Origin of the sequence: Rummeliibacillus stabekisii, assembly GCF_007988965.1 — a bacterium.
Classification (GTDB): domain Bacteria; phylum Bacillota; class Bacilli; order Bacillales_A; family Planococcaceae; genus Rummeliibacillus; species Rummeliibacillus stabekisii.
Genome location: NZ_BJVD01000009.1, coordinates 57,672 through 110,680, shown reverse-complemented (window position 1 = coordinate 110,680; position 53,009 = coordinate 57,672). Strand labels below are relative to the sequence as shown.

Below are 53,009 nucleotides of genomic sequence, written 5' to 3'. Positions count from 1 at the left end.
AGAACCGTTTTTTTCTTTATCTAGAATAGCTTGAGCCTTCTTTTTAGTGGCGTCATCTAAATTAGCTAACATAGAGTTTTTAAAATTAGGTTCTGGTAATGACACGCCGAGTTTCGCCAATTTGCTTTTTAGTTCTGCTTTAATCTTTTGTATTTGTTCTTGAGTCGTATTACTACTATCAGAGGAATTTGACATCGTCTTTGCATATACGTTAGAGCCAATTCCACTTAATACTCCAACTGACAGGGCACCTGACATTACATATCCAACTAGTTTCTTTTTGTTCATAAGTGTTCCTCCAAATATCATTTATTTTTTGTTGCCTCTATACCTTATCCTTCAATAGTGAAAAGACGGTGAAAAATGGGACCATTTTAAAATATTTTTTGTTTTTTTATTTGGTTTGTTTTTCTTCTTTTGATCAACTGTTTTTAACACCTAAGCAAAATGTTGATAGCAAAAACCAAAAAAAGGGTATAGCATAAAAAAATACTGAGGTGATCAAATGCTATCTTCATCGTTGCTGGAAAAAGTGAAAAGAAATCCAATCAAGACAGCAGGTATTCTTCTGGGGACTTTTGTAATCGCTCGAACCGCTGAAAAAATTATCTTAAAAAAAATAGAAAAAGCTCCGCAGAAAGATGACGGATTTGCTTTCGGCACTATTCGACATTCCAAGGATTCAATTACTTTTTTACTTAAGGAAGCACAAGGGCTTTATACAATCTATAGAGATGGAAAGTTGCTTTATAAAGGTGATAAAAGTGAATACACTGACAAAGGTTTGGTTCCAGGTACGTTATATCAGTATTATGTGGAATTTACTGAGGAAGAAAAGGGGATTTCTAAAAAGTACGGTGTTCAAACGGCTACAGCTGTTGATCAAAAATCAGAGAATAATATTTTGAAGGATTTAGTTATCACAACTGTTATTTCAGAAGAAGACATTCAGTTTAAATGGGAAGCTATTGATGGAATTGAGGAATACTTTATATATCGAGATCAACAATTGATTGGTAAAACAAAAACATGCAACTTTAAAGAAAAAATACCAAGCACAAGTAAAGAATTTAATTACCAAATCAAGGCGAAAAGGCCGCTTCTCTTGTCAGAACAAGGAAGCAGCAAGACCAATTCTGCAATAGCTGGTGTATTAGGAATAGCAAAAAATGATACCTCGAAAGAACAAACAGCAAAAGAAGAATTTACGCTGAGAAAAAAGATAGGACCAGCAGAACATCTTCTTTTAAGACCCGAAGCAAACAGGCAAGAGAAAAAGGATAAAAATTGGTTGGTGCGCTACACCACATTTTTAAAGGAAGAGTGGATCGGAAACCCAAATATAGCCTCCTCTGAACGTTTTTTTAAAGGAGACAATCGTCATTACGATCCGGAAGCAAATAGCTATCGTACTCGGACAGAAATTACCTATGATGCAGAAGCTGAAGAAGCAACAGTGCTGAAGAAAACAGCCGGCATTACCAAGGCATATGATGAGGATAAGCATTTTTTAAAGGAAGAGCGGGCCTCTGATGAAGGAATAGAAATGCAAGAAGTCATCAAGAACGAGGATTTCGTACGGTTTGAGCTGTATCATGAAGTAGGTAATCCGCTTGTAGCTTCTCCTGCCATTAATTATAGATTGTTTGGGACATTTTATCGCAATGGGACAGTAGATTTTATAGGTAGCCATGACCAAGCACCATGCCATGAAGTGTATATGAAAGAACATGATGAAAAAGAATGGCACACAGTACATCAAACGGATAATAAGGGCCTTGAAATGATGGCTCCGCAAACGGCAAATCATTTATGGCGTTATACCACTTTTACAGAAGTTTGAGGTATAAGATCTACCAGTATAAAAAGAAAAAAAGAGCGAAAAGGCTTTCTTTTCGCTCTTTTTTTATATGAATCTTTTTCGGATATTTGGCGATGGAAGCATACAGCTTTCCTTTTTGCCAAACCATTTATAGCGGTTTTTCGCAATGATGTCATATACAGCATTTCGCAATGGTAGTGGTACGGCAACAAAGAAATAAAATATCTTCCAAAATCCTGAGAGGCCCTTGCATATTCTGAGTGCTGCTGTTGATTTATAGTAAACTTTGTCATCCTCTATGAGTACGATGCTGTCAATGGAAGAAGGTATCTGATATTTCTCCCGCATTTTCTCTCCCGTGTCCCCCTGTAATGAAGAAAAATAAAAACGTCCTTTAGGGTCATGTTTGATAATGAACTGTACACTTGAATCGCAAAAATTACATTCGCCATCAAAAAGTACAACTGGATGCATAATGGATCCCTCCTGTTTTTAATACTTTAACCGTTTATAGGAAAAGAAAAACCTTTATTATATGTAAATTATACGTTGTGTGAGAATATATTCGCACATTAAATTAATCGCTCTATATAACATTATTGTAATTAATTGGACCGATAATTACTTAAAAAAACAATATTTTATCACAAAATTTAAAAGAAAGGTATTGCGCTTTTACAGTAAGTCTGCTATTGTTTACTGGTGATTTATTTAGAATTCTAAGTAATTTTTTTGAAAAGCCAAGCATGAAAAAAGAATAATTGAGTGTCCATAAACCGCTATTTACTTTTCTATTAGGTGAAGTAGCGGTAAATATTTAGTCTCCTAATATTTAGATAACTAAAATTTAGAACATACAAATTTTAGTTATTTCAATAAAATTATCGGTTTCTACATACACTTATCAATTGTTACTTTGAATTGCTTATTGTTGGTAATAAATACGAAAGCAGAAAGGAAGTAACGAATTATGGAAAAGAAAAAAATACATTACGCGTGGTGGACCTTGCTAGCGCTTTGTATCATTGTTGGTATCGGTAAAGGAAGTTTGAGTAACTCTGCAAGCTTATTTTTAACGCCGATTACTAAAGATCTTGGTGTAGGCTTAGGTAGCTTAAGCTTGTATTTCAGTGTCTCTGCTATTGTGACGTTGATCTTCCTACCAATAGGCGGAAAAATTTTGGCGAAATATGATATTCGCTCAGTTTTAATTGTAGGTATTATTTTACAAGCGGGATCTTATGTTCTATTTAGTTTTATGAGTTCTGTATGGGGATGGTATATTATGGCCATTCCATTAGCTGTTGGGGGCGTTTTTATCACAGTTATTGCAGGACCAGTGCTGATCAATCAATGGTTTAAAAAGAACAGTGGCTTGGCTCTTGGTATTTTAGGTGCTGCTGGTGGTTTATTAGGTGCTATTTCTCAACCAATCGTTGGTAAATTGATTTCTAGCCATGGATGGAGATCATCTTATGTTATTGTTGGTATTGCAGCAATGGTGATCATTATACCAGTTGTCTTGCTTTTGATTAAAAAATCTCCACAAGCGAAGGGTCTTCTTCCATATGGGATGGATGAAGCAGCTGCAACTGATAATGGGGCAGCAATCAATACTGAAGAGAAAGGTGTTACATTTGCAATAGCAAAAAAATCTTCTGCTTTTTATGCATTGCTTATTTTCTTCTTCCTTGTAACATCTATTGCAAGTTTTTCTATGCATATTCCAACATACTTGATGAATAAAGGATTCAGTGTTTCGTTTGCAGGTAACATTATGGGGACCTTAATGATCGGTGTATTAATTGGATCATTAATCATAGGCTTCTTGACTGACCGTATAGGTTCAAAAAATACAGCACTTCTTGCAATGGCTGTTGGTTTAATATCTATTTGCTTGCTTGTATTTACAGAGTCAAATGCTGGGATCATTACTTTAGCTGTAGGGTTATTTGGCGTGATTTCATCATCAATCGGTACATTAGGGCCTGCGCTGACAGCAAGTCTATTTGGTAATAAAGAGTATAGCCAAATTTATTCAACAGCCTCTTTAGGACTAGCAATCTCTTCTATTGTCGCTCTTCCTGTATATGGCTATGTGTATGATTTTACAGGAAGCTACACAGTTGTTTTATACGCTTTACTAGCGATGTTAGTTATCAATATCATTGCAATCTTGTTTGCATTTAAAGGTAAAAAGAAATTAGAGCAAGATGGCTTTTGGAAATAAGTCAATAGAGCACAGACCAGCGTAAATGGTCTGTGCTTTTGTTGATTAAAATTGGACTTTCTCTCCCTGTACCCACACCTCTTGGATATGTTCTGGGCGTGTATGATACATAATTTTTTGGAAAATATCGTATAGTTGCTCATCTGGTGAAAAGATGGGCATTCTTGCAGATGACATAGTAGTATCAATAATTTGAATATCCCACGAGTAATTTTTTTCGATTTTCCCAATAGGTAAACTTAAGCTTTCGCCTCCGCCGGCTGTTGCCAGATAAAAGGCTTCATCGATGGTTAAGCGAGAATGAGGTACGCCCCGCTCACTGGCTGGTATAGAAGGGTTTACACCATCTTCTAGCATCCGTGATGAAATAATTGATTGAATGGCATTGGCATATATGCTTGGCGTAGCGCCAGCAGAGATATCTGTTCCTAAGCCAATATCCACTCCTTTTTCTTGCAGATGTGCTACAGGCAATACGCTATTGGCAAAATAGGCATTGGATAAGGGACAGTGGCTAATGGCCGTTCCTGTTTTTGCGAATAGTGAGGCGTCTTCATCGTCTAAGAAATTACAATGTGCCATCACTGATTTATCTTTTAGTAATCCAAAATCATTGAGTGCAAAGGCATCATGTTTTGAAAAACGTTCTTGTACATAATTGTGTGCCCAATCACTTTCACTGCAATGCGATTGGATATAGGTATCATATTTTTCAGCTAATTTTCCCAATCCTGTCAGTACTTCATCTGTACAGCTTGGGATAAATCGAGGGGTCACCACAGGGTACACGCCTTGCTTGGTTTCCTTTGAAAGATGATTGACTTCAAGAATAAATTCTTCTGTATCAGCTAATGCCGTTTTGGCATCTTGATCTCGGTAAAAATCGGGATTTTGTATTGGATCGTCCATCACCACTTTACCTACTAATCCGCGTTGTCCCTTTTTTGCACATATTGTCGCGAGTAATAAGCTTGCTTCTTTATGGATAGTAGCGAAGTAAAGAGCTGTTGTTGTTCCGTTCTTAAGCAATGTTGTAACTAAATCATCATAAACAAGCTCTGCAAATTCTAGATCAGCAAACTTTGCTTCGAGTGGGAAAGTATACGTATGGAGCCAATCATATAGAGGTAAATCAAGGGCTGTTCCTGATTGTGCCCATTGCGGTGCGTGAACATGCAAGTCGACAAAACCAGGTAAGATATATTGCCCTGCCGCTAATGTGTGGAAATTGTCATTATCTTGATAGTCATCTATCAACCTAGAGTACTCATCGTGTGTAGAATTGAAAATATCCTCAATCAAGCCGTTTTCATTAATGCAGAAGAGATGGTCTTTTAAGATGGCTACTTTTTTATTTGTTTCACTTGTAAAAGCAGTTCCTTTGAAAATAAACGTATATTTATCCATATATACCTCAATAAAGTTCGTCTTTTTGTTTATATTTTGATTATAAATGATTAGCTGGTTAAATACTATTACAAAAAAGCGAATGTTTGTTTTGATAGGTTAAATCCTTATATGGTGCAGGTTTGAGTTATTTTAAGACATTGCTGACTAAAAACTTATTAAAAAATATACTTGCAATTCATAGGGTGAGTGCTATACTTAGCCCATAAAATTATATAAGTTGTTTTTCATATAATCGTGAGAATATGGCTCACAAGTTTCTACCTGTTTACCGTAAATAAACTGGCTATGGAAAGCTTTGAAAAGATAAATCGTCTATAGGGACGTTTATCTTCTCTTTCGAATTCTCATTTTTTTGAACTCGGATTACATGGCTTTCTACGAAGGTAGAGGTATGTAATCCGAGTTTTTTATTTTGATGAATTATATGGGTTGATTTATTACAGGAGGATTGATGATGGGAAGTATAACGAGAGAATTAGAAACAGGGAGAACAAAAAGAGTTATTGTGGACCGGAAAAGGGGAGGCGCTGCTGCTCAAATGCTTCTTCTCGGCTTACAACAAGTAATGGCAATGGACCTTTTTATTCCGCCGATGATCCTAGCAGGCATGCTTTCTTTTTCAGTAAATGATAGTGCGCTATTAATTCAAATGACATTTATTGCATGTGGACTGGCGACATTAATTCAAGCAGGGCTTGCAATGAAGCTTCCTGTCATGCAAGGGCCCTCATTCGTTCCGATCAGCGCGCTTGCTGCCATTGGGACAACCTCGGGAATCGGTACAATGATTGGAAGTTTAATACCTGGTGCTTTGCTGATAGGCTTGCTAGGTTATCCGCTGCAGCTGTTCAGTAAGGCAGTAAGAAGGTTTATTCCTCCTTTAGTAGCTGGCACGGTTATTGTTATTGTCGGTATTTCGTTAATGCCTAGTGCCATTCATTCGATTTATACTGCGCAGGGCAGTTTAAGCTCAAATATGATTGTAGCGATTGTAACAGCTGCTGTTCTAATTTTCTGTATGTATATTGGCGAAAGGTCAAAAACAAAACTTCGCTTTATCAAAGTAATTTCCGTTATTTTAGCGCTTGCCAGCGGCTCTCTTGTTGCATCCTTTTATGGATTGATTGACTTTTCTTCTGTAGAGAAAGCGTCGTGGTTTCAGTTGCCAACTCTCTTTGCATTTGGAATGCCCACGTTTAATATCAACGCCATCCTTATTATGTTGGCCATCTATTTGATCGTCATGATTGAAACAACCGGTACTTGGTTTACAGTTAGCAATATTACGGGTGACAAGCTAGATGACAAGCGATTAAACGGTGGGGCATTGGGCGAAGGATTGGGATGTTTTTTGGGCTCCTTCCTCGGAGGTACTCCTGTCACTGGTTATTCTTCGAATGCCGGCATTATTGCGATTACAGGCATTAAAAGCCGAAAACCGATCCTAGTAGGTGGTGCCATCTTAATCGTTCTTGGGATGATGCCAAAATTAATGAACTGTATTGCATGCATTCCATCTGTTGTAGTCAATAGTATTTTTGCCATTCTTTGTGTAGTAATTATGATGAATGGATTTAAAGTGATAAAAGAAGTGCCGTTTACAGAAAGAAATATGTTAGTAATAGGTGTTTCTATTATGGCTGCTTTGTTTGCAGTATTAATGCCAGCAGATATATTGGCTCAGCTACCAGACCTAGCGACATATTTTGTTGCATCAGGCACTGCTGTTGGTGCAGTTACTGCATTGTTATTAAATTTAATCTTGCCGGAAAGTATAGAAGATCATAAGGAATCAAACGAGGTACAGACAAATTTAAATTAGTGGGGGAATTGAAGATGCGTCAAGATTATCTATGGAATGAATGGCATCCTGTATGTATTGCAAATGAAGTGGAAGATGCGCCAAAGCAGGTTTTTGTACTAGGTGAACGCGTCGTTGTCTTCCGTAACGAAGAAGGAGTGCATGCATTTAAAGATTTATGCATTCACCGCGGGGCAGCGCTGTCTCTTGGAAAAGTAAAAGATGGGAATATTGTTTGTCCTTATCACGCATGGGAATATAACAGCCATGGCGATTGTACAAAAATTCCTGCGTTACCATGCGGGAAGGCAATTCCTAGCAAGGCTAAGGCTACAGTGTACCATTGCCAAGAACAGTATGGTTTGATATGGGTATGCTTAGGTGAAGAGCCTGCTCCGATGATTCCTTACCTTGATTATAGTCGTGAGGAATATAAGACAGTCATCTGCGGGCCATATGATGTAAATGCAAACGCGCCTCGAATTATTGAAAACTTCTTAGATGTGTCTCACCTTATGTTCGTTCATGGCGGCATGCTTGGAGACGAAGACCATGCTGAAGTTGATAATTATACCGTTTCTTTTGAAGACAATCGATTTATTACGAGTAAAATACCAGTATATCAACCTAATCCTGATGGACGTTCAAAGGGCGGTTATACTGACTATGTTTATGAGATTTTAAATCCAACTACTGCACGGTTTACAAAAACATCAAAAGAATCAGAGGATGAATTAACGATTCTCGTTTGTGTAAATCAAGAAGATCATGAAAAAACTAAAGCCTTTATGCTTTTAACAAGAAACTATGATTTAGATCAACCAGATGCATCTTTTGTAGAATTTCAAGATTTAATCTTTGCTCAGGATTTGGATATCGTAGAAAGCCAAAAGCCTGAACTCCTACCATTAGATTTACAAGCGGAAATGCATCTTAAATCAGATGCCTTAACTATTGCTTATCGCAGATGGCTACAAGAGCTTGGTGTAGAGAACGGGACGATTGCCCTCATCGATGAAAAACGAAACAATAGAAAAAAGGTTTTACATTAAGGGAAGAAGTCAGTTATACGCCGTGGAGGCGATAGCTGACTTCTTTTATCTACATATATAAAGCTGCTAAGCAAATACCCATTGCCCTTTTATAAATATAGCTGAATTGTTCAATAGGTAGCGGGTTTGTACCATAGCCAAGTTCCACAGTAAAACCAGGCCTTCGCCATTCTTGTATATACCAATCTTTATAGCCCGCATCGCTATTTACATTTCTGACAGCCTTGTACCCGCTGACTTTACAGAGTTCTTTCACGATGGTTTTTGATTCTTTGGGTTCACAATGATGATAACCCCAATAGATTTCCTTACCTTGTGTGTGGAATGCCAGTACACGATCAAAGTCTCGCTGTTTAGTCAACACAGCGATAGCAATAGATTCGGGTTCTGTTAGCGGAAGTTCACCACCATAGTCTCGGGGACCTGGCAGTTGAGGGGCTCTGGATTTTTCAATTTCCCAATTGGCGGGGAATTGATCGTTTAAATCAACACCGTTTATATTAGCTTTCCATCCAGTAAAATCAGTTGATTCATTATTTAAAGCAAGCAGATATTTTCCCCATTCTTGATCATCCGGAGGGCCGTTTAATACCAGATTGACTCCGTCAGGATTGACCATCGGCACAATGGAAAGAGTTGTTTGCATATAAAGAGTGAGGGGGTTTGTCTCTCTCAAATCTGTTTTATTCATTAAGGCTAAAAGATAATCGTCTAAAAAAGACAAAAGAAATACAGTGGTAATCCACTCATTGCCATGGAAAGATGCATTGAAGTGAACCTTTTTAGGGCCTTTCCCAATTTGAATTTCTTTTAATGGATCATTTAATACAGAATAGCCAATTGTTTGTTGCTTTAGAAAAGGATAAATTTGAAACAGTGCTTGAAGATCCTTCCTCATTTTGGCTGAATCGTAGTGGTCTTTATCGCGTATAGTTCGCCAAGTCACTTTTTGGGGGAGTGCAATTTTTTGGCCCACAGTTAATGAGGTATTTTCATGTAAGTCTAGATTTACACAAAGAATAGCTTCACAGGGAATTGTGAATTTCCTAGCAACTTGTTTTAAGGTTTCCTCCTGCTTGGCTATATAGTGATTTAAAGTGAATCCAGGTATTTGTAATCTTTCATTATCGCCTAAATCATTTGTTTCAAGGCGAGGGTTGGAATCAATTATAAGAGCAAGAGGTACATCAAATAGTTGGCTATAATACCAAAGTGAATGGCCAAATCGTGGATATATATACATATGGGTCCTCCCTTTTTGCATGGTCTTAGAGTATATGCAGAGAGGGAGGGAAGTACAATCAGTTACTGCTTTTTCATCACAAATGTTAGATGGCGACCTGCTTTTTTATCCTCACGATATGAAAAGCCTTCATTATTAATATACGTACATGTTTCATCTATGGTAATGTGAGCGCTTGGTACACCCGCAAGCTCGCATTGCCTTTTAACGGTTTGCTGGTTAGAGATATGATACTTATTTGTTTTTTCATTAAAATACATATACTCATCTGCATAGCTCAGATTTTTGAATTGATCATATACATCTTGATCCACTTCAAATTTATCTTGGCTAATAGCTGTGCCAATATGAATATACAGATTTTTAGGATCACACGTTTCATTCTTTTTCAAATAGTCAATCATTTTCAGAGTAATTTCTTTAATCGTCCCTTGCCAGCCAGAATGGATAACGCCAACCAGGCCTGTAGAATGATCATAAAGTATCACGGGGACACAATCAGCAGTAAAGGTGCACAGCACTATATTTGGTTCAAATGTATATAGTGCATCAGTGTTCTCAATAGCTGTTTCTTTTGCTTTTGCTCCACGACCCACATCGTCTCGAGTGACTTTATAAAAGTTTGGGCTATGTGTTTGATTGGCACAAACAAATTGATTAAGATCGCAACCGATAGATGCTGCCAACAAGCTTCGATTTTGTAAAATCAAAGAAGGATCAGTGCAACTATGGAGTGCCATATTGCCGTCTTCGGGCATACTTGCATCTTTTAAAGAAATGCCTGCAATTAAGTTTTCGTTGTTCATGTATATTTTTGTATTCATTTTATCACCCGCTTCTACTATATTTTAAATACAACGGAATGTATAGGCAGAGAAGAAAAGAAAAAGCAAAGTGGTGTTTGCCACTCTGCCTCATAGTCTACTATTTTTGCTGTTGGTGAGCGGGAAGAAGTGTAGGCTCGATACCTGTTTTTCTAGTACCTTTTTTCATTGTCTCTCTTTTTTGCCTACACATTTGTTTTTGCCTTTTTCGTAAGACTATTTTCAAAGAGGAATGTTTTGGCAAGATATTTTGCAAAATTTCTCTCCTGTCCTAATAGTTTATTGGCGCTTTCCTTCTCGACCTTCTATAGAGACATTTTGTCTTACAACTACAAACTGTTCACCATCCCACTCTAATGTACTTTGAACATAGCCTAAACGGTCAGCGTGATACCTGCCTGCAATGCTTTGGAATGCCAAGAGACTATAGACACTATCACGGTCAAAATCGATTGGGTATAGGCCGCTTATTGGATCCACCCAACCTTCAATCGGTTCTTTTAATTGGCCATTTGGCTTGTATATTTCTGAAAGATAGGATTTTCCTTTATAAGTAAGATCGATTTTATACTGTTTGGGCGGTGCTGAGCTTGTAACGCGCACTTTAAAGCCGTCTTCATATGTTACTTTATAACTTGATTTGTTATTAAAGCGTTCATCGTCGAATATTTTTTTAAATACTCCATTTTGATAAGAAAAGATTTTCGTGAAAATAATTCCACCGCTCCCACCAGAATCTACGGTTACAAGGATATCTTGAGCTTTGTCCCCAGTAAAGTCACCGAGAAAAATGGTTGGGTTATAACCTTTCATATCATTAAGTGATATGTTAACAGGAATGCCTTGCGAGTGATTCATAATCTGTATCTCTAGGTTCTGCCAAAGAGGGCTATCAGGTTGCTTTTCACCTGTGAGGTAGACGGTATCTATTAATCCATCTCCCGTAACATCTCCATAAGCTTTCGTAATGATGAGTTGTTGAGATGGGGTTGTCTGCCGCTGGAATCCATTAGACGTCCACGTTAGTGTATCTAAGTAAGGAGGAAGGTTGTTTATTTTCCATTCAATGACTAAATCCTTTTTAGTGCTTTCCTTCTTTTTTACTGCATATAACCCTGCAATATGGTGCTGTTCTATTTTGAGGTGGACGAGCGGCTGCCACTGGAAATTTATTTGCTTTAGCATAAGAAGAAACGTGTTGCCCCTATAGCTATAGGCGCTAATCAGCTCTTCAATTGAGTCACCGTCTACATCGGCATGCAAAATAACAGGACCTGTTTCTAATTCTAAAATAGCAGCTGTCGGCGGCAAAAAGTAACGTATAAAATGCAAGTCATTATTCATATCAATCCCACCTTTTTAATTCACTTTATGCAGCATGACCCATTCATATGAAGGGGAAGTGATAGAATAAAAACCTCCTCTATAGATTGTTCTATAAAGGAAGTATCTCTTAATTTGTTTTAAATTCACCAATCATGTTTTGTAACTCTTCACACAAATTGAGAAGTTGATTTGCGTTTTCTTCCATTACTTCCATTGAAGTAAGCGTCTCTTCTGTTGAAGCTGCTACCTCTTCAGATGCTGCTGCATTGTCTTTTGCATGATCATTTAATGTAATAGCAGTAGCCGATACTTCTTGAATAGAGGCAGAAATTTGCTCTGTAGTAGCCGAGACATTTTCAATTTTTGGTGTAATTTCTTGCATGCTTGAAATAATAGCTTCAAATTGCATTGCTGTCTGTTTGGAAATGCTTAATCCTTCTTGAACGTTTTCTAGAGTCGAAGCCATATTTTTTACAGCTTCTGATGAATCTTGCTGTACCGCGTGGATAAGATTTGCGATCTGTGATGCAGACTGTTGTGAGCTTTCTGCAAGCTTGCGTACCTCTTCTGCCACTACAGCAAAGCCCTTGCCATGTTCACCTGCGCGTGCGGCTTCAATCGATGCGTTTAATGCAAGCAAGTTAGTTTGACCAGCAATATCGCCTATGATATCTAAGATTGCACCAATCTCCTTAGTACGATCATATAGTGACTTTATTTTTATATCCGTAGCAGATACAGAATGATGGATTGAATCCATTTGATTCACTGTATGCTGGATGGATTCTTCGCCTGTTTCTGCTTGTTCTGTCGCTTGTGAAGATAAAACAGCTACTTCATTAATGCTTTCTGTAATATGGCTGATGCCATGAGAGATTTCTTCAACAGCAGTAGCGTTTTGCTCAATGCCAGTTGTCTGATTTTCTGTATTGATAGTTACTTGCTGCATGGCAGAGGCAATCTGTTCTGAAGCAGCGATATTTTGGCTAGCACTTGCCGATAATTCTTCTGATGATGTGCGGACAAGCGTTGTGCTTGATCCTACTTTTTGAATAAGAGTGGCAAGATTATTCTTCATATCATTGAATGAGCTAGAAAGCTGTCCAATCTCATCCGTAGAAGTAATGATAATCTCCTCTGATAAATCGCCTTTCCCCATTTTAGAGGCACTTTCTTTTAAACGATTGATTGGCTTTATAATAGACCGAACAATATACCAAATGGCAAATGCACCTAATAATAAGAATATAATTTCTACTATAATATCTAAGTAAAGTGTAGATGCTGCCGCTTTATCTGCCTCTGATTTGAATGTGGTGCCGACAACTTTCCAACCTGTTTCATTATTTGTGAGGTAGATGATATTGTGTTCTTCTGTCTCTGTCTGACCTTTTGCTTTATTTAATACTTCCTTCATATAAGTTTCTTTAGGAGCTGATCCACTATCTGCCTTCGGATCTGCAATATACTTTCCACCATCACTTAATAAAGAAATAAAACCTAGCTTTCCAATTTTCACTTGGTTTGAAATGTCTCTTAAAGCATCGATTTTAATATCAATGCCTATGACGCCTGATCCGTCTGCTAATGTTTTTGTAATAGTTACCACGTACTCGCCAGTTGAAGTTGAAGTGTAGGGCTCCGTAATTGCCACATCTCCTGACTTATCCTTTGCTTCTTGGTACCAAGGACGCTCTCGTGGGTCATAGTCTTTCGGATATGTAGCATAAGGCATACGGATCATTTCGCCTTTTTCTGTACCTACATAAGCCATTGCTGTCTCAGGATGTTCGTTAATATATTGATTTAATATCTTTCGAAGCTCTGAATCCTTTGAAGAATCGATTAAACCTTTAGAAATGTGTTTAGATAAATAAGTTGCATCATGGATTTTAGGTTGAATAGTATTCGTTATATTTGTATTCAACAATTTAATAGTAGAATTAGCGCTATTCAGTTGTTCCTGCTTAATTTGTGATTTTGTGCTACTGTAAGAAATCGTAGCCATCAGCAACGAAGGAATAATCAAGAAAATTGAAAAAGCTCCAATTAACTTAGAACGCAGACTCCAGTTAAATAATTTTTTCACTCGCGTTTACCTCTCTTATACTAAAACTTTGATATGCTGCAAGAAAGTTTAGTGACTACTTTACTCGTTGGAAGTCCGCTGAGCATTCATTAACCAAATTACTTTAAGGGTGCTGATTCCTATCAAGACTTTTGGGTTCACTCATGTTTTTAGAAAAGGTTAAAAGCCTATGCCATGTGGATTTTAGATCCTTTATTTACCTTATTCTGTTATGTACATAGTGCATATGAGTGTCTTTTACCTTAATTGCGAGCTAATTTTATCACATAAAGAATCGTATAGTGATAGTTTTCCAAAATATTTATCGGATAATAGTAAATATTTTTAATAATGGGTAGAAAAAAACCTCTACGATCAGCATATGGCATGACGTAGAGGGCTTTTTTATTTGTCTGATAAAGAAAATTAATATGTTTTATCTCCGTTGAATATTGAATTTTTTACAATTACATAATCAACATTGCGAATTGCGTCTAGTTTTGTACCGCCTGCATATGAAATAGATGACTGTAAATCTTGTTCCATTTCAATTAGGGTGTCTTTTAAATGCCCTTTATGTTCAACATGCAATTTTTTGCCTTCTACATTTTTACGTTCCCCTTTTTGGAATTCAGATGCAGAGCCAAAGTATTCTTTATATAGTTTGCCGTTTATTTCGATTGTTTCGCCAGGTGATTCTTCATGACCAGCGAATAGAGAGCCAATCATCACCATAGAAGCGCCAAAACGTACAGATTTAGCAATATCACCGTGTGTGCGAATGCCACCATCAGCAATAATTGGTTTAGTAGCAGCTTTAGAACACCAGCGAAGTGCAGCTAATTGCCAACCGCCTGTGCCAAAGCCAGTTTTAATCTTAGTAATACATACCTTACCTGGTCCAATGCCTACTTTTGTTGCATCTGCACCAGCATTTTCTAATTCTCTAACTGCTTCTGGTGTTCCAACATTACCTGCAATGACAAATGATTGAGGGAGATGTTTTTTAATATGCTGGATCATGTTAATGACTGCATTGGAATGTCCATGAGCAATATCAATAGTAATGAATTCAGGTGTTAGCCCGTCTTTTTCTAATGTCTCAATAAAGTCATATTCTTCCGATTTAACACCAACGCTGATAGATGCGATTAAACCGCGTGCATGCATACCTTTGATAAAGTCTGCGCGTTGTTCCGGATTAAAACGATGCATGATATAGAAATAGCCATTTTCAGCTAACTGGATTGCTACCTTTTCATCAATAATTGTTTGCATATTTGCAGGGACCACTGGAAGTTTAAAAGTATGTCCGCCAAGTGTCACACTTGTATCACATTCTGATCGACTATTCACAATACATTTTGCAGGAATCAACTGAATATCTTCGTAATCAAATACATTATCCATAAAGGAACACCCCTAAAGTCGAATATTATTTTTTATTTATTCATAAAACGTTCGCCATTTGATAATTTACATTATTTTTAGTTATTTGTAAAGGTCTTTTAGATTTTAGTTATCTTTTTGAAATATAGTTTCTTGTTAGAGAGTAAGGGGTAATTAATAGCATCCTTGTAAGGGATTTTTGAAAGCTATACAGCTATATTGCCTAAAGAAGATTCAATCAACTGACTGAAACACAATAGATACTAAAAAAACAGCCATATCATGGTTATAGAAAAGGAGAAGATTATATGGATCAGCTAGTCGTGAAACCAACCTTTACATTGAAGCAAATTTACGGAGAGGACGCCGTTTACAGCCCAAGACCATCATATAAAGAAAACCCATGGATGTCCCAAGATATGGAACAATTAGACTTTTTAACAGCTAGAGAATTAGTTATCTCAAATTTGCCAACGCTGGTTCATAAAGCCACGCAAACAGACAAAATCAAAGAACTGTTCGAAATAGTAGGGGTAGAAATTCCTGAACAACCCTATCAATATGGAAACCAAGAAGAATATGAAGCTATTTTGCACAAGTGGAGTCAAGAGAAAAAGAAAATAGTTTTCCATTATTTATATGATGAAGATGAAATCAATCGAGAGTGTTATTGGATGGATGCAGAAATGTTTAATTATTTGAACTGTAAGGCCAATATTGATGCTATCATTCCAAAAAAGTATGTCCCTAAACGGGACGTTGTTTGTATAAATCAATTAGAGGAAGAGCTTAAATCATGGAAGCTACCGCTTATTTTAAAACAAGGTGAAGACTTGCCTTCATCAGGGGGCTATGGCGTGATGATTTGTCACACTGACGATCAGCTAGCCGAGGCCATCCACAAGTTTAAAAGTGAAGATGCGAAAATGGTTATTGTCGAAGAGTGTCTTGATATTGAAGAAAATTATTGCTGCCAATACCTTTATTCTAAGGAACTAGGGATAAAATTTATTGGTGCATCAAAGCAAATTACAGATGACAACGGAAAGTACAGTGGTAATGTGCTAGTAGAAAATGTACCGGAAGAAATCATTCAGGCAGGTCGAGAAATTATGGACTGTGGCGTAGAAAAAGGGTTTATCGGTGTAGCGGGGTTTGACCTTGTAATAACAAAGAATGGGCAAGTAAAAGCTATCGACTTGAACTTTAGACAGAATGGTTCTACATCCATGTTATTGCTACACGAACAACTTGGAAAGCCGGTAAACAAGTTTTTAGCTTACCGATCAAATGATCAACGTGATGCATTCTATACAGCGATAAAAGAGTATGTAGAAAAAGGCGTACTATTCCCATTAGCCTACTATGATGGAGATTATTTCGAGGGGAAAATACCATCAAGATTTACCGGAGTCTGGTATGCAGATTCAATCGAAGAAATTGAACGGTATGAAAAAGAACTTATGGAAAAAAATGTTTTAGAAAACGGACCAGAGGATTAAATCCTCTGGCTTTTTTTTGATTTGTTTAAGCCCAAACGTATTATTTATGGTAGAATTTTTTAGTAGTAGCACTGTAAAATTAACAAAGAAGATCCTACTTTTAGTAGAAAGAGCACTTTTATTATAGATGAACAATAATAACCAATTGATAAGTAGATATAGAAAATTAAATGAATATGGGGAGAAAACCAATGAAGAGCTGGGAATTTATATTACGCGATTATATGATTGGACGTCCAGTCATTGCTATTCAGTACGATGAGGACGATCCAACAGTTGGAGAAATTGTTGACTTAAATAGAGAGCTGCCTTACGGGCAAATTGAAGTAACAGAAGACGGAAAATTAGCATCACTTTTAATTGAAATGGAAGACATCCTGGAACACAATGATGTGTCACTTGATGAGTATGAAGAATTAACCCAAGAGGATTTAATGGGAATTGCGGAAGATTTTATAGATGAATTCTATCAAAAGGATCTTACTTTCCGCAGTATTTCTGAATGGAATGGTGAATCATACTTGTTAACGTTTGAAGCAAAAGATGTTGCACTAAATCTATTCTTGCCTAATTCAGGTGTGACGTTAGAAATAAATAAACAAGGTTTTATCCTGTCGGCTACTTTTAATCAGTCATATTATCAGTTAGCCTATCCAGATATTCAGATTTCTGCTGAAGATGCTAAGGAAATTCTTTTTGAACAACCGCTTGTCGAACTTGCGATTACAGACTTGAATGGGGAATTACAGCTTCTCTACAAACCAAAAAGCGGGACTTTTAGAGTACATGTAGACGGTAGTCTCCAATACGAAGAAGATTTTATGGAATATGGGGAGCAAAATGCGAATTCCTTTGAGCCCGTTACAGTAACCGAGAGCGTAAAGACATTGCTTGGTGTAACTGATGATATGCAATTGATTGAGGACGGGGCGAATCGTTTTTGGTATACAGGCAGTTCGAAAAACATCGATGAAGAAGAACCTGTTATTAAAATTGAAAACATAGATTCTATGTTTATGGAATACGAATCGCTGGTAGAGTGGGAAGAGCAGAAAGAAGAACTGCCAGAAGCTACATTAGCTAATAAAGCAAAAATGTTCCTAGAGGCGATTGTGGGGGATGTCCATGAAAAGTACCTGTTAGAAGTACAGCAAGGGGAAATGGAGTATTCGTCATATGGCATAATAACAGAAGAAGACTTGTCAGAAGAGGAACGACAATTCTTTGAAGAGTTGGAGTTAGAAGAAGAGGATGAGTTTGACGCAGACTTTGACTTTGAGCCATATACAACATTTTCATTTATAAGACAGCATAAGGGTGTCCTATTAAGTGATTACACCATTCATATCAATGTAGGGAAATATACGGGGATTATTCGTGAATGTTCGCTGCTGTTGCCAAACGAAGGGAAGTTAAATACCCTGGACATTGTACCAGTCCTGACTTTAGAGGAAGCCGACGCTAAATTTAAAGAACAGCTGGAAATGCATCTTGCACGAACTGAGGTCAATGATGAAGAAGATGAAGACCTAATAATATACGATTTGACTTATGAAGCAGAATTTCCAGTTGGAAAAGAAATCATGGCTATTAATGCTATGAGCGGGGAAGTCTATTATGCAGAAGAAGAATATGAGGAAGATTGATGGATAGAATCTTTTAAATTGTTGAAATATTATTGACATACATTCCATCCCTATTGTAGACTGTTTAAAACATAACTAAATATAGCCTCACTTATACGGTGAGGTAGAGGCGCAGTATTTATTAGTTCTTAGTGGAGTTAGAGAAAGCGATGAGTCTAAGAAGAAGGAAATATTGCCGAAGTGTGTAACAAGTTTCTCATTGTTGCATGCTGGGTCTGCAGTGAATAACTGCAGGACTGTCTCAATAAATTTCTATGGTTTATTGAGTTGTGCTATCTCAAATTGGGATATAAGTAGAGGATTTAGGACTAGAATTACGTAGCCCTGAGTTCAACTCGGGTCTATAATTCTAGTCTTTTTTATTTAGAAAAAAGGGAGAGATCAATATGAAAAAAATAGGAACACTGTTATCAAGTATTTTACTAATTGCTGTGTTAATTCTAACAGGGTGTAGTTCTAAAGAATTAGGTGATGCAAAGTCTTCAGGCAGCAAAGGAAGCGACACATTTACAATCGGCATGGAAGCAGGTTATCCGCCATTTAACTGGACGCAAGGTGACGATTCTAATGGTGCGGTTGCCATTCAAGGGAACGCTGAGTATGCAGGTGGGTATGATGTTCAAATTGCCAAAAAAATTGCAGATGGCTTAGGGAAAAAACTTGTCATTTCTAAAATGGAATGGGACGGTTTAGTGCCAGCTTTAGCTTCAGGTAAGATAGATGCAATTATTGCAGGAATGTCTCCTACTGAAGAACGCAAAAAGACAATCGACTTCTCTGACAATTACTACACATCTCATCTAGTAATGGTCGTTAAAAAAGGAAGTAAATATGAAAATGCCACTTCAATTGAAGATTTTAAAGGGGCAAGAGTAACAGCTCAATTAAATACATTCCACTACACAGTTATTGATCAAATTCCAGGCGTAAAAAAACAAACAGCAACGGATAATTTCTCCGCTATGCGTGTGGCTTTACAAGCAGGCAAGATGGATGCATATGTTTCAGAGAAACCAGAAGCAGTATCGGCAACTTCTGCCAATGATCAATTTAAAATGGTTGAATTTAGCGAAGGCAAAGGATTTAAAACAGCGGCAGAAGATACACAAACAGCAGTGGGTATTCCGAAAGATAGCAAATTAACAAAGAAAATCAATGAAATACTAAAAGGCATCTCAGAAGAAGAGCGTACAAAAATGATGGATGATGCCATTAAACAACAACCAGCAGCCAAATAATGCAAAAGTTAACTTAGTGAAAGTCCTCTTCAGCTTTCACTAGCTTTGCATCAATTGCGCTTTAACATGTAACATTCACGCCAAAAGGATATGGCAATGATTAAAGCTTGTTATACGAGAGACATAAGCATCTGTTAAGGCGCTGTTTGGAGGAGGAAAATAGATGAGTTTAGAATGGTTTATAGAGATTATCGTCAATAATTGGCCAATGTTTTTAAGAGGCGCATGGATGACGTTGCTCATTGCGACAGTTGGTACAATTTTTGGCGCCTTAATTGGCTTAATTATCGGTATTATTCATACAATCCCGAAAAGCAAAAGTAGAATTAAAAGAGTATTTTTAAAATGCGTAAGCATCATTTTATCGGTATATGTGGAATTTTTCCGCGGAACCCCAATGATTGTGCAAGCGATGGTTGTTTACTTTGGTTCTGACCTGATATTTCACATTGATATGAACCGTACATTTGCGGCAATGTTCATTGTTTCTGTCAATACAGGGGCTTACATGGCAGAAATCGTACGAGGCGGCATTATTAGCATCGACAATGGACAATTTGAAGCAGCACGCGCGATTGGTATGAATCATTGGCAAACGATGGTTCATGTCGTTTTGCCACAGGTAATGCGCAATATTTTGCCAGCTACAAGCAATCAATACATTATGAATATTAAAGATACATCAGTGTTAAATGTCATCGGTGTTACCGAATTATTCTTCCAAACGAAGACGATAGCAGGCAATAACTTCCGCTACTTTGAGTCATTCTTTGTCGCCTGTATCCTCTATATGATTATGAATATTATAGTGACGCAAATATTGAGATATTTCGAAAGAAAACTTGCCGGCAATGCAACATACCAACTGATAGATAATCAAGAAATGCTGAGAGGACAGAAGGCATCATAATAACAAAGGAGAGGGATTCTATGGAAAACATTATCGATATCATGCATCTCAATAAATCCTTTGGATCACATGAGGTATTAAGAGATATTAACTTTTCTGTTAAGGAGGGTGAAGTAGTTTGTGTGATTGGCTCTTCGGGCTCAGGGAAATCAACACTGCTGCGCTGTATTAACTTGCTTGAATCACCCACTGGCGGAAAGATTTTATATAAAGGACAGGATATACTGGACCAAGGGCATAATTTAAATACATACCGTACTCACCTCGGCATGGTATTCCAGCAATTTAATCTGTTTAATAACTGTGATGTATTAAGCAATTGTATGGTAGGACCAATAAAAGTGTTAAAGCGGCCAAAGGAAGAAGCGAAGGAAGTGGCAATGAAATATTTAAAGGTTGTCGGGATGGATCGTTACAAAAATGCTCGTCCCCATCAGCTTTCAGGCGGCCAAAAACAACGTGTAGCCATTGCCAGAGCCCTCTCTATGCAGCCTGATGCGCTACTGTTTGACGAACCGACATCTGCCTTAGACCCTGAGATGGTAGGGGAAGTCTTGAAAGTGATGAAAGAGCTGGCGAATCTAGGTTTAACAATGATTATAGTGACACATGAAATGGAATTTGCAAGGGAAGTTTCCGATCGTATTGTCTTTATGGATCAAGGTATTATTGTAGAAGATGGCAAGCCAGAAGAGGTATTTAATCAACCTAAGAATGAGCGTACAAGGGCATTTTTGCAAAGAGCATAACAAAATACAGGGAACCATTAAATGGTTTCTCGAAATCCAAAATGATTTTCGAAACACCTATTTATTTTCATAAAAGCTCATTGATCAAATGAGCTAACAGTTAGACGATATCCACGCCCTTAGTAGCGTGTATATCGTCTTTTGTTGTTTATATGACTTATAAGTTTCACCGTATTTTTTCATTCTAGTGCAATCATGGTAATATAAAGAGAATATATTATCTGATTGGAGGGGAATCTCCATAGGCATTAGTCAAAAAAATTGGTTGAAGTCGGAAACGATATGGATGCTATTGATCGCTATTTTAACAGCTGTCAGTAGCGAAATTAAACTCTCTCCCTTTCAAGGCGAACCGTTTCGCTTTGGGGTAGGCAGTATAACTTTCTTAGTGCTTCTGTTAGCTCGGAAACCAAAGTCCGTTTTAAAAACAGGTATTATAACGGGGATAACCGTAGTTCTTTTTCGTCTCATTATTTCAGTTATATTTTACAGTGGGACGTGGGACAATAGTTTTCAAGAACATCTTCCTGCGTTTTTTTATTACTTCTTATATGTTCTCCTATTTCAATTCATAAAGCTGGAGAAATTTATTGATTCACCATTTAAATTAGGTTTAATCGCTACAGGGATTGAAATTGTGGCGAACACTGCGGAGCATATGCTGAGATACCTTATGTCAGTTACTAATATAGGTATTTCTGATCTGCTCTTAATTGTGATGGTTGCTTTTTTAAGAAGCTTTTTTGTTGTGGGTATTTTTAGTTCAATCATTGCAATGGAAGAAAAAAAACGAGTAGGTGAACAACTATCACTCGACTCTGGCTTATACGTAGAAACGCTCTATTTGCAAAAAATGATGAATCATATCGAACAAATTATGGCTGATAGTTATGACTTTTATCGAACATTGAAAGCTGATAATCAATCAAACCTTAGTGTACGTGCGCTCCATATTTCCCAGGAAATCCATGAGGTTAAAAAGGATGCACAAAGAATCTTTTCAGGTCTTTCAGACATATCTCTAGTGAAAACAAATGAGGAGTACTATTTATCGAATATTGTAGAATTTGTAGAAAAGGCAAATTTTAAATATGGCGGCATGTTAAATAAAAGAGTGGAACTCAAAACTACTCAGACGGTCGATTTTATCCTATCCCAGCAAAATCCTATTCTAGCCATTCTTAATAACTTAGTTGCAAATGCTGTGGAAGCAATCGAGGACTCTGGCATGATAAGCGTGTCTATATGGGCAGAAGGGAATATGATTCATTTTAAAGTGCAAGATAATGGGACTGGCATTAAAGAAGAAGATATGGATATTATCTTTGAACCGGGTTTTACAACAAAATACAATCAACAAGGCGTTGCGGCTACTGGTATTGGCCTTTCACATGTAAAAGAAATAATCAACATGCTTGAAGGAGAAATTAGGCTCGAAGATCAAGCAGACGGCACAGCCTTTCATATAAGGATTCCAAAGAAAAACATAGAAAAGAGGGTTGAGCAAAGATGAGATACTTTATAGTCGATGACGATGCGGCGAGCCGCCGTATGCTAAAGCAAATTATTTTGGAAGGAGATATGGGGGTCATTGTCGGTGAGGCAGATAGTGGTATTAGTGCTATAGAGTCGATTTTATCCAGTGATCCAGATTTTGTGCTGATTGATTTACTGATGCCTAATTTAGATGGTATTGAAACAATTGAACAATTGCGCAAACAAGGTTTTAAAGGATATTTTATTATGATATCTCAGGTAGAGAATAAAGAAATGGTGGGCCATGCATATGAAAAGGACATTGAATTTTTTATTCATAAACCAATCAACAAAATTGAAGTGCAAAGTATCCTTAAAAAAACGTCAGAGCGTTTTTTATTAAAGAAATCCCTATTGACCATCCGTAAATCACTCTTAAATTTCGAGGCAGAAACACGAGAAGAGTCACATCGAACGATTAAGGATGTGGTTTTCTCCATATTAAATGATATGGGAATCGTTGGTGAAGCAGGTAGCGATGATATTGTAGCCATCATTGAATTCTTAGTATCGAGAGAAGATAAACCAAGGCAAATTCCTCCATTAAAAGACTTATATGAAGAATTGGCATGCCGAAAAAAATTAAGCAGCTCTGAAATTATTAAGGAAAGTAAAGCAATTGAGCAAAGAATTCGGCGTACGCTAGTGATTGCTATGAATAATTTAGCAACTTTAGGGGTAGTAGACTATACGAATCCGGAATTTGAGTATTATGCACCTCGTTATTTCGAATTTGCCGAAATACGAGGTTTAATGAACGGCATACAACAGAAGGCTCTAACGCCAAAGAAGATGAAAGTAAATGTAAAAAAATTTCTTCAAGTGCTGTATGTAGATGCAGAAGAAAAATTCAAACACCCGCCACGTTATGATGCATGATGTTATAATTCTCTTTAAAAATTTTAAGTTGAATAAATATTTTTGAATTTTTATTTCATAAAAAATGTCGGATGGTGTCGGATTTTATATGTCTTAGGTACAATAAAAATAATTCACAAAAAAGTTGTAATTTTTAAAAGGGGTGACTTGAATGAAACGAATAAAAATCGGATTGGCTTGGCAAATTTTAATCGGGCTAATTCTTGGTATTATAGTAGGTGCTGTTTTTTACGGAAATGAAAACGTACCCAAATATCTTCAACCAGTCGGCACTATCTTTATGAACATGATTAAGATGATTGTCGTACCGATTATCATCTCTACATTGATCTTAGGGGTAGCTGGACAAGGTGACTTGAAAAAGCTAGGTAAATTAGGGATCAAAACAATTGTTTACTTCGAAGTAATTACTACATTTGCCATCATAATTGGTATTTTTGTAGCCGATTTCTTCCATCCTGGTACTGGCGTTAACATGGATCATTTAACAAAAGGGGATATTTCCTCTTATGTAGAGACAAGTGAAAGTGTTAAATCTGGTGGCGGATTTGCTGATACCATCGTCCATATCGTACCTACGAATGTAATACAAGCGATGTCTGAAGGGAATATGCTTGCTATTATTTTCTTCTCAGTATTATTTGGACTAGGTGTTGCTGCAATCGGAGAAAAAGGGAAACCAGTATTGTCCTTCTTCTCAGGAGTGGCAGATGCTATGTTCTGGGTAACGAATACAATCATGAAATTTGCGCCAATCGGTGTATTTGCTTTAATCTCTGTTACAGTATCAACATTCGGTATTAAATCGTTGGTTCCACTGGGCAAGTTGGCTATTCTTGTGTATGCAGCCATGATTCTTTTTGTTGTGGTCGTCTTGGGCATTGTGGCAAAAATCTTCGGTCTAAGTGTATTTAAATTGATTCGCATTTTAAAAGACGAACTTTTACTTGCTTACTCTACATCTAGTTCCGAGACAGTTTTACCGCGGATTATGATGAAAATGGAAAAAGCAGGTGTGCCAAAGGATATCGTATCCTTTGTTATACCAACAGGCTATTCATTTAACTTGGACGGCTCTACGTTATACCAAGCAATCGCTGCTTTGTTTATCGCACAAATGTATGGAATTGACTTAAGTCTCGGTCAACAAATTACATTGGTATTAACATTGATGGTAACATCAAAAGGTATTGCAGGTGTTCCAGGCGTATCCTTCGTTGTATTGCTTTCAACTCTTGGAGCTGTAGGTATTCCTTTAGAAGGTTTAGCATTTATCCTTGGTATTGACCGTATCCTTGATATGGCACGTACAGCTGTAAACGTAACAGGTAACTCTTTAGCATCACTTGTTATGGCTAAATCAGAAGGTCGTTTGGATAAAGAAAAATATGATAACTATTTTGAAAATGAAAAAAATAGTAACTTAGTGTAAAAACTTAGGCTACAGCCATCATAATGGCTGTAGCCTTTTTTATTTTGCTTAGAAAGAAACTATGACATGAAAGCAGAAATAGGGTAAACCTTTAATCCTACAAGGCTACTTGATTTTAAAATTATATTCTGATACAATGAAAAAGTTGTTTTAGTTATCATTGTTAACTATATGGAGGGTATATGAAAAAATATCGCACACTTTTTCATGAGCTAATCTTAACCTACCGACCATTTGAAACACAGTTAAATGAGCAGCTTTCTAAGCATGGGCTGCATCGAACTCAATGGTCCGTTTTATATTATTTAGTCATGACCGAATTTGCTACGTCCGTAGAAATTGCACGTATTATGGGTGTTGAAAAGCCGAATATCGCAAGAACTATGAAGAGTTTAATCGAAATGGGTTATGTCGACACCATCCAAGGGCAAGACAAACGGGAAAAACGGTTAGTGGTGACAGATAAAGGTATGGAAATATTCAATGAAATCCGCACCACAGTGGATGCTTTTGAACAACAACTGCTCTTAGATGTGGGAGAAGAAGAGCAACTTGCATTTATTCATACTTTGCAAAAAATCAAAAGAAATTTATCTACCAGATCGGAGGAAAATAAATGAGTCACGCTAAAGAAAAGCTTTGGACAAAAGATTTTATTGTCATGTCCTTAATTAACTTTTTTATTTTATTAATTTTCTACTTATTAATGGTAACTATTGCCTCATTTGCAGTGAAAGATTATCATGCAACTACTAGCCAAGCGGGCTTAGTAACAGGGATTTATATTATCGGAACATTGATTGGAAGGCTTGGGACGGGGAGGGTTATTGACCATTTTGACCGTAAACATGTTCTGATTGTAGGTCTTGTTCTATTTATTGCTACATTATGTTTGTATTTTATCCACGCGGGCATCACAGTGCTCCTTTTATCTCGTTTTGTAAATGGATTTGCCGTAGGGATCGCTTCTACAGCAACTGGTACCATTGTTGCGCAAGTACTGCCGATTTCTCGTAAAGGGGAAGGCATTGGCTATTACAGTATGAGTACAACATTAGGAACAGCGATTGGGCCATTTATCGGAATTCTAATGAGTCAACATACTTCTTACAATATGATTTTTGCGGTTTGTGTACTATTAGGTGTTATTAGTTTAATAATAGGCCTTACAACAAAAGTTCCACCTATGGAATTGATTCCTGAAGCAAAAGCGGAATCAAAAGGTTTCTCTATTTCTCAATATATTGAGCCAAAAGCAATTCCGATTGCTATTATTACTGTTTGTATGTCATTAGGTTATGCAGGCATCTTATCATTCATCAACTTCTTTGCAAAAGATCGTAACTTAGTAGAAGCTTCTAGCTTTTTCTTTGTTGTGTATGCAATTGCAATTTTAATTACACGCCCATTCAGTGGACGGTTAATGGATACGAAGGGTGCTAACTTTGTCATGTATCCTTGCTTTGTTCTTTTTGGCTTAGGTTTGCTATTACTAAGTACTGCGCATAGCAATTTTGTTCTTTTAGCTGCAGGTGCTATTATTGGGATAGGTTACGGTAATTTATCATCTTCAGCACAAGCTATCGCCGTAAAAGTAACACCTTCTCATCGTATGGGTCTTGCGACTTCTACGTTCTTTATCGCAATGGACGGCGGCTTAGGTATCGGGCCATATTTACTTGGTTTTATTATCCCGCTTATCGGCTACGGAAAACTCTATATTTCTTTAGGGATATTTATTTTTATCACATTAGCTCTATACTTCTTGCTCCATGGCCGAAAAGATCATCTTTTAATGGAGAATAAACCGGTTTAATGCATAAAAAACCAGTATAGATATAGATATTATTTTAACGTTAAATGTTTTAGTGTTAAAATAGTGTGTATTGAAGGAAAGGAGTTGTTACTTTTGGGTAAATTAGATGAAAAAGTTGCTATTATTACAGGAGGAGCTGGAGGTATTGGCAGCGGCATGGCGAAAGCGATGGCAAAAGAGGGAGCAATAGTAGTGATTGTTGACTTAAATGAAGAGACAGGCAAAGCAATGGAAAAAGAATTGCAAGCAATCTCGCCAAAGTCTATGTTCATGCAAGCGAACTTAATGGATCGTGAAAATCTTCCAAATATCATAAAAACAGTTGTTGAGAAATACGGAAAATTGAATGTATTAGTAAACAATGCACATGCTTCTAAGCAAGTTACTATTGAAGACATAACACAAGAAGATTTAGATTTGTCATTCAATACAGGGTTCTACCCAACATTTTATTTAATGCAAGCAGCGCTTCCTTATTTAAAAGAAACAAAAGGCAATGTAATTAACTTTGCTTCAGGCGCTGGTATTAATGGTCATGAAACACAAGGTTCATATGCTGCTGCAAAAGAAGCAATTCGTGGTATTTCTCGTGTTGCTGCAAATGAATGGGGCCGCTTTGGTATTAATGTAAACATTATCAGCCCAATTGCCAACTCACCTGGTGTACAAGCATGGGCAAAAGCCCAACCAGAATACTATGAAGCAGTAAGAAGTAAAATTCCATTGGGCCGTTTTGGCGATGTGGAAGAAGATATCGGCCGTGTAGCTGTATTCTTAGCTTCAGAGGATTCTCAATATATGACTGGCCAAACCTTTATGGTTGATGGCGGTTCTATTATGCTTCATTAATTTTCTCACTATAGCATTTATCAATGAATCAAGAAGGGGTATTCCTTCTTGATTTTTTCATTTCTTTATAAAGGTATACTAGAAGCGCTGGAACCATAATATAGAACAAAATGGATTGATTAATATAATGCATTTTTGACTATTTTAAATATTTATAATTTATAAAAAATTGTGTAGACGAATAGAAAGGAATACATTACAATATGATAAGTATTAAGTATTGCTAGATAGAAAGACTATATTCCTAAATATCTTCTAAATAAAATTTTCAAAATATTTAGAATATAGTAATCAAAGGAGGGCTTTAGATGGTCGCTAACAGTAAATTAAAAAAGTATGCTTCGGTATTTTTGGCTTCTTCATTAGTTGTAGGGCTATTGGCAGGTTGCGGTAGCAAAGACCAATCCACTACGTCAGGCAGCAAAGGTAACAGCAGTAAAGAAGTGAAAATTGGTCTAAATCTAGAGTTGTCGGGCAATGTGGCCTCTTATGGTTCGGGCATTGCAAAAGGAGCAAGACTTGCTATTAAAGAAATCAATGATAACGGGGGTATTGACGGCAAGAAGATTGTCCCTGTCGAAATTGACAATAAATCAGACGCAGCGGAAGCAACAGCTGCTGCTATCAAGCTCGCAACGCAAGAAAAGGTTGTAGCGCAAATTGGTTCAGCTACTTCAGGCAATACTGTAGCAGCTGTGCAAATAGCAAATAAAAATAAAATGCCGGTGATTGGGCCATCAGCTACTTCTCCGACAGTAACTGTTAACAGTGATAATTCAGTAAATGAATATGCATTCCGTACATGCTTTATTGATCCATTCCAAGGAAGGATTGCAGCAAACTTTGCCCTGAACACTCTAAAAGCAAAGAACGTCGCTATCTTCTCAGATAGTGCCAGTGATTATGCAAAAGGCTTAGCGAAATCTTTCAAAGAAACAATAGAAGAAAATGGTGGAAAAGTAGTAGCGGAAGAATCATATGTTGCGAAAGATACGGATTTCAAATCAACGCTAACACGCCTAAAATCCAAGAAACCTGACTTTATCTATATTCCAGGTTATTACGAGGAGGTAGGCTTGATTGTCAAGCAAGCAAGAGAAGCAGGTATTACCGTACCTTTGATGGGCGGAGATGGATGGGATTCGCCAAAAATGGTCGAACTTGCTGGAGGAGATTCGCTTAATAACACATTCTTTACCAATCACTATTCATCAGAAGATCCAGATGAAAAAATTCAAAAATTTGTAGAGGCCTTTAAAGGTGCTAACAAAGACCAAGCACCGGATGCATTCAATGCGTTGGGCTACGATACGGTGTATTGGCTGAAGGATGCAATTGAAAGAGCTGGTTCTACAGATGGCGAAAAAGTGAAAGATGCTTTGGCGGAAACAAAAGATTTGTCTCTCGTAACAGGCACATTCTCTGTGGATGAGAATCACCACCCAGTGAAATCAGCTACAGTACTTGAATTCAAAGATGGCAAACAAGTGTTTAACTCTAAGGTCAATCCTTAAGCTGTTATTTAAAGGGAGGGCATAAACCTCCCTTTTCTAGTTTTTCTATTGTTTTTTAAAAGGAGTGAACTGTATATGGAATGGCTGCAACAATTAATCAACGGAATTTCACTCGGCAGTATTTACGCCTTGATTGCACTAGGTTATACAATGGTTTACGGCATTATCAAATTAATTAACTTTGCGCACGGTGATGTGTTTATGATTGGCGCATTTATAGGTTTTTTTGCAATATCAAGATGGGATTTGGGTTTCTTCCCGGCTCTCCTTCTAGCGATGGTGGTCTGCGCTTTATTGGGCGTGTTCATCGAGCGGGTAGCGTATAAGCGTTTGCGGAATGCTACGCGTATTGCTGCATTGATCACAGCGATTGGCGTGTCGCTATTAATTGAATATACAACCATTTTCTTTAGAGGGGCACAGCCGGAGGCATATCCTAATGTCGTTTCTTCTAAAACATTTCAATTTTTAGGTGCACAAATTAGTATGCAGTCAATCATGATTCTATCAGTATCTATCGTACTAATGCTAATCCTTCAATTTATCGTACATAAAACAAAGATTGGCAAGGCTATGCGTGCAGTATCTTATGATGTAGAGGCAGCGCGGTTGATGGGGATTAATGTAGATAATACGATTTCCGTAACGTTTGCGATAGGGTCAGCCTTAGCTGGTGCGGCAGGAGTCATATTCGGTGTGTATTATACAAAGATTGATCCATTAATGGGGATTATTCCAGGAGTTAAAGCATTCGTTGCAGCTGTATTAGGAGGAATAGGAATTATTCCAGGAGCAGTGGCTGGCGGAATGGTGCTTGGCGTAGTCGAAACAATTGTTAGTGCGCTCGGTTTCTCTTCTTGGCGGGATGCGGCAGCGTTTATTATTCTAATTCTCATATTAATCTTTAGGCCATCGGGTATTTTTGGCAAGAACACCCGAGAGAAAGTGTAGGTGAGCGTGCATATGAAAAAGTCTAAAATCTTTTGGATTTACATTGCAGTGGCGCTTGTGGTCTATGCCATTGTTGAGCTATTGATTGTCAATGGCCAACTTGATATGTATTATTCCAATCTATTTATTACCATTGCTATTAATATCATACTAGCTGTGAGTTTACATTTAGTCATTGGCATTACTGGCCAATTTTCGATTGGACATGCGGGATTCTTAGCTGTTGGGGCTTATATTTCAGCTATTTTTACTACCAACCTAGGCTTTCCATTCCCTGTTGCTTTAATCATTGGTGCCATTGTTGCAGCAGTAGCAGGACTTATTGTTGGGATACCGACATTGCGCTTAAAGGGAGACTATTTGGCGATTGCCACACTAGGATTTGCTGAGATTATACGAATTATTTTCTTGAATATTGATTATGTCGGCGGCGCTGCAGGGATGCAGGTTGATTATTTGACGACTTGGACATACGCATTTTTCGGCGTCCTAATTACCATTATTGTAATTGCAAACTTTACGAATTCAAGACATGGTAGAGCATGTATCGCCGTACGAGAAGATGAAATTGCAGCAGATGCAATGGGGATTAATACGACGTATTACAAGGTATTGGCATTTGCAATCGGTTCATTCTTTGCTGGACTTGCAGGTGGGCTATTTGCACACAACTTCTTCATCATACAACCATCACAATTTGGGTTCTTAAAATCTTTTGATATTTTAATTTATGTTGTTTTGGGTGGGCTGGGAAGTTTATCTGGTGCTGTCATTGCTGCTATTTTATTGACAGTTATTTCTTTATACTTACAAGACTTCCCTGAAACTCGAATGATTATTTATAGCTTAGTCCTCATTATTGTTATGTTATATCGACCATCTGGCTTAATGGGAACTAAAGAAATAACGGACTTCTTTAAATTCAACAAAAAAGCAAAAGGAGGAAAAGTCAATGAGTGACCTTCTTTTGAAAGTAGAAAATGTAGGTATTCAGTTTGGTGGTTTAAAAGCAGTATCCGGATTAAATATGGAAATGCATGCAGGCGAATTAATTGGGTTAATCGGACCGAATGGCGCTGGGAAAACAACAAGTTTCAATATGCTGACAGGTGTTTATAAACCTACTGAAGGCACCATTATTTTTAATGGAAAGAAAACAAATAATATGTCGCCTCACCAAGTAACAAAAAGCGGTGTCAGCAGGACGTTTCAAAATATTCGACTCTTCAAGGATTTATCGGTATTAGACAATGTAAAAGTAGCCAATCACTCTTTGGCACACCATTCTGTCATCAGTTCCATTTTTCGTTTGCCAAGTTATTTTTCGGGTGAAACAAAAATGGAACAAGAATCTATAGAATTTTTAAAAATTTTTGGGCTCGATCCCTACATGAATGAATTGGCTAAAAACTTGCCGTATGGTATGCAAAGGCGGTTAGAAATCGCCCGTGCACTAGCAGCTAAACCTAAGCTTTTGCTTTTAGATGAACCAGCTGCAGGTATGAACCCACAGGAAACGCAAGATTTAATGGGCTTAATTGCTCTTATACGGGAAAAGTTTGACCTAACCATTTTGCTGATCGAGCATGATATGGGATTGGTGATGGGGATTTGTGAGCGCATCTATGTACTGGATCATGGCCAACTAATAGCTGAGGGCAAACCGGAAGAAATAAGAAACAACAAGAAAGTCATTGAAGCGTATCTTGGCGAGGAGGTTACGGAGTAGATGCTAACAATTAATGAGATTAATGTATTCTATGGGAATATCCAAGCATTAAAAGGCGTCTCCTTGGAGGTTAATGAAGGAGAGATTGTGACATTAATTGGCGCAAATGGCGCCGGGAAAAGTACACTCTTAAAAACGGTCTCTGGCCTTTTAAAACCAAAGCAAGGAACCATTGAGTTCCAAGGTAAAACAATTGCTGGTAAAGCAGCTCAAACTATCGTGAAAGCTGGAATATCTCACGTACCTGAAGGTAGGCGAGTTTTTTCAAACATGTCAGTGGAAGAAAATTTGGATTTGGGTGCTTATTTACGTAAGGATCATAAAGCCGTAGCAGAAGATAAAGAACGGATCTTTAAAATCTTCCCAATCTTATTGGAGAGGCGAAAACAGCTATCCGGGACACTATCAGGTGGAGAGCAGCAAATGCTAGCGATGGGGCGAGCAATTATGGCACGTCCAAAACTACTTCTATTAGATGAACCATCCATGGGATTAGCTCCCTTAATGGTAAAAACAATTTTTCATACCATTGAAGAAATACGTAAAGAGGGAACGACCATTTTGTTAGTCGAACAAAATGCACATATGGCTTTATCAATAGCAGACCGTGCATATGTGATAGAAACGGGTCACGTAGTATTATCTGGATTAGCAAAAGATTTACAAGAGGCAGAACAAGTAAAAGCTGCTTACTTAGGTGGATTATAGTATCTGATTGACCTCATCATATGGGATAAATTTTTATAGGCTGCGCAATCTATCAATGTAGATTGTGCAGTTTTTTATTTTTTATTGTTAAAAAGACTCATCATTTTCCTGATACTAGTAGATAAATCTGGGTGTATTGTTATAATAGGCATGGGAAATTTATTTTTTATATCCAAAAATTACAAAGGGGTTAGACAAAATGATGAAAAAGAAGTTAGCTATGTTCCTTGCCTCCATACTTTTTCTTTCAGCAAGCATAGCAAACTTACATGTAACGACAGCCCATGCAGCTGAAAATGACACTTCAATACTTAACGCACCTTCATTGTTCATGACAGAGGTAGTTTCTAAAAATGCTGAATCAGAAGGAACAAATGCTTATCAATTTGTGGAGATTTACAATAATGCCGATAAAAATATTTCCTTAAATGATTACAAGCTCCGCTACCGCTATCTTGAAAATTTGAAAAAGGAAGATGACGTTTTGACTCCTGAAACTGAGGACATCACGATTCCAACAGGAGGTTCGATTGTCTACTGGATTGTACAAGATAATACGAAAACTGTGGCAGACTTTAATCGTTATTACGATGTGCATCTCATTGAAAATGAAACAATCGTCAAGGTAACTGCTACGAAACCTTTGGAGGTTAATGGTGTTCAAGGTCTTGCACTGGCAACAAACACAGGGGAAGATGTGGCAATTGCCTACTATAATGAAGTACCTGGAGTAATAGATACTGTAGCAGACAAAGGAATACTCTATACATATTCAGGAACGCCAAAGGACAAGATGTTGAAAAAGTATAGCAGTAGAACCTATGATGCCACGCCTGGCTATGTATCGTCAGAGCAAATACCATCTGAAAAAGTGGTTATTCCAAAAGATGAACAAAAGCCGGAAATCCAAGACGTTTCTACGCCTGAGGTGAACGTCGAACAAAATGATTTGTTATTCTCTTTTAACCTATATGATAATATTTCAATTAAAACAGCTCGCTTGTACTACAAGACCAATGATGAAGAGTCATTTAAAGCCATTGACCTTACTAAAAAGAGCGGCAGTAGCCTCTATAAATATACAATTCCCTCTACAGACCTGATTGGGAAGGAATATGTAGAGTATTACTTAAGCGTATCTGATGGAACAAATACGCAAGAGATTGAGAAGAAAAAAGTAGAGGTAATGCAAGAAAGAATACCTCAAGGTCTATCACTCAATATACAGAATGATACTGTTCTCTCGAAAAATATATTAGTAAAAGCCTTTAATACAGAAAAAAATTCAAAATCTTCTTTATTGATTGATCAAGAGGATGTAACAGGAAAAACAACAGAGGCCTTGGAAAGCAAAGCGTACTTAGTCATGGATGTTAATAAAATTGATCGTTATTTTGAAAATGGTGTGACGATTGGTAAGGATGTCCTGCAAATATTCCATGACAAAATCACCTCGTATAAAACACTTATTGTTCCTGTGGACCCCAAGTATTTTACAAAAGGGAAGAAGCGAGCATTTGCTATTCGGTCCGGAACAAAGGTATCGCCTTTTGATGAAAATTCAAAAGAAAATCGTGATGACTTTGTTGTCAAACATATGCGATTAATATTAAGTGACGGAACAGTTCTCTACGATCCTAAATATGCAGATCCGGAAAAGGAATGGAAAGTTGGCGATAGCAAAGGGTCAAAGCCCATTCTAAAAATAAGCTTTGCTGTACCGGACGAACAGTTTTCAGCAAGTTCCTTTAAATGGAATACAAAGAGTGCAAAAGAGGGAACCCATACCATTATGGCAAAGAGCGGGAAGAAAACAGTCAAATCCACTGTCTTTGTTGATAATACGCCGCCAGTGATTGTTCCATCTATACAAAAGAATAAGCTTTATAAAGGCAAATTCACCATTAACGCTGAATTAAAGGATGACTATGCAGGCGTCCAAAAAGTAGTGGCAAAGCTAGATGATAATGAGATTACTTTGCCGTTTAATACTTTTTCAGCAGCGTTAACACCAGGTAGCCATACTTTACGAATTGAAGCAACGGACCAAGCTGGGAATCGCTCAGTGAAAACTACAACGTTCCAAGTAGTGGAAGAACAACCTTATCTACCTCAGTTAATGATACCCTATGAAAAATCTATCGATGTTCCAGTAGCACCAAAGTTGAAGGTTACTGTTGGTGACCCAACAGGAGACGATTTACATGTTTCATTTAAAAAAGCGTATCAATATACTGCGAATCAAGCTTCACATATAAGAGCATATGAAAATAAGACAGATAATGAACCACCGAAGGATCTCGTATCAAATGGGGAACAGCCTATAGAAGATGTGGATTCGATAGCTACCTCAGACAAAAAATACGTAACGACAACAGGAACGGACAAATATCCGTACCACCGCTTTGAAGTATCTTTGGATAACAAAGTGGACCTTGCAAAAGACGAGGTTGAAATAAACTGGGAGGGTAAATCTGTTATTGGTCGAAGAGTATCACTCTATGTGTGGAATTTTGACAAACAAAAATGGCAGGTGCAAGAATGGAAAATTGCCAACGATAATAAAAACTTTAAGCTGAATGCTGTCATTTCAGGAACTGCATTTGCACGTGACCACAAAGTGCAAGTATTGGTTCAAGATGAAGTAGCTCAGACGAATCAATTTAATTATTCCTTTGTTTGGATGACGGATACTCAATATTATGCGAAAAGCTATCCGCAAATCTATAAAGAAATGACAAAGTGGATTGTGAATCAGCAAGATGAAATGAAGATTAAATATGTATTCCATACAGGAGACATAATTGATATGCAATCAAAGAAAAGCCAATGGGTCAACGCAGACGCTGCAATGAAAACATTGGATGATGCAAATGTTCCGTATGGCGTGTTGGCAGGCAATCATGATGTCAACCACATTGATTTTAACTACAATACATTCTATAAATATTTTGGTGAAAAACGTTTTATAAACAAAGATTATTACGGTGAGTCTTATGATAATAATCGAGGCCATTATGATTTAATCAGTGAACAAGGCAATGATTTCCTTATGCTTTATATGGGATGGGGAACTGATGAAGAGAGTATAGAGTGGATGAATAAAGTACTACAGAAATATCCAGATCGTAAAGCTATACTCAATTTCCATGAGTACCTTCAGCCGTCAGGAGATAGAAGTTTCCTGGGAAATACTCTCTTTGAAAAAGTAGTGGAAAAAAATCCGAATGTCATTCTTGTCTTGTCTGGCCATTTCTTTGGAAGTGAAACAAAAGTAGATGAGATTGATGACAACGGTGATGGCCACCCTGATCGTAAAGTATATCAAATGCTAACTGATTATTCCGGTGGTCCTGAAGGCGGACAAGGGTTTATGCGCATTCTCCAAGTAAATCCTATTGAGAATAAGATTTATGTGAAAACCTATTCTCCATATTTAAATAAATATAATTTTTATAATGCGGATGACTATCCAGGCAAAGATGAATTTGTTATTGAAACAGATTTAACGCCAAAAGAGAAAGTAGTAGCAACCGATTCGTTTAATGTAAATGTCTATACGAATACCAAAATTGGCGCAACTCAAAATGTAAAAAACAATGAAGCTGCTAAAGTAGTATGGAAGGACCTCGAGAACAATAGACAATACTACTGGTATGCAGACGTAACAGATGATTACCAAGGAAAAGTCCGCTCGCCAATCTGGACTTTCAAAACGGTTGAAACGGGCGATGGATTAAAAGATTACGCAGTATCTATTAAAGATGCAAATGGCACTGTTTTATCTCAACAAACAATACGAGATAATGAAGCATTAGAGGTACCTAAAAAAGCAGGCTATACTTTTGCAGGATGGTATACAGATAATTCATATAAAAAAGAGTTTGATTTAGATACGATGTTAAAAACTGAGACAGTGGTTTTTGCAAAGTTTATCAAGAACCCTGAAAAACCAGCTAAGCTTTCTGTATCAGGCAAAACCTATAATCAAATTACTGTAAGCTGGAAGGGATCGACAGATGCAGATGGCTACATCATTTATCGCGCTGTAGAGAAATCAGGCAAATATGAAAAAATAGCTACCCTAAAAAACAATAAAGTAACAACATATATAGATAAAAAAGTTTCTCTGGGGAATACGTATTTCTATAAAATGCGTGCTTACAAGAATGTGGAAAATACAAAATTGTATAGTTCTTACACAGACATAAAATCAGGAAGTCCTATATTGGCAAAGCCTACAAATCTGAAGGCCAAGGAAGTATCGAAGGACAAGCTTCTTTTCTCATGGAAGCCTGTAAGCGGAGCTCTTGGCTACGAAATTTATAAAGCACCACGCAAAGGATCAAACTATAAAAAACTGATGGCAATCAAAGGTTCTAAAGTGAGTGCTGCTAGTAAAAACATAAAGAACGGTAAAAATTTAGATTATAAAATTAGGGCATATCAAACGGTTAAAGGCCACAAAATATACAGTGAGTTCTCAACCGTTACTAGGCCATCGAAGTAACTGATCAAGAAGACATATACACGTGTTGTATTTGTCTTCTTTTTATATGTATATTTTTATATCTAGGCCATATATATGAAATGTTGGCTCTATCTTAATCGAGAATATTTTACAAATATAGTTTGAAAAACTTGAATATTAAGATAGTTTCAGTCATCATAATATATGAAAACGCTATCTATTTAATAGGATAGTAGTATTCGCTCAAACATAAGGGGGAGATCGGACATGATTTATGCAAAACCAAATGCTGAAGGTGCTGTCGTTCAATTTAAAGATCAATATGATAACTTTATCGGGGGCGAATGGGTAGAGCCTGTTAAAGGCCAATACTTCGACAATATATCACCAGTGGATGGACAAGTATTCACAAAAGTAGCTCGTTCCACTGCAGATGATATTGAACTAGCTTTAGATGCAGCGCATAGTGCAAGAAGCGAATGGGGCAAGACTTCTACTGCTGAACGTGCCCGTATTTTAAATAAAATTGCTGATAGAATTGAAGATAATATAGAGCTATTGGCTGTAGCAGAAACTTGGGATAACGGTAAAGCTGTCCGTGAAACATTGAATGCGGATATTCCGCTGGCTGCAGACCATTTCCGTTATTTCGCCAGTGCTATTCGTGCACAAGAAGGCCGTACGACTCAACTAGACAATGATACTGTAGCCTATCATTTCCAAGAACCACTTGGCGTCGTTGGTCAAATCATTCCTTGGAACTTCCCAATATTAATGGCTGTCTGGAAATTGGCTCCTGCGCTTGCTGCGGGTAACTGTGTTGTATTAAAACCAGCAGAACAAACGCCTGCATCTATTATGGTGCTAATGGAATTAATTCAAGATCTACTTCCTGCTGGTGTGGTGAATGTAGTTAACGGTTATGGCGTAGAAGTAGGCAAACCACTTGCTACAAACCCTCGCATTGCTAAAATTGCTTTCACGGGTTCTACTGCGGTAGGTCGCCAAGTAATGCAATATGCAACCGAAAACATTATTCCTGTTACCCTTGAACTTGGTGGTAAATCGCCAAATATCTTCTTTGAAGATGTTATGGAGCATGATGATGATTTTTTAGATAAAGCAATTGAAGGTTTTGTAATGTTTGCTTTCAACTCTGGAGAGGTTTGTACATGCCCTTCCCGTGCATTAGTGCAAGAATCTATTTATGATCAATTCATTGAACGAGCTATGGCGAGAATTGAATCAATTAAGATTGGCAATCCGCTTGATACAGAAGTAATGATGGGGGCACAGGCATCAAACGAGCAACAGCAAAAAATTCTATCATACTTAAAATTAGGCAAAGAGGAAGGAGCAGAGTGCTTAATCGGTGGTGAACACAATCAGATAGATGGTTTTGAGGATGGTTATTATATAAAACCAACTGTATTCAAAGGCCATAATAAAATGCGTATTTTCCAGGAGGAAATATTTGGCCCAGTCCTTGGCGTCACTACGTTTAAAGACTTTGATGAAGCCATCGAAATTGCAAATGACACCGTATATGGTTTAGGTGCAGGTGTATGGTCCCGTTCAGGTGATATCGCTTATCGTGCAGGACGCGCTATTGAAGCTGGTCGTGTATGGACAAATACGTATCACCAATATCCAGCGGGCGCAGCGTTTGGCGGTTATAAGCAATCAGGCATTGGTCGTGAAAACCACGCAATGATGTTAGAACATTATCAACAAACGAAGAATTTACTTGTCAGCTATAATCGTAAGCCACAAGGTTTCTTCTAGAATAGCCGTGGATCCTAGATGACAGAATGTATACAAGCGACAGATAAAGCTCTTGAGTTTATCGATTATATGAAATCGTTGCATGGTCCGATTTTAATTTTTCAATCTAGTGGGTGCTGTGATGGCTCTGCACCTATGTGCTATAAAGAAGAGGATTTTCGAGTAGGTGAACAGGATCTACTTCTTGGTATAGTTGGCGATGTGCCATTTTATATACACAAAAGCCACTATGAGTATATGAAGCATACCCAACTGATCTTAGATGTGAAGCCTGGCAGAGGCGCTTCGTTTTCACTGGATAGTATTGAAAAAGAACATTTCGTGATTGAATCAAGAGTTTATGAATAGGATTAACGAGAAAAGTGTACAATTTAATATCAGCACAAAACTCCAGGCTAAGATAGCTGGAGTTTTTTCTGTTTGGGAAATGCTAGGCATCTATTTAGGATATGAAAAAGTAATCATGTTAGTATGGAATAAGAGGGGTATAACTTTAACGGAGGTGTCATCTGTGAAGGAAACAAAATTATGGATTAATGGTGAGTGGGTTAGCACAGCTGAAAGCTATGAATTAACCGCTCCTTATAATGGAGAGTATATTTCAAATATAGCGAAAGCCACCGTGAATGATGTAGAACGAAGCATTGAAGGTGCACATCAAGCCTTTCTTCAATTTAAATCATCAACAGCATATGAAAGAGCTGAAATTTTATATCGAGTGGCAGAGTTAATGAAAGAGCGCAAGCAAGATCTAGCTGAAATAGCAGCGAGAGAAGCAGGAAAGCCTATCACAGCTGCCCTTACTGAAATTGATCGTACCATTACAACGTACCAATTTGCAGCCGAGGCAGCTAAAGGATTAAGTGGTGAAACACTTCCGATGGATGCTGCGCCGGGTGGAAAAGATCGGATTGGTTGGACAAAACGCGTACCTTTAGGTGTTATATCAGCCATTACGCCATTTAATTTTCCTTTTAACTTAGTAGCACATAAATTAGGTCCTGCATTTGCTGTGGGTAACGCAGTTGTTTTAAAGCCTGCTGGACAAACACCTTTAAGCAGCCTTGTAATGGCTGGAATCTTTAAAGATGCAGGTTTACCTGATGGGATGCTTCAAATCGTTACTGGAAGTGGAAGCGAGTTAAGCGATACGCTTGTTACACATCCGCTCGTCAAAAAGGTTACGTTTACAGGCAGCAGTTCTGTTGGATTGAAGATTAAAGAAAAAGTAGGATTGCGAAAGGTAACGCTTGAATTGGGTTCTAATGCAGGCTTGATTGTAGAACCAAGTGTGCCAATCGATAAAGTTATAGATCGCTGTGTAAGTGGCGCATTTGGTTACGCAGGACAAGTATGTATTTCACTACAGCGTATTTATGTCCATCAATCAATTTATGACCAATTTTTAAATGCCTTTGTTGCAACTACGGAAAAATTGGTAGTAGGCGATCCTTTGGACGAAAAAACAGATGTAAGTGCAATGATTAATCCAAAAGAAGTTACACGCATTATGCAATGGATTGAAGAGGCGAAAGAGCAAGGTGCAACCGTTGCTACAGGCGGAACTTTCACAGAGCGTACCTTAACACCAACTGTCATGGCTAATGTTCAGCCTGATATGAAGGTAGCATGCCAGGAAACATTTGCTCCGATTGTTTCCATTGTTCCATATGACACATTCGATGAAGCGATTAATTTAGTAAACCAATCAGATTTAGGTTTAAATGCAGGGATCTTTACAAATAATTTAGAAGATGCCATGAGAGCAGCAGAGGAATTAGAAGCCGGTGCAGTCATCATTAATGATGTACCAACATTCCGTATAGATAACATGCCATATGGTGGAGTGAAGAATAGTGGATATGGACGCGAAGGCATTAAATATGCAGTGAACGAAATGACTGATTTGAAGTTTATTACGATTAAGACTAAACTGTAGTATGTTTGGAGAAGCCGATCTATTACAGAGACAAGACTTGTTGAACAAGGGCTTCCCTTTAAAATTATGTGTTAAAAGATACGTGAGGAGTGTATACGATGCTAGAAGCAGTGCCAATGGGCAGTTCAAGAACAATACAAACAAGATTGGTTTTACCGCCCGATACCAACCATATGAGCACGATTTTTGGTGGGAAAGTGTTGGCGTATATTGATGAGATCGCAGCGATTACGTCCATGAAGCATGCAAAAATGCAAACAGTAACAGCATCTTTCGACTCAGTGGACTTTTATTCGCCAGTTCGTTCAGGAGAAGTCCTAGAACTAGAGGCAATTGTTAGTTCTACTGGACGCACATCGATGGAGTTATATATCGTGGTGCATTCTACTAATATCGACACAGGTGTAAAAAAACTAACGACAGAATCTTTCGTTACTATGGTAGCAGTAGATACCAATGGTGCACCTCAGGAAGTAGCGCCCGTTTTCCCAGAAACAGAACAAGAAAAGAAATTATTCGAATCAGGCTCGATACGCCGGAAGATTCGTAAAGAAAAGCGCGAAATGCCAAGCAAGTTCTTTACTTTATAATAATCGGTATATTATACAAATAGGCGGTTGCTGTATCTTATAACAGCAACCGCCTATTATCGTTTCTTTATCTATTCGAGCTAGGTAGAACATGCTACAATAAAGAAAAAATCACAAGAATAGGATGTACAGCATGGATACAAAAAGAGGAATGAAATATGCACTGCCATTAGCAATGGTAGTAGCAGTCTCATCGTTAATGCTTCTAAATGCTAACTATACAGAAGTGCCAATGAGCCACAGAATCTATATTACAATCGGTGCAACCATCGTCACTTATCTCCTGTCTTTTGTCCTTTTTGGTTTAAAGGATACTCCTAAATAAATCCCATATTAATGAGATTAATAGAAACCAACTTTAAATGGAATAGCCTGCAAAGTATAGAGAACTTTGCAGCTGTTCTATTTTCGTTTTTACGGTCTATAGTCAAACCATCCCTTCAACTTAAACCAGATGGCCATCGAAAAGGCAATGCCAAACATAATGAATAAGATAATAAAGTAACCATAATGCCAATTGAGCTCAGGCATATTTTTAAAATTCATTCCATAGACACCTGCAATAAATGTCAGCGGTATGAATATGGAAGAAATAATAGTCAAAATCATCATAATGCCATTCATCCGGCTCGAGTTTATCGACATATGGCTATCTCGCATGTCTGCTGTCAGTTCCCGATTCGATTCCACCATTTCTGTCAGCTTAATCAAATGGTCGTGTATATCCATAAAGTAAGCTCGTTCCTGGTCATTCAAGCGGAAGCGATAGGAATTTAAAATTCGATAAAGTAAATCGCGCATTGGCAAAACGATGCGGCGAATATGAAGCAAATCGCTCCTTAGATCAAATACATATTTCATTGATTTTGTCGTACTCTTAAAACCGATTTCATCGTCTATTTCATTCAAATGATCTTCGATGTCATATACTAACGGAAAGTAACCATCAACAATTTTATCAAGTACTTGATAGGCAATATACAGGGATCCGCGCTCCCAGGAAGCTGGCATTTCTTCAATTCGTTCTTTCACGATGGCAAACTCGGGGGCAGGTGAGTGATGATAGGTGACAATAAAGTCTGGCGCTACAAATAAATTGACCTCTTCCCCTTCAAATGTTTCTTTATTTATTTTATGAGCAACAAGAAAATGGTACCCCTCGTAATAATCCAGTTTAGGCCGTTGTAGTCTCATTAAACTATCCTCGATGGCTAAGGGGTGAAAATGAAAAAAGCTGCTAAGTAATCTATTTTCTTCTGTGGTAGGCGATTCAAAATCGACCCAATACCATATAAACTTGCCGGTTTTAATCTCTTCGAGCGAAAAATCAGCTAAGAGTTGTTGATCATTAGTGATACCAAGCGTCCGAATCATCTCAAATCCTCATTTCAACAATATTCGTATATTTATCCTCTCACAATTATGTAAACAATGCCAGAAAGGAGAAATTCCTTATATAAGAGAGGTATAAAAAAATGAAACTATATTTAATGTAATACGTAAATTAAGTTAAGTAAAAATTGATATTGAAAGTGAGTGAATAACAAGATGGAGAATAAAGGGTTAAAAGTTATTTTGCATGCGAGCGCTTTTTTTGCCCCATGTTTAGTCCCGATTCTTATTTTTGTGTTTATTAGAGATGAAGAGATAAAACGTTTGTCAATTCAAGCACTGCTGTTCCAATTCGTTATGTGGCTGCTCGTTACAGTTGGAGGCATCCTGACCTTCACTATAATTCTTGCGATTATTGGCATTCCGATGATAATTATTTTCGGGATTATGGGCGTTATTATACCTATTATCGGTATAATTAGAGCACTTCAGGGAACACATTGGGAATATCCGATTGTTGGAAAGTGGATTTAATACAAAAACTTATGAACATACTGCATATAGCAGTATGTTTTTTGTGTATATTAGGAGAATGAATAACGATTTTCCAGGTTAAGCAAAATATTTGCATCATTTTTTGATGGCACATATAATAAAGTCAAAGTTAGTCAAAGTCAGTGAAGCGAGTGAGGTGGAATAAAAATGCGGAATATCTCAGACATTATTGAAGGGTATTTAAAAGAGATTATTGAATTAGGTGGTAAAGGTCATATTGAAATCAAACGAAGTGAAATTGCAGACAAATTTCAATGTGTACCTTCCCAAATCAATTATGTCATCAATACAAGGTTTACAGCCGAGCGAGGGTATATCGTTGAAAGTAAGCGAGGCGGGGGTGGCTATATACGGATTTTACGTGTTAGAGCAAGCTCAGGAACCGAGTTGATTGAAGAGATTATGCATCAAATTGGTGATTCTATCACACAGTCGTCTGCACAGGACTTTATTTTTCGGTTAATTGATGAAGATGTAATAACGCAAAGAGAAGCAAGGATGATGATAGCGGCACTAGACCGTTCAGTATTGTCCCTCCATTTACCTTTACGCGATGAACTACGAGCGCGCATTATGAGGGCGATGTTACTAGCGGTGAAATACGACCAGCAAATGCAAAGAGGTGTTAAAGATGATATGTGAAAATTGTAAACAGCGGCCTGCTACAATTACAGTCACACAGATGAAAAACGGCAATAAGATAACAAGGCACTTTTGTGATGTATGCAATAAGCAGCTAGATCACTTTCACGTGAATCTTGAACCTGGTGATAGTTCCAATGCCATGCAAAAACTATTTTCAAATTTATTCGGAACGCCAAGCTGGTCAGTACAGGATGTGCCTATCAAGAAGCCACAAAGTAAAGTGCAAAATGAAAGCTGTCCACAATGCGGCATGACATATAGGCAATTTCTCGAAGAAGGGAAATTCAATTGTCCAACATGTTATGAGACGTTTAAAGATTTTTTGCCACAGGTATTAAAACGGCTTCATAATGGCGCTACAGAACATATAGGCAAGGTTCCTGGATCCATTAATGAGAGCTATCAGACAAAACGCCAAATTGAAGCGCTGCGACAAGATATGAAAACAGCAGTGGAAGAGGAACGTTTTGAAGACGCCGCGGAAATTCGAGATGAGGTTAAATTGCTTGAAAACAAATTGAATGGAGGAGGTGAGAAAAGAGATGAACATTGACCACTTTCTGCAAAGTAAACCTCCTATATGGATGAGAGGGGATAGTACATTCGGCGATATTGTCATGAGTACAAGAATTCGCTTGGCAAGAAATATCAATGGATTTCGGTTTCCTCGGGCATTCTCAGAAGATGAAGCATTGCAAATTGACAAAATGGTATCGAATGCATTGATTGATGGAGATCAGAAATTTGATATGCCATTCTCTTATTTCTCACTCCATGATATGCCCTCTCTTAAGCGTCAGGTTTTGGTAGAGAAGCATTTGATTAGCCCGCAATTAGCAAATAAAACAAAAACAGGCTCTATCTTAGTGTCGGATGATGAAACGATTAGCATCATGGTAAATGAAGAAGACCATATCCGCATACAAAGCTTACAACCAGGCCTGCAATTGGATAAAGCTTATCAGTTGGCTGATGAAGTGGACCGGCTTTTAGAAAGAAAGCTATCATATGCTTTCGATGATTCATTTGGCTACCTTACAAGCTGTCCAACAAACACAGGTACAGGACTTCGGGCATCAGTGATGATGCATTTACCTGCTCTCACTGCGACTAACCAAATGGGAACGCTGATGAATACAATGGCTCGTTTAGGGATGGTTGTAAGAGGAATATACGGAGAAGGTACCGAAGCTCTCGGGAATTATTATCAAATTTCTAACCAAATCACCCTTGGCAAGCCAGAAGAAGATATTATTTTGGATCTACAAAGTGTAGCCGAGCAAATTATTCAAAAAGAAATCGGTGCCCGTAGAGCTTTGCTAGAACACGCATCCATTGCTGTTTCAGATCGTTTAAATCGATCATTAGGTGTGTTGAAATATGCAAGGATTTTATCTAGTGAAGAAGCGGCTAATTGTTTATCAAATGTCCGGTTGGGTATAGATTTGGGATTAATTCCAACATATCCGGATAGAGTTTTGAATGAATGTATGTTGATTATGCAGCCTGGTTTCTTGCAGCAGCTTGCTGGTACAACGCTCCAGGCGAACGAAAGAGATGTATTTCGAGCAACAATTATTCGAGAAAAATTAAACAATACGACGGTTAAATAATATAACAGTAAAAAGGAGAGGATCTTCATGATGTACAATCGATTTACACAGCGCGCTCAAAAAGTTCTGCAATTAGCACAGGAAGAGGCAATTCGTATGAAACACGAAGCCATTGGCACAGAACATATTTTGCTTGGCCTCATACGTGAAGGAGGCGGCATAGCGGCAAAAGCGCTTGAAGCAATCAACGTGAGTACAGAAATGATTGAAGAAGGTATTGAAGAATTGGTTGGTGTCGGCACTAAAAATGTAGGCCCAATTGTACACTATACACCACGTGCTAAAAAGGTCATTGAATTATCAGTCGATGAATCTCGCAAACTGGGCCATTCATACATTGGTACAGAACATTTATTGCTTGCGTTAATTCGAGAAGGCGAAGGTGTAGCAGCTCGTGTGTTAAATAATGCGGGTGTCAGTCTAAACAAAGCCCGTCAGCAAGTACTACAACTGCTTGGAAGTAATGATCATCCACAAGCAAGCAATAATAGTGCGCCGACAGCTAATACACCTACGCTCGATGGCTTAGCAAGAGACCTTACTCAAATAGCACGAGAAGGCAGCTTGGATCCTGTGATTGGACGCAGCAAAGAAATTACACGCGTAATTGAAGTGCTGTCTCGCCGTACTAAAAACAACCCTGTATTAATCGGGGAGCCAGGTGTCGGTAAAACAGCTATTGCAGAAGGTCTTGCACAACAAATCGTAAACAATGAAGTGCCTGAAACATTGCGCGATAAACGTGTTATGACGCTTGATATGGGAACAGTCGTAGCAGGTACAAAATACCGTGGTGAATTTGAAGACCGTTTGAAAAAGGTAATGGATGAAATTCGCCAAGCAGGAAACGTTATCCTATTTATCGATGAGTTGCACACATTGATTGGTGCTGGTGGAGCAGAAGGAGCAATTGATGCTTCAAATATCTTGAAACCATCACTTGCTCGAGGAGAATTACAATGTATTGGTGCTACAACATTAGATGAATACCGCAAGTACATTGAAAAAGATGCAGCACTTGAACGTCGCTTCCAACCAATACAAGTCGATGAACCATCAGTAGAGGAAGCTATTCAAATTATTAATGGGCTGCGCGACCGTTATGAAGCTCATCACCGTGTCAAAATTACAGATGAAGCTATTGAAGCGGCTGCTAAAATGTCAGACCGTTACATTTCAGACCGTTTCTTGCCTGACAAAGCAATTGACTTAATCGATGAAGCAGGATCTAAAGTTAGGTTGCGTTCATTTACAACACCACCAGATTTAAAAGAATTAGAACAAGAGCTAGACTCACTTCATTCTGAAAAAATGGCTGCAGTCCAATCTCAAGAATTTGAAAAAGCTGCGTCCTTACGTGATTCTGAACAAAAGCTTAAAGATAAATTGAACAGCACGAAAAAAGAATGGAAAGAAGCGCAAGGTAAATCAGAATCTAAGGTAACGGTGAATGATATTGCGGAAGTTGTGTCCATGTGGACGGGTGTCCCGGTCTCTAAACTGGCGCAAGCTGAATCAGAGAAGCTGTTGAACTTAGAGGATGAGTTGCATAAACGAGTAGTAGGCCAAAGCGAAGCAGTTGAAGCTATTTCAAGAGCGATTCGCCGTGCTCGTGCAGGATTAAAAGATCCAAAACGTCCAATCGGTTCCTTTATTTTCTTAGGCCCAACAGGTGTTGGTAAAACAGAACTTGCCCGGGCTTTAGCTGAAGTAATGTTCGGTGATGAAGATGCCATGATCCGTGTAGATATGTCCGAATACATGGAAAAACATTCGACTTCTCGACTTGTTGGATCGCCTCCAGGATATGTCGGTTTTGAGGAAGGTGGTCAGCTGACAGAGAAAGTACGCCGCAAACCATATTCTGTTATTTTGCTTGATGAAATTGAGAAAGCTCACCCGGATGTTTTCAATATCTTATTACAAGTGTTGGACGATGGCCGTTTAACGGATTCCAAAGGCCGTGTAGTGGACTTCCGTAATACGGTGGTTATTATGACATCCAATGTAGGTGCAGAGGCATTAAAATACCGCAAATCACTTGGTTTTGGTGCTCAAAGTGCATCACAAAGCCAAGAAAATGCAAAAAGTGTCATGATGGAAGAATTGAAAAAAGCATTCCGTCCAGAGTTCTTAAACCGTATCGACGAAATGATTGTCTTCCACTCATTAGAAAAAGAAGATTTGCGCAAAATTGTAAATCTAATGGTAAAACAATTAACAAAACGCCTACATGAACAAGATATTACGCTCGATCTTACAACGGAAGCAATCGACAAAATTGCAGAAGAAGGATACGATCCGCAATACGGTGCCCGCCCATTGCGCAGAGCTATCCAAAAAAATATAGAAGACCGCCTATCAGAAGAAATATTAAAAGGCACTGTCTTAACTGGACAACGCGTTGAATTTGATGTTAAAGATGGAGAATTTGTCGTGAATGTCAAAGAATTAGCAACAAAATAGTGAACTTTATGTCAACGTATTGAAAAATAATACGCAACAGTGAGGCGTTCCAAATGCGAAATTTGGGACGCCTTGTTTTATAATAAGAGTAAGACTAAAAATGGCAGGAGATATAAAATGGCCAAAAAGAAGACAAAGTTTTTTTGTAATGCATGTGGATATGAATCGCCAAAATGGCTAGGTAGATGTCCTGGTTGCGGTGATTGGAATACAATGGTGGAAGAAGTAGAAGTAGTATCCAAGGGGCCAAGAGGGGCTTTTCAGCATTCCTCGTCAGTAACGCAAAAAGCTACGCCATTAATTGCAGTTGAAACAGAAGATGCACCAAGGATCGAAACGGAACTAAATGAACTGAATCGCGTCCTAGGAGGTGGGATTGTCCCAGGCTCACTTGTCCTAATTGGTGGGGATCCGGGGATTGGAAAATCCACGCTTTTGCTGCAAGTTTCAGCGATTCTTTCGAATAAAGGGCATCGTGTCCTCTATATTTCCGGAGAAGAATCTATTCGCCAAACGAAGCTAAGAGCTGAAAGACTAGGCGTAAAATCCGAAGAGCTTTACATTTATTCAGAAACGAATCTTGAATTTCTAAATCAAACGATTGAAGAAGTGAACCCCAAGTTTGTTATTGTGGACTCCATTCAAACAGTGTACCACCCGAATGTAACAAGCGCACCGGGAAGTGTCTCACAGGTTAGAGAATGTACTGCTGAATTTATGCGTATCGCGAAAACGAAGAATATTGCAATTTTCTTAGTTGGACATGTGACGAAGGAAGGCCAAATCGCAGGGCCAAGGATACTTGAACATATGGTGGATACGGTCCTTTACTTTGAAGGAGAACGCCACCACACTTATCGCATTCTACGGAGCCAAAAAAATAGATTTGGTTCTACTAATGAAATTGCTATTTTTGAAATGCTCCAAAATGGTTTGAAGGAAGTATTAAACCCTTCAGAATTGTTTCTGCAAGAACGTTCACAGGGTGCCCCGGGCTCCACTGTTGTGGCCTCGATGGAAGGGACTCGCCCTATCTTAGTAGAAGTACAAGCTCTCGTGACGCCTTCAAGTTTTAATTATCCAAAGCGAATGGCAACAGGTGTAGACCAAAACCGAATATCCTTATTGATGGCAGTATTAGAAAAAAGGATGGGCATGCTTTTACAGGCACAAGATGCTTATATAAAGGTAGCAGGCGGGGTAAAGCTAGATGAGCCTGCTATTGATTTAGCGGTTCTTGTAAGCATTGTTTCAAGCTTTAGAGATACAGCTGCTAAACCAATGGATTGTTATATCGGAGAAGTAGGATTAACAGGTGAAGTGCGAAGAGTGTCACGGATTGAACAAAGAATCCAGGAAGCAGCCAAACTAGGGTTCAAACGCGCGATTGTCCCAGCATCCAACTTGGGTGGCTTTGAGTATCCAGATACCATTGAAGTAGTCGGGGTAGATACAGTTAATCAAGCGCTAAAATTAAGTTTTGATAAGGCATAAGATGTTTTTTGTGTAATGCATGGTTATTTATATATTTATCGGGGGAATTATAAGGAGTCGGAATAGAAGGCACTATAAAGGTTAATTAGCTGAGAAGTGAGCTCCTGAATAACAGCATATTAAGAGTTTCACATCATGTTAGAAAACCTTCGCAGCTATTCCGCTTCACCTCGTTGCACTTGCTAAATGAATGCTTTTTCATGTTCTGTGTCAAGATTAGTCCATCTTTGTCATAGGGTGTAAGAAAGAGGTTTCACAAGACGCATCAAAGGTAAACTATGTATAATTAAAATAAAAAAAGGAGGTGCCTGAATGTTAAAGGGAATAATCCAAATTGCGTTTCTTTTTATTGGAGGGACTGTGGGTTTATTTGTCTTACCGCTATTATACCAAATCATTCATCTATCAGATAACCCGTGGTTGAATAATCCGTATACATCAGTGGCTGTAGGAGCCATCTTGTTATTTGCTTTCTCATTTTGGGTTTCAGATTACTTTGTAAAATTTATTCGGTGGATGGAAGATAAATTATTAAAAGCACCGGTAGGAGATTTGTTGTTCGGGACATTAGGTTTAATTATTGGGTTGATACTTGCTTACCTAATTGGCTTTTCTATTGATAACATCAAAATTCCTTTAATCACTACGATTGTGCCTATCTTATCTGTCCTATTGTCCATTGTTCTCGGCTATCTCGGATTCCAGGTCGGTTTTAAAAAGAGAGATGAGCTGATTCATGTATTTACAGCAGGGAAAGCTCAATCAACGAATGCTTCAAAGAAAAAGGCAATGGGAGAGGATGTAGAACTCGACGATGCAAAGTATAAGCTTTTAGATACTAGTGTCATCATTGATGGCCGGATTGCTGATATCTCAGAAACAGGCTTTATCGAGGGAACATTCGTTGTACCTCAATTCGTATTAACTGAGCTTCAACATATAGCAGACTCATCTGACACGTTGAAAAGGACGAGAGGGCGTCGTGGGCTTGATATTTTGAAAAAATTGCAAGATGAAAGAGCTACACAAGTTTTAATCACTGAAGTGGACTTTGAGGATGTGCAAGAGGTTGATTTAAAATTAGTTCGTTTGGCGAAAAAAATGGGCGGTCAGATTTTAACGAATGACTTTAATTTAAATAAAGTGTGCGATCTTCATAATGTGAAAGTGTTAAATATTAATGATTTAGCAAATGCAGTCAAACCAGTGGTCATTCCTGGGGAAGAAATGAATGTGCTGGTGATTAAAGATGGTAAAGAGCATAATCAAGGTGTTGCATATTTAGATGACGGGACAATGATTGTGGTTGAAGAAGGAAAATCATATATCGGCCAAGCAATTGTTGTTACCGTGACAAGCGTGCTGCAAACATCAGCAGGGCGTATGATTTTTGCTAAGCCAAAAAACAATGGCAAAAGTGCAGGCTAGGCACTTTTCGTAATAAAATGTAGAGAGGCAGGGTAATTTACCTTGTCCTTTTCTATTAAGAAAGAGTGAATGTAATGCAGTATGATGTAATATTACCAGCGGCTGGAAGCGGAAAAAGGATGGCTGCTGGACAAAACAAATTATTTTTGGAGCTGCGAAATAAGCCCATTTTGATCCATACGCTAGAGGTTTTCCAACAGGATGAAGCATGCAGAGGAATTTGGTTAGCAGTAAAGCCTGATGAAAGACTCTATATTCAAACACTTTTAGAAAAATACCATATTACAAAAGTGAAGGCCATGCCGAATGGCGGAGAAGAAAGACAACATAGTGTTGTAGCCTGCGTGAAGCAGATAGAGGATGGCCAGATCGTTTTGGTACATGATGCGGCAAGACCATTTATCACCACTCCTATAATCCATGAATTAGTAGAAGCAGCCGAGAAAAAAGGTGCTGCCATTGCAGGCGTAAGAGCAAAAGATACAATGAAAGTAGTAGAGAACGGAAAGATTAAAGGAACTGTTGATCGTTCAAGTTTATGGATGATTCAAACACCGCAAGCTTTCGATTTCACACTTTTAAAACAGGCGGAACAGCAAGCAGAAGTAGACAATTTTTTAGGAACAGATGAAGCGATGCTCGTTGAACGTTTAGGACAATCTGTATATATAGTTGAAAGTAGCTATGAAAACGTTAAAATAACTACTAAAGAGGACTTAATATTTGGCGAAGCTATTTTAAGTCAACGTATAGGAGGATAACATGTTTAGAATAGGACAAGGTTTTGACGTACATGCATTTGAAGAAGGACGCCCATTAATTATTGGCGGTATTACAATCCCTCATAGTAAAGGCTTAATCGGTCACTCTGATGCGGATGTATTATTGCATACCGTAACGGATGCGGCATTAGGAGCGATTGGGGAAGGCGATATCGGTCATCATTTCCCCGATACTGACCCAGCATTCAAGGATGCAGATTCTGCAAAATTGCTTTCATACATTTGGGAGATTGTAGAATCGAAGGGTTATACTTTAGGAAATGTTGATTGCACTATTATGGCGCAACGGCCAAAACTTGCGCCTTATATTGAGCAAATGAGAAATCGAATTGCGGAACTTTTGCATGCAGAGCCTTCTCAAGTAAATGTCAAAGCTACAACAACAGAAAAATTAGGCTTTACAGGGCGTGAAGAAGGAATTGCCAGTATGGCAACTATTTTGCTTATAAAAAAGTGACTTCCTTTAATTTTCATACTAGCAGTGGTAAAATGGGTAAAGTTGAATTTTTGAACGATTAATAGGAGGATTTAGACATGACTAACAAAGTTCGCGTACGTTATGCACCGAGCCCTACTGGACATTTACATATTGGCGGCGCACGTACAGCTTTATTTAACTTTTTGTATGCAAAACACCACGACGGAGACTTTATTGTCCGCATTGAAGATACGGATGTGGCCCGCAATATCGAGGGTGGCGAAGCATCTCAATTAGACAACCTAAAATGGCTTGGTATTGAGTACGACGAATCAATTGATATTGGTGGTCCATATGCGCCATATCGTCAAATGGAACGTTTAGAAATTTATACAGAATACGCAAATAAGCTAATTGATATGGGCATGGCTTATAAATGCTTCTGTACTTCAGAAGAATTAGAAGCAGACCGTGAAGCTCAGCAAGAGCGCGGCGTTGCGGCTCCTATGTATAACGGAAAATGCAGACATCTATCAAAAGAGGAAGTAGCTGCAAAAGAAGAAGCGGGCGAACCTTATACAATCCGTTTTAAAGTGCCGGAAAACGTTGTATATAAATTCGATGATTTAGTTCGCGGAGAAATTTCTTTTGAATCAAAAGATATCGGCGATTGGGTTATCGTAAAAGCAAATGGCATCCCAACATATAATTATGCAGTAGTTCTTGATGATCATATGATGGATATTACACATGTATTTAGAGGGGAAGAGCATTTATCAAATACACCAAAGCAATTAATGATATTTAATGCATTTGGTTTTGAACCACCTCACTATGGTCATATGACGCTGATCGTAAATGAAAACC

The 53,009-nt window shown here is 38.0% G+C and carries 44 protein-coding genes, 1 pseudogene and 2 riboswitches (1 of these 47 only partly in view); of the genes and pseudogenes, 36 read left to right on the top strand and 9 right to left on the bottom strand.

Annotated features, from left to right (window positions below):
- Window positions 1-288 (bottom strand): annotated as a pseudogene (locus tag RST01_RS13370) (hypothetical protein); the annotation flags it as partial.
- A 217-nt stretch (window positions 289-505) separates the two neighbouring features.
- Between RST01_RS13370 and RST01_RS13365 the strand changes: the two are divergent.
- Window positions 506-1,843, top strand: a complete 1,338-nt coding sequence (locus RST01_RS13365) for a DUF3238 domain-containing protein (RefSeq protein WP_147197488.1) — start codon at window positions 506-508, stop codon at window positions 1,841-1,843.
- 63 nt (window positions 1,844-1,906) lie between these two features.
- Here RST01_RS13365 and RST01_RS13360 read toward each other — a convergent pair whose 3' ends face one another.
- A complete protein-coding gene (locus tag RST01_RS13360) occupies window positions 1,907-2,296 on the bottom strand; it encodes a thiol-disulfide oxidoreductase DCC family protein (protein ID WP_147197486.1) in 390 nt (129 codons plus the stop codon).
- 496 nt (window positions 2,297-2,792) lie between these two features.
- Here RST01_RS13360 and RST01_RS13355 point away from each other — a divergent pair, with 496 nt between their 5' ends.
- Window positions 2,793-4,052 carry an MFS transporter gene (locus RST01_RS13355; RefSeq protein ID WP_147197484.1) on the top strand — a complete coding sequence of 420 codons (1,260 nt, stop codon included), beginning with the start codon at window positions 2,793-2,795 and terminating at the stop codon, window positions 4,050-4,052.
- Between the two features lie 45 nt (window positions 4,053-4,097).
- Here the strand turns inward: RST01_RS13355 and guaD are convergent, their stop codons facing one another.
- Entirely contained in the window at window positions 4,098-5,459 is a 1,362-nt protein-coding gene (gene guaD, locus RST01_RS13350) for a guanine deaminase (RefSeq protein WP_147197482.1), read from the bottom strand.
- A gap of 207 nt (window positions 5,460-5,666) precedes the next feature.
- Window positions 5,667-5,768: riboswitch (purine riboswitch) on the top strand.
- A 145-nt stretch (window positions 5,769-5,913) separates the two neighbouring features.
- On the opposite strand from guaD, the gene RST01_RS13345 reads away from it, so the two are divergent.
- Both RST01_RS13345 and RST01_RS13340 read left to right on the top strand, forming a co-directional pair.
- On the top strand, window positions 5,914-7,284 hold the full coding sequence (locus tag RST01_RS13345) for a nucleobase:cation symporter-2 family protein (protein WP_147197480.1): 1,371 nt from the start codon (window positions 5,914-5,916) through the stop codon (window positions 7,282-7,284).
- A gap of 14 nt (window positions 7,285-7,298) precedes the next feature.
- On the top strand, window positions 7,299-8,315 hold the full coding sequence (locus RST01_RS13340; RefSeq protein ID WP_147197478.1) for an aromatic ring-hydroxylating dioxygenase subunit alpha: 1,017 nt from the start codon (window positions 7,299-7,301) through the stop codon (window positions 8,313-8,315).
- Between the two features lie 49 nt (window positions 8,316-8,364).
- Here RST01_RS13340 and RST01_RS13335 read toward each other — a convergent pair whose 3' ends face one another.
- From RST01_RS13335 to guaC, 5 genes are all read right to left on the bottom strand, one after another.
- Entirely contained in the window at window positions 8,365-9,558 is a 1,194-nt protein-coding gene (locus RST01_RS13335; protein ID WP_147197476.1) for a M14 family metallopeptidase, read from the bottom strand.
- A 62-nt stretch (window positions 9,559-9,620) separates the two neighbouring features.
- Window positions 9,621-10,382, bottom strand: a complete 762-nt coding sequence (pgeF, locus tag RST01_RS13330; RefSeq protein ID WP_147197474.1) for a peptidoglycan editing factor PgeF — start codon at window positions 10,380-10,382, stop codon at window positions 9,621-9,623.
- 279 nt (window positions 10,383-10,661) lie between these two features.
- The gene (locus RST01_RS13325; protein ID WP_244946729.1) at window positions 10,662-11,726 is read right to left on the bottom strand and encodes a YybI family spore inner coat protein; all 1,065 of its coding nucleotides are present in this window, start codon (window positions 11,724-11,726) and stop codon (window positions 10,662-10,664) included.
- 109 nt (window positions 11,727-11,835) lie between these two features.
- Window positions 11,836-13,797 (bottom strand): methyl-accepting chemotaxis protein, encoded by a 1,962-nt coding sequence (locus RST01_RS13320; protein WP_147197472.1) that lies wholly within the window; start codon window positions 13,795-13,797, stop codon window positions 11,836-11,838.
- A gap of 405 nt (window positions 13,798-14,202) precedes the next feature.
- Window positions 14,203-15,186: a GMP reductase gene (gene guaC, locus RST01_RS13315; RefSeq protein ID WP_147197470.1), complete on the bottom strand. Its 984-nt coding sequence runs from the start codon at window positions 15,184-15,186 to the stop codon at window positions 14,203-14,205.
- A gap of 287 nt (window positions 15,187-15,473) precedes the next feature.
- Between guaC and ldmS the strand changes: the two genes are divergently transcribed.
- The 22 genes from ldmS (at window position 15,474) to RST01_RS13205 (ending at window position 41,734) form a co-directional block, all read left to right on the top strand.
- Complete coding sequence (gene ldmS / locus RST01_RS13310) at window positions 15,474-16,667, top strand: L-aspartate--L-methionine ligase LdmS (protein WP_221298012.1); 1,194 nt, start codon at window positions 15,474-15,476, stop codon at window positions 16,665-16,667.
- Between the two features lie 191 nt (window positions 16,668-16,858).
- The gene (locus RST01_RS13305) at window positions 16,859-18,313 is read left to right on the top strand and encodes a hypothetical protein (RefSeq protein ID WP_147197468.1); all 1,455 of its coding nucleotides are present in this window, start codon (window positions 16,859-16,861) and stop codon (window positions 18,311-18,313) included.
- A gap of 96 nt (window positions 18,314-18,409) precedes the next feature.
- Window positions 18,410-18,596, top strand: a riboswitch (Lysine riboswitch).
- 103 nt (window positions 18,597-18,699) lie between these two features.
- Window positions 18,700-19,551: a transporter substrate-binding domain-containing protein gene (locus tag RST01_RS13300; protein WP_147197466.1), complete on the top strand. Its 852-nt coding sequence runs from the start codon at window positions 18,700-18,702 to the stop codon at window positions 19,549-19,551.
- 163 nt (window positions 19,552-19,714) lie between these two features.
- On the top strand, window positions 19,715-20,461 hold the full coding sequence (locus tag RST01_RS13295) for an amino acid ABC transporter permease (protein ID WP_147197464.1): 747 nt from the start codon (window positions 19,715-19,717) through the stop codon (window positions 20,459-20,461).
- Window positions 20,462-20,481: 20 nt separating this feature from the next.
- On the top strand, window positions 20,482-21,210 hold the full coding sequence (locus tag RST01_RS13290) for an amino acid ABC transporter ATP-binding protein (protein WP_147197463.1): 729 nt from the start codon (window positions 20,482-20,484) through the stop codon (window positions 21,208-21,210).
- Window positions 21,211-21,496: 286 nt separating this feature from the next.
- Window positions 21,497-22,723, top strand: a complete 1,227-nt coding sequence (locus RST01_RS13285) for an ATP-binding protein (RefSeq protein WP_221298013.1) — start codon at window positions 21,497-21,499, stop codon at window positions 22,721-22,723.
- Window positions 22,720-23,625, top strand: coding sequence for a response regulator (locus tag RST01_RS13280; protein WP_066791028.1), 906 nt, complete (start codon window positions 22,720-22,722; stop codon window positions 23,623-23,625). Before RST01_RS13285 ends, RST01_RS13280 begins: the two co-directional genes overlap by 4 nt.
- Window positions 23,626-23,776: 151 nt before the next feature.
- Entirely contained in the window at window positions 23,777-25,057 is a 1,281-nt protein-coding gene (locus RST01_RS13275) for a cation:dicarboxylate symporter family transporter (RefSeq protein WP_066791026.1), read from the top strand.
- Window positions 25,058-25,239: 182 nt separating this feature from the next.
- Window positions 25,240-25,677: a MarR family winged helix-turn-helix transcriptional regulator gene (locus RST01_RS13270; protein WP_066791024.1), complete on the top strand. Its 438-nt coding sequence runs from the start codon at window positions 25,240-25,242 to the stop codon at window positions 25,675-25,677.
- Complete coding sequence (locus RST01_RS13265) at window positions 25,674-26,873, top strand: MFS transporter (protein WP_147197459.1); 1,200 nt, start codon at window positions 25,674-25,676, stop codon at window positions 26,871-26,873. The genes RST01_RS13270 and RST01_RS13265 overlap by 4 nt, the downstream gene beginning before the upstream one ends.
- A 93-nt stretch (window positions 26,874-26,966) precedes the next feature.
- Entirely contained in the window at window positions 26,967-27,722 is a 756-nt protein-coding gene (locus RST01_RS13260) for an SDR family NAD(P)-dependent oxidoreductase (protein ID WP_147197457.1), read from the top strand.
- A gap of 308 nt (window positions 27,723-28,030) precedes the next feature.
- Window positions 28,031-29,236, top strand: a complete 1,206-nt coding sequence (locus RST01_RS13255; RefSeq protein ID WP_147197455.1) for an ABC transporter substrate-binding protein — start codon at window positions 28,031-28,033, stop codon at window positions 29,234-29,236.
- Window positions 29,237-29,311: 75 nt separating this feature from the next.
- Complete coding sequence (locus tag RST01_RS13250; protein ID WP_147197453.1) at window positions 29,312-30,187, top strand: branched-chain amino acid ABC transporter permease; 876 nt, start codon at window positions 29,312-29,314, stop codon at window positions 30,185-30,187.
- Window positions 30,188-30,199: 12 nt separating this feature from the next.
- A complete protein-coding gene (locus tag RST01_RS13245) occupies window positions 30,200-31,147 on the top strand; it encodes a branched-chain amino acid ABC transporter permease (RefSeq protein WP_147197451.1) in 948 nt (315 codons plus the stop codon).
- Window positions 31,140-31,916 carry an ABC transporter ATP-binding protein gene (locus RST01_RS13240; protein ID WP_066791006.1) on the top strand — a complete coding sequence of 259 codons (777 nt, stop codon included), beginning with the start codon at window positions 31,140-31,142 and terminating at the stop codon, window positions 31,914-31,916. The genes RST01_RS13245 and RST01_RS13240 overlap by 8 nt, the downstream gene beginning before the upstream one ends.
- Window positions 31,917-32,624, top strand: a complete 708-nt coding sequence (locus tag RST01_RS13235; protein ID WP_066791005.1) for an ABC transporter ATP-binding protein — start codon at window positions 31,917-31,919, stop codon at window positions 32,622-32,624. It begins immediately after the preceding gene.
- 199 nt (window positions 32,625-32,823) lie between these two features.
- A complete protein-coding gene (locus tag RST01_RS13230; protein WP_147197449.1) occupies window positions 32,824-37,134 on the top strand; it encodes a metallophosphoesterase in 4,311 nt (1,436 codons plus the stop codon).
- A gap of 228 nt (window positions 37,135-37,362) precedes the next feature.
- On the top strand, window positions 37,363-38,880 hold the full coding sequence (gene exaC, locus RST01_RS13225) for an acetaldehyde dehydrogenase ExaC (RefSeq protein WP_147197447.1): 1,518 nt from the start codon (window positions 37,363-37,365) through the stop codon (window positions 38,878-38,880).
- 18 nt (window positions 38,881-38,898) lie between these two features.
- Window positions 38,899-39,228 (top strand): DUF779 domain-containing protein, encoded by a 330-nt coding sequence (locus RST01_RS13220; RefSeq protein ID WP_147197445.1) that lies wholly within the window; start codon window positions 38,899-38,901, stop codon window positions 39,226-39,228.
- Window positions 39,229-39,391: 163 nt separating this feature from the next.
- On the top strand, window positions 39,392-40,819 hold the full coding sequence (locus RST01_RS13215) for an aldehyde dehydrogenase family protein (RefSeq protein WP_147197444.1): 1,428 nt from the start codon (window positions 39,392-39,394) through the stop codon (window positions 40,817-40,819).
- 98 nt (window positions 40,820-40,917) lie between these two features.
- Window positions 40,918-41,409 (top strand): acyl-CoA thioesterase, encoded by a 492-nt coding sequence (locus tag RST01_RS13210; protein WP_066790997.1) that lies wholly within the window; start codon window positions 40,918-40,920, stop codon window positions 41,407-41,409.
- Window positions 41,410-41,542: 133 nt separating this feature from the next.
- Complete coding sequence (locus RST01_RS13205) at window positions 41,543-41,734, top strand: hypothetical protein (protein ID WP_066790995.1); 192 nt, start codon at window positions 41,543-41,545, stop codon at window positions 41,732-41,734.
- Window positions 41,735-41,823: 89 nt separating this feature from the next.
- Here RST01_RS13205 and corA read toward each other — a convergent pair whose 3' ends face one another.
- Complete coding sequence (corA, locus tag RST01_RS13200; protein WP_147197442.1) at window positions 41,824-42,783, bottom strand: magnesium/cobalt transporter CorA; 960 nt, start codon at window positions 42,781-42,783, stop codon at window positions 41,824-41,826.
- A gap of 174 nt (window positions 42,784-42,957) precedes the next feature.
- Between corA and RST01_RS13195 the strand changes: the two genes are divergently transcribed.
- The 10 genes from RST01_RS13195 to gltX form a co-directional block, all read left to right on the top strand.
- Entirely contained in the window at window positions 42,958-43,275 is a 318-nt protein-coding gene (locus tag RST01_RS13195; protein WP_147197440.1) for a magnetosome magnetite crystal formation protein family, read from the top strand.
- Window positions 43,276-43,443: 168 nt separating this feature from the next.
- Entirely contained in the window at window positions 43,444-43,938 is a 495-nt protein-coding gene (locus tag RST01_RS13190; protein ID WP_066790988.1) for a CtsR family transcriptional regulator, read from the top strand.
- Window positions 43,928-44,494 (top strand): UvrB/UvrC motif-containing protein, encoded by a 567-nt coding sequence (locus RST01_RS13185; protein ID WP_066790986.1) that lies wholly within the window; start codon window positions 43,928-43,930, stop codon window positions 44,492-44,494. The genes RST01_RS13190 and RST01_RS13185 overlap by 11 nt, the downstream gene beginning before the upstream one ends.
- Window positions 44,484-45,554, top strand: a complete 1,071-nt coding sequence (gene mcsB / locus RST01_RS13180; protein WP_147197438.1) for a protein-arginine kinase McsB — start codon at window positions 44,484-44,486, stop codon at window positions 45,552-45,554. Before RST01_RS13185 ends, mcsB begins: the two co-directional genes overlap by 11 nt.
- A 27-nt stretch (window positions 45,555-45,581) precedes the next feature.
- Window positions 45,582-48,020, top strand: a complete 2,439-nt coding sequence (locus tag RST01_RS13175) for an ATP-dependent Clp protease ATP-binding subunit (RefSeq protein ID WP_147197436.1) — start codon at window positions 45,582-45,584, stop codon at window positions 48,018-48,020.
- Window positions 48,021-48,137: 117 nt separating this feature from the next.
- Window positions 48,138-49,514 (top strand): DNA repair protein RadA, encoded by a 1,377-nt coding sequence (gene radA, locus RST01_RS13170; protein ID WP_147197434.1) that lies wholly within the window; start codon window positions 48,138-48,140, stop codon window positions 49,512-49,514.
- Between the two features lie 312 nt (window positions 49,515-49,826).
- Window positions 49,827-50,942: a PIN/TRAM domain-containing protein gene (locus tag RST01_RS13165; RefSeq protein WP_147197432.1), complete on the top strand. Its 1,116-nt coding sequence runs from the start codon at window positions 49,827-49,829 to the stop codon at window positions 50,940-50,942.
- Between the two features lie 74 nt (window positions 50,943-51,016).
- Window positions 51,017-51,703: a 2-C-methyl-D-erythritol 4-phosphate cytidylyltransferase gene (gene ispD, locus RST01_RS13160; protein ID WP_147197430.1), complete on the top strand. Its 687-nt coding sequence runs from the start codon at window positions 51,017-51,019 to the stop codon at window positions 51,701-51,703.
- A gap of 1 nt (window position 51,704) precedes the next feature.
- The gene (ispF, locus tag RST01_RS13155; RefSeq protein WP_066790974.1) at window positions 51,705-52,181 is read left to right on the top strand and encodes a 2-C-methyl-D-erythritol 2,4-cyclodiphosphate synthase; all 477 of its coding nucleotides are present in this window, start codon (window positions 51,705-51,707) and stop codon (window positions 52,179-52,181) included.
- 77 nt (window positions 52,182-52,258) lie between these two features.
- Window positions 52,259-53,009: the 5' portion of a glutamate--tRNA ligase gene (gene gltX / locus RST01_RS13150; protein ID WP_147197428.1), read on the top strand. The gene runs 707 nt beyond the window's last position; only the first 751 of its 1,458 coding nucleotides appear in the window; it begins with the start codon at window positions 52,259-52,261; its stop codon lies beyond the right edge, outside the window.

Coding starts and splice junctions, on each gene's coding strand:
- RST01_RS13365 (WP_147197488.1), top strand. CDS start 506: ATGCTATCTTCATCGTTGCTGGAAAAAGTGAAAAGAAATCCAATCAAG.
- RST01_RS13360 (WP_147197486.1), bottom strand. CDS start 2,296: ATGCATCCAGTTGTACTTTTTGATGGCGAATGTAATTTTTGCGATTCA.
- RST01_RS13355 (WP_147197484.1), top strand. CDS start 2,793: ATGGAAAAGAAAAAAATACATTACGCGTGGTGGACCTTGCTAGCGCTT.
- guaD (WP_147197482.1), bottom strand. CDS start 5,459: ATGGATAAATATACGTTTATTTTCAAAGGAACTGCTTTTACAAGTGAA.
- RST01_RS13345 (WP_147197480.1), top strand. CDS start 5,914: ATGATGGGAAGTATAACGAGAGAATTAGAAACAGGGAGAACAAAAAGA.
- RST01_RS13340 (WP_147197478.1), top strand. CDS start 7,299: ATGCGTCAAGATTATCTATGGAATGAATGGCATCCTGTATGTATTGCA.
- RST01_RS13335 (WP_147197476.1), bottom strand. CDS start 9,558: ATGTATATATATCCACGATTTGGCCATTCACTTTGGTATTATAGCCAA.
- pgeF (WP_147197474.1), bottom strand. CDS start 10,382: ATGAATACAAAAATATACATGAACAACGAAAACTTAATTGCAGGCATT.
- RST01_RS13325 (WP_244946729.1), bottom strand. CDS start 11,726: ATGAATAATGACTTGCATTTTATACGTTACTTTTTGCCGCCGACAGCT.
- guaC (WP_147197470.1), bottom strand. CDS start 15,186: ATGGATAATGTATTTGATTACGAAGATATTCAGTTGATTCCTGCAAAA.
- ldmS (WP_221298012.1), top strand. CDS start 15,474: ATGGATCAGCTAGTCGTGAAACCAACCTTTACATTGAAGCAAATTTAC.
- RST01_RS13305 (WP_147197468.1), top strand. CDS start 16,859: ATGAAGAGCTGGGAATTTATATTACGCGATTATATGATTGGACGTCCA.
- RST01_RS13300 (WP_147197466.1), top strand. CDS start 18,700: ATGAAAAAAATAGGAACACTGTTATCAAGTATTTTACTAATTGCTGTG.
- RST01_RS13295 (WP_147197464.1), top strand. CDS start 19,715: ATGAGTTTAGAATGGTTTATAGAGATTATCGTCAATAATTGGCCAATG.
- RST01_RS13290 (WP_147197463.1), top strand. CDS start 20,482: ATGGAAAACATTATCGATATCATGCATCTCAATAAATCCTTTGGATCA.
- RST01_RS13285 (WP_221298013.1), top strand. CDS start 21,497: ATGCTATTGATCGCTATTTTAACAGCTGTCAGTAGCGAAATTAAACTC.
- RST01_RS13280 (WP_066791028.1), top strand. CDS start 22,720: ATGAGATACTTTATAGTCGATGACGATGCGGCGAGCCGCCGTATGCTA.
- RST01_RS13275 (WP_066791026.1), top strand. CDS start 23,777: ATGAAACGAATAAAAATCGGATTGGCTTGGCAAATTTTAATCGGGCTA.
- RST01_RS13270 (WP_066791024.1), top strand. CDS start 25,240: ATGAAAAAATATCGCACACTTTTTCATGAGCTAATCTTAACCTACCGA.
- RST01_RS13265 (WP_147197459.1), top strand. CDS start 25,674: ATGAGTCACGCTAAAGAAAAGCTTTGGACAAAAGATTTTATTGTCATG.
- RST01_RS13255 (WP_147197455.1), top strand. CDS start 28,031: ATGGTCGCTAACAGTAAATTAAAAAAGTATGCTTCGGTATTTTTGGCT.
- RST01_RS13250 (WP_147197453.1), top strand. CDS start 29,312: ATGGAATGGCTGCAACAATTAATCAACGGAATTTCACTCGGCAGTATT.
- RST01_RS13245 (WP_147197451.1), top strand. CDS start 30,200: ATGAAAAAGTCTAAAATCTTTTGGATTTACATTGCAGTGGCGCTTGTG.
- RST01_RS13240 (WP_066791006.1), top strand. CDS start 31,140: ATGAGTGACCTTCTTTTGAAAGTAGAAAATGTAGGTATTCAGTTTGGT.
- RST01_RS13235 (WP_066791005.1), top strand. CDS start 31,917: ATGCTAACAATTAATGAGATTAATGTATTCTATGGGAATATCCAAGCA.
- RST01_RS13230 (WP_147197449.1), top strand. CDS start 32,824: ATGATGAAAAAGAAGTTAGCTATGTTCCTTGCCTCCATACTTTTTCTT.
- exaC (WP_147197447.1), top strand. CDS start 37,363: ATGATTTATGCAAAACCAAATGCTGAAGGTGCTGTCGTTCAATTTAAA.
- RST01_RS13220 (WP_147197445.1), top strand. CDS start 38,899: ATGACAGAATGTATACAAGCGACAGATAAAGCTCTTGAGTTTATCGAT.
- RST01_RS13210 (WP_066790997.1), top strand. CDS start 40,918: ATGCTAGAAGCAGTGCCAATGGGCAGTTCAAGAACAATACAAACAAGA.
- RST01_RS13205 (WP_066790995.1), top strand. CDS start 41,543: ATGGATACAAAAAGAGGAATGAAATATGCACTGCCATTAGCAATGGTA.
- corA (WP_147197442.1), bottom strand. CDS start 42,783: ATGATTCGGACGCTTGGTATCACTAATGATCAACAACTCTTAGCTGAT.
- RST01_RS13195 (WP_147197440.1), top strand. CDS start 42,958: ATGGAGAATAAAGGGTTAAAAGTTATTTTGCATGCGAGCGCTTTTTTT.
- RST01_RS13190 (WP_066790988.1), top strand. CDS start 43,444: ATGCGGAATATCTCAGACATTATTGAAGGGTATTTAAAAGAGATTATT.
- RST01_RS13185 (WP_066790986.1), top strand. CDS start 43,928: ATGATATGTGAAAATTGTAAACAGCGGCCTGCTACAATTACAGTCACA.
- mcsB (WP_147197438.1), top strand. CDS start 44,484: ATGAACATTGACCACTTTCTGCAAAGTAAACCTCCTATATGGATGAGA.
- RST01_RS13175 (WP_147197436.1), top strand. CDS start 45,582: ATGATGTACAATCGATTTACACAGCGCGCTCAAAAAGTTCTGCAATTA.
- radA (WP_147197434.1), top strand. CDS start 48,138: ATGGCCAAAAAGAAGACAAAGTTTTTTTGTAATGCATGTGGATATGAA.
- RST01_RS13165 (WP_147197432.1), top strand. CDS start 49,827: ATGTTAAAGGGAATAATCCAAATTGCGTTTCTTTTTATTGGAGGGACT.
- ispD (WP_147197430.1), top strand. CDS start 51,017: ATGCAGTATGATGTAATATTACCAGCGGCTGGAAGCGGAAAAAGGATG.
- ispF (WP_066790974.1), top strand. CDS start 51,705: ATGTTTAGAATAGGACAAGGTTTTGACGTACATGCATTTGAAGAAGGA.